This window comes from Actinomyces sp. ICM39 (assembly GCF_000282935.1).
Taxonomy (GTDB): Bacteria; Actinomycetota; Actinomycetes; order Actinomycetales; family Actinomycetaceae; genus Pauljensenia; species Pauljensenia odontolytica_B.
This window is the reverse complement of record NZ_ALCB01000065.1, coordinates 1-47630: the sequence shown is the minus strand read 5'-3', so window position 1 is coordinate 47630 and position 47630 is coordinate 1. Positions and strand designations below refer to the sequence as shown.

Below are 47630 nucleotides of genomic sequence, written 5' to 3'. Positions count from 1 at the left end.
TGGCGGTTATCAGCGTCGTGATGACCGACGCGGTGGGTTCCAGCAGCGTGATGATCGCCGAGGCAACTTCCGTGACGACCGCAGGAAGGACGCTTCTTACAAGTCCTACTCCTCGACGGACGAGTACGTCTCGCCTAACGGCAATGAGCCGACGATTCCCGCCGGCGTCAGCGCCGATGAACTGGATCGCGATGCACTGCGCGCGCTCACGACTCTGTCGGGCCCCAATCGCGACATTGTTGCTCGGCATCTCGTCATGGCGGGTCAGCTGATCGATCTTGATCCCGAAGCTGCGTACCAGCACGCACAGGCCGCAGTTTCCCGTGCCGGACGCGTCGACGTCGTGCGTGAGGCCGCTGCGCTGACTGCTTACGCATCCGGACGGTACGAGGAAGCGCTGCGCGAGGTGCGCGCTGTACGCCGTATGCGTGGCGATTCCTCCCTGCGTGCGGTTGAGGCCGATGCCGAACGAGGCCTCGGCCACCCCGAGAAGGCCGTTGAGATTATCGACGCTACCGATGCCTCGTCGCTCGATCTTGCCGAGCAGGTCGAGCTCGTTCTTGTCTCTTCGGGCGCTCGTGCGGACCTCGGACAGTCCGATGTGGGCCTCGTGATTGTTGATGATGCTCTTGCCGCACTCCCGTCGTCGGTGGACGACGAGCTGCGTCGTCGCCTCATGGAGGTTAAGGCCGAGCGTCTCACCGAGCTTGGGCGCGATGACGAGGCTGCTGATGTCATCGCCGCTATGCCCGTCATTGCCGAAGACGCTGAGATTATCGACGTGGCCCTGTACCAGGATGCGGATGTCGATGGCAAGCGTTCTCCGCTGCGCGGCACCGGCAACGCTCTGGCTGAGGACTACGACTGTGCGCTCCTTGACCTCGACGGCACCGCCTGGTCGGGGGACGAGCGCATCGAGCACGCGGCTGCCTCCGTCATTGAGGCGCGCGGACTTGGCATGGCCTCGGCGTTCGTCACCAACAATGCGATGCGTACGCCCGCACAGGTCACCGACAAGCTCAACAGCATGGACTTTGAGGCTACCGCTGACATGGTCATGACGTCCGCGATGGATATCGCCGCGATCATGGCCGAGGAGCTTGCGGAAGGTTCCAAGGTCCTCGTGATCGGTGGCGCTGGCCTGCGCCTGGCCCTGGAAGAGCGCGGATTCGTCCTCGTTGACAGCGCGGACGATGAGCCTGCAGCTGTCGTGCAGGGCCTCGACAAGCAGGTGAACTGGGCGCTTCTCTCCGAGGGCGCATTCGCTATCGAGCGTGGCGCGGCATTCTACGCGTCCAACCTCGACGCGACGCTCCCTGTCGAGCGCGGTCAGGCGCTGGGCAATGGCTCTCTCGTGCGCGCAATCCAGCATGCGACGCGCAAGCGTCCGACCGCTGGCGGCAAGCCTGAGCCCGGCATCTACCGTCGTGCGAGCGAACTTGTCGGCGCGCAGAACCCGCTCGCCGTGGGTGACCGCCTCGAGACCGACATCATGGGTGCGGTTGCCGCTGGTGTTCCCGCTATGCACGTTCTGACTGGTGTCCACATGGCTCGCGACGTCATTCGTGCGCCTCGCGGTCAGCGTCCGAGCTACCTCGCGATCGACATGCGCGGCCTCCTTGAGGCGCACCCGGCTCCGAAGCATCATCGTGACGGTACCTGGACGTGCGGTCTTTCGCAGGTGGCGAAGGTGGAGCGCTCCGGTGTCCTGACGCTCGACGACGTCGAGCTCACCGAGCCCGTGACCATCACGATCGACTCCTACCGCGCGCTCGCAGCGGCTGCATGGGAGTACGCAGATGCGGCTGGCTCCGCCCCGTCGTGCCCTGAGATCACCGTTGTGAGCAACGATGACCCGGCGGGCATCGTCACGGCGCCCGAGCCGTCCGTTGAGCCCGAGGACGACAACGATTTCTTCGATGTCGCCGCGGACGCGGACAATCTGCCGGAGCCGGGTGCGCAGACACCCGCGTTCCTGCCCGGTGAGGAGGAGCTCGAGCAGCTTCTTGAAGCGACGGCCGATATGGACGACGAGGCCTGATGGCCCTTCGCGAACAGACAGAAGCCCGGCTTGTCGGTTTCGATGAGCTCGCAGCGTCAGCGCAAGTTGAGACGTTGCGGGCCATCGAGTCCGATCTGCGCCGGGCCCTGTCTGCCGATGCCCCAGCCGGCGCGAACGTGCCCGGCGGGCATCTTCGCGTGTCTCATGAGGATCGGAGTGACGCGTGAAGCTTCGTCGCATTGATTCGGAACTCGTGCGCCGTGGTCTTGCGAAATCGCGGTCGGCAGCCGCTCAGATGATTGAAGATGGGCGCGTCAAGCTGGATGGGCAGGTCGTTGTGAAGCCTGCCCGGCAGATGGATCCCGCCCAGGCGATCGTCGTCGAAGAATCTGATGATCCCGAATACGTCTCGCGCGGTGCCCATAAGCTAGCGGGTGCCCTCGACGCGCTCGGTGATAAGGCGCCGCTGATCGAAGGCCGTCGAGCTCTCGACGCTGGCGCATCAACAGGTGGCTTCACAGACGTGCTTCTGCGACGCGGTGCGGCTTCCGTTGTTGCGGTTGATGTGGGATACGGCCAGCTTGCCTGGAAGCTGCAATCCGATCCCCGCGTCGAGGTTCATGATCGCACGAACGTGCGTACTCTCGATCCTGCTTCCGTCGCTCCGGCCCCCGACCTGGTCGTGGGTGATATGTCGTTCATTTCTCTGACGCTTGTTCTTCCGGCTCTCGTCGCCGCAGCAGCGCCCGATGCTGACTTCTTGCTGATGGTGAAGCCTCAGTTTGAGATCGGAAAGGAACGACTCGGTCACGGGGGAGTGGTACGCAATCCTGAGCACCACGTGGAAACGGTCGAAACGGTCGCCCGATGCGCCATTGACTTGGGGCTCGATATCGCTGCTATCGCGGCCTCGCCACTTCCCGGCCCGAGCGGCAACGTCGAGTATTTCGTGCACATGCGCCGCAACCATCCCGAACCGATCGACCCGTCTGCTTTGACCGACTACATTCGTCAGGCAGTTCAGGCTGGTCCCGCTGGAGGACACTCATGACCCGTGTCTTGATGGTGCGCCATCGTCATCGTCCCAATGCGATGACAAGCGCTGTGAGCCTCACCGAGGCTCTCAATGAGCGCGGTATCGAGGTCGTCGACGACGCGTCACTCGGAGGCATCGATATGGTGCTGTCGATTGGCGGCGACGGGACGTTCCTCGTTGCGGCGTCGAGTGCGCGTGCTCTGGATGTCCCCCTTCTTGGTATCAACGCTGGCCACATGGGATTCCTGACGGAACTCGGTGATAAGGGCACGGGCGATCTCGCACGCAAGATTGCCGATGGCGACTTTTCGGTCGAACGACGGATGACACTCGATGTCACGATGGAACGTCCCGACGGGTCGAAGGCTGACGACTGGGCACTCAACGAAGCGGTCGTCATGCACACCGACGTGGCGCACCCCGTCCATTTCGCCCTTGTCGTCGACGGCCAGGAAGTGTCGACGTACGGGGCGGACGGCATGATCCTGTCCACGCCGACCGGCTCCACCGCCTACTCGTTTTCTGCGGGTGGCCCGGTCGTGTGGCCTGATACTGAAGCGATTGTCGTCGCTCCTTTGGCCGCCCATGGGCTTTTCACGCGCCCCCTCGTCGTCGGTCCTTCGGCGTGCGTCGAGATCGTCGTTCTCGACGACATGTGGACGCCCCCCGAGATGTGGTGTGATGGCCTTCGGCGCATGACTGTTCCGGCTGGGGGAGTGGTTCGTGCGCGCGTCGGTTCCTCACCCGTTCAGCTCGTGCGCATTGACGATACGCCGTTTTCCGCGCGTCTTGTTCGCAAGTTCAATCTCCCCGTGCGCGGGTGGAGGGATGGTCCCCGGTGATCGAGTCGCTCGATATTTCTCATCTCGGCGTTATCGAGTCTGCTCACGTCGACTTTGGTGAGGGCCTTATCGTCGTCACGGGTGAAACCGGTGCGGGTAAGACGATGGTGTTGTCAAGCTTGCAGCTGCTGCTCGGCGCTCGCGCGGATGCTGCGCTCGTGCGCTCGGGTGCTGATCGCCTGTCCGTCGACGGCATTTTCTCGGTGAGCGAGGAGGTTGCAGCACGCGTTGAGGAGAGCGGCGGGCTCGTCGAGGGTGGTGAGCTGATTGTCGGCCGCTCGGTGCGTGCTGCAGGTCGCTCCCGCGCGCACCTCGGATCGCGTCCCGTGCCTGCATCGGTATTGACGGACATCGTTGGGTCGATGGTGACGATCCACGGGCAGGCCGACCAGATCCGCCTGACGGGGGAGGCCGCCAAGCGCCGTGCCCTCGATCAGTTTGGAGGCGAGTCCCACGCAGCGTTGCTCGAGGAGTACCGCAGCGCTTTCCGCTACGCCGTCGACGTCAAGCATCGCCTGGATTCGCTGCGTGGCGACGCGAGCGAACGAGCCGAGGAACTTGAGGATCTTCGAGCGGCAATTCAGCAGATCGAGGAACTGGACCCCGTGAGCGGTGAGGAAGAAACTCTCGTCCGCGAGGCAGCACGCCTCACGAACGTGGAGGATCTTCGAGCCCTCGTCGGTGTGGCACTTGGCTACCTGAAGGGCGATGATCGGGGCGATTATGCGGGGGCTGTTGAAGCAGCCCGTCACGCCTACGCGCAACTCGACGATGCAGCACGTTTCGACGAGGCCGTGGCTGAGTTCGTGGGGCGGGCACGCAACCAGGTACTCGAATTGGAAGCCCTCGCCGATGACGTTTCGTCGTACGTGTCGCGTCTTGACGCGGACCCGGAGAGGCTCGCCCAGATTCATGCGCGACGCGCAGCGATCAAGGACGCACTGCGCGGCCGGGCCGCGGATATCGACGGGCTCCTTGTGTGGCTTGACGAAGCGCGCGCCCGCGTGGACGAGCTGTCGTCGCCCGGCTCGGATCCAGCAACCGTCGAACGTGAACTTGCGGCTGCCCAGGAGCGCGTGCTTGAGTGTGGGCGCCGGGTGACGCAGTCGCGCGCTCGCCTCGCTCAAGAGTTGGCTGCGGGTGTGAACGAGGAGCTTCACGCACTGTCGATGCCTGACGCGACTCTGCAGATCGACTGTGAGCCCACGAAGCCAACGTCCAATGGGTGCGAGACCGTCGTCTTCCGGCTGCAGCCACATCCGCATGCTCCTGCCCGTCCTCTCGGTCAGGGGGCCTCGGGCGGCGAGCTCTCGCGCGTCATGCTCGCCCTTGAGCTGATGCTCGGGCGGACCGAGGCCTCGTCCACGTTTATTTTTGACGAGATCGACGCAGGCATCGGTGGCCAGACCGCGACGGAGGTCGGTGCGCGTCTCAAGCGCCTCGCCTCGTCGCGTCAAGTGATCGTCGTGACTCACCTGGCCCAGGTCGCCGCGTTTGGAGACCAGCACCTCGTCATCGAAAAGAACGACGGCACGACCAACGTGCGCGAGGTGCGTGGCGATGAGCGCGAAGCCGAACTGACTCGCATGATGGGTGGGGATCCGCACTCGGCTGCGGCGCGCCGCCACGCTTCGCAAGTCTTGGCTTCTGCCGTGTCACAATCGCAGGGATGAGTGAAACACTTTCAAAGGAATCAAAGGCCCGGTCGGGACGCGTACGCGTTGACGACCGTCCCAAGCACCTGGCGACACGTTTAGAACGTGGCGAGATCGCTGTCATCAACGTTGCCGATTTGGACCGCGACAGCGCAGCTGCGCTGGTTGAGGCCGCGCCCACTGCGGTCCTCAATGCGCAGCCATCGCTGACCGGCCGCGTCGCAGCTCTGGGCCCCCGCCTCATTCTGGACGCAGGCATCACCCTGGTTGACGACCTCGGCCAGGACATCATGTCACTGCGTGAAGGCCAGGATGTCACGGTGACGGGCGGCAAGGTGCTCGTCGACGGGGGAGTTATCGCTACGGGCAGGGCCGTATCCGCCGACGACCTGGATGTTGATGTTGCGGACTCGCGCGCGCTATTCGCAGGATTCGAAGGCTCCGTCGAGGACTACCTGGCGAAGGATGGGGCGACCGTCCTGCGCGGCGAGGGCGTTCCTTCGATTGATGGCTTGGGCAAGCGGCCGGTTCTTCTCGTGACTGGGTCGAGTGAGGCCGCCGCTGAACTCAAAGCGCTCGCCCGGTGGCGCTCCGAGGCTGATCCGTTCGTGATCGCCGTCGATGCCGGTGCTGACGTCGCGCTGAAAGCTCGTCTCAGCCTCGACCTTGTCGTGGGTGACGCGGAGCTGATGAGTGAGAAGGCTATTCGACGCGCGCGTGCATTCATCGTGCGGGTTGGCGGCGATGGCCTCGCGCCGGGCTCCCAGCGTCTGGATCGCATGGGTGTCGTTTACGAGCAGGTGGCGATGGCCGGTACATCCCTCGACGCGGCGCTCGTCGTCGCGGCGCATTCGGGCGCCCCAGCCGTCGTGACGGCGGGTGTTTCCTATGGGGAGGCCGAGCTCGTTGATGCGGGGCGTGCGCTTGTTGCCCCCGCTTTCTTCTCGCGTCTTGCGGTCGGCTCGCGCCTTATCGGTGCACATGCGGTTGCAGCCTCCTTCCGTCCGCGCCCGCGCGGCTGGAGCCTCGTGCTCCTCGCCCTGGTCGCGATCGCACTCATGGGTGTCGCGCTGTGGTCCACCCCGTGGGGTAACGACCTCCTGCACCCGGTCACTTCTTTCTTCGTCTCGCTGATGCACTCCGCTGGAGGAACCCAATGATTAACTTCCGTTACCACGTCGTCTCGATCATCGGGATCTTCATCGCGCTTGCGGTCGGCGTCGTTCTGGGCGCCGGTCCGCTCCAGAGCCGCATCCAGGCCGGAGTGAGTACGTCGTCGAGCACCGCTGCCACCGATCCTCAGCTCAGTGCCCAGGCCGATGCCGAGGCAGCCGGCCTCAAGGCTCTTGCTTCGTCGGCGCTGTCGGGCTCCCTGGCTGGGGCGAAGGTTGCTCTCGTTGTGCTGCCCGGTGCATCTGACGACGACGTGAGCGCGCTGCGCTCGACGCTCACTGACGCCGGCGCGAGTGTTGTCGGACGCGTGACTCTGAGCGACAACTGGCAGTCCACGTCGATGAGCCAGTACCGCACGACGCTGTCCACAACGCTTGCGTCTCACCTCGCGTCGCCCGCGGCCAAGACCGCTAGCGCTGACGGCGTCGTTGGATACTCGATCATCCAGGTGCTGACCTCGACCGGCTCGGAGACTGATCTCCTGCGTCAGATCCTCACGGACGATTCGACGCCGATCATGACCGTCGACGAGGACGCGAACGGAAGTGCCACGGCGATCGTCGCGGTTGGCCCGCGCGCACAGGCCGCGGCTGCTTCCAACGCGACGCCCGCAGCGGTGACATCGAACTCGGACGCGTGGGTCGGCCTGGCTCAGGCTGTCGGTTCGACCTCGGGCGTTCTCGTGGGCGACGCCTCGACGCGCGAGGCGATGGTGAGCCAGGTGCGCGCGAGCGGCACCGTTGTGACGACTGTTGACTCGGTCGGCACGACTCTTGCAACTGTCGATACTGCTCTCGCGTTGGCGAGTCCCGCGACGACCGCGCGCGCATTCGGCGTCGGAAACGGCGCACAGTCGGTGATTCCGCCGACGAAGTAGGCCACCATCAGCGTGAGAGCACGCGGCCCTGCCACCCAATGAATGGGTGAGCGGGGCCGTTTGCTGTCACAAGCGTGCGCCGTTGGGCAACGCCTTCGCGTACCTGGAGGCGAGGGCCTATACTCGATCCACACCGACGAGTTGAATGAGAGTGAGCCTCATGCATTTCCTGTCTAGCGCCCAGGCCGCAGCCATCGCGGATCAGCCGAGCCCCCACGAGGTTGCAGCGAGCGAAATCGTGTGGAGCGGTCGCATCGTCGACATGGTCGAGGACCACGTTGTCGTCGTTGAGGGGCAGGAGCCCGTCGTTCGCCAGTACACCCGTCATCCCGGAGCCGTGGCCGTTGTCGCAATGCGTGGGGAGGCCGGCGCTGAAGAGATCTTGATGGAGCGCCAGTACCGTCACCCGGTCCAGGCGACCCTGTGGGAGATTCCCGCGGGCCTGCTCGACATTCCGGGCGAAGATCCCCTTCTTGCTGCCGAGCGAGAGCTGGCTGAGGAAGCCGACATGAAGGCTGGCCGTTGGGAGGTGCTGGTCGACTTCCTGACCTCTCCAGGAGGCACGAACGAGCCTCTGCGTGTGTTCCTCGCCCGCGACCTCGAAGCCACGGGCTCGGTCTTCGATCGCGAAGACGAGGAAGCGACGATGGAGTACGCCTGGGTCTCTCTTTCTCAGGCCCTCGACATGGTGCTGGAGGGGCGCCTGCACAGCCCGTCTGCCGTGATCGGCATCCTTGCGGCGCATGCGGCTCGCGGTCGCAATTGGGAGGGCTTGCGCCCTGCCGACGCCCCGTGGATGCGGTAGACATCCGACCGTAGGCCCTAAGTCCCTCGACGTGTGGGCTGTCCGACACTCCGATACGCTTTTCGCAACGCCTATTTATCTAAATTGGCGTACACTCATTCCCAGAGAAAAGCACACAGAGGCGCAGCAATGGAGCGTCGGAGCGGAGGACACGTGGCAGAAGAATCAGACGCCACAACCCGACAGCAAGTGCTCGATCTCATCGTCGAAAAGGGGCCGGTCACGGCCTCGTCGATTGCGAAGGTCTTAGGGCTGACGACCGCTGCCGTTCGGCGCCACGTCACGTTGCTGCTCGAGTCCAAGGAGATCGCCGAGCACGAACCCGGTGCCCCCTCGAAGCGCGGGCGTGGGCGACCTGCCCGTCACTACGTGGCGACAGAGCGTGCGCACATTCACCTGGCCGACGGCTACTCCGATCTCGCTTCCAAGGCGCTGGGGTATCTTGGGCAGCTCGGGGGAGAAGAGGCAGTTGAATCTTTCGCGGCAGCACGTTCGCGCGAGATCGAGCGTCGATACGCCCCGATCGTCCGCGACGCAGGGACTGATCCGCGCGTTCGCGCGCAGGCCCTCGCCGACGCGCTCACGCAGGACGGCTACGCGGCCACCGTCCGCGACATCGGCGGGGGAACGCTCGCCGTCCAGCTATGCCAGGGCCATTGCCCGATTCAAAATGTCGCGGGAGATTTCCCGCAGCTGTGCGACGCCGAGACGCTTGCCTTTGGCAAGCTGCTCGATGTCCACGTCCAAAGACTCTCCACGCTCGCGGGCGGGGGACACGTGTGCACGACCCACATTCCCGTGGGTATGCCCGTGATCCGCCCCGGAGCGCGGAACGTGCGACGCAAGTAGCACACTGTTAAGAACGAGAGGTTGATACAACAATGACGCAGGCACCCGCCTCGGGCGCTGACGATCGTCGTATGACCGATGACGAGATCATCGAGTCGATCGGCGGTTACGAGTACGGTTGGCACGACTCCGACGATTACTCCAAGGACGTCCCCACCGGCATTAACGAAGAAATCGTCCGCTTCATCTCTGACGTGAAAGACGAACCGCAGTGGATGCGTGAGCGCCGCCTCAAGGCGCTCGAGCTGTTCGAGCGCAAGCCGATGCCCGCGTGGGGTCCGGACCTGTCTCACGTGGACTTCGATGCATTCAAGTACTACGTGCGCCCCACCGATCGTCAGGTCAACGACTGGGAAGATCTCCCCGCGGAAATCCGCGACACCTACGACCGCCTCGGCATCCCCGAGGCCGAGAAGTCGCGTCTGGTCTCTGGCGTCGCCGCCCAGTACGAGTCTGAGGTCGTCTACCAGCAGATCCAGGAAGACCTGGAGCGCCAGGGCGTCATCTTCACCGACACTGACACTGGCCTGCGCGAATACCCCGAGATCTTCGAGGAATACTTCGGCAAGTGTGTGCCCGCTGGCGACAACAAGTTCTCCGCGCTGAACACGGCCGCCTGGTCCGGTGGCTCCTTCGTGTACGTGCCCAAGGGCGTCCATGTGACGATCCCGCTGCAGGCGTACTTCCGCATTAACACCTCCGCCATGGGTCAGTTCGAGCGCACGCTCATCATCGCTGACGAGGGTTCCTACGTGCACTACGTCGAGGGCTGCACCGCCCCGATTTACGACGAGAACTCGCTGCACTCCGGTGTCATCGAGATCTTCGTGAAGAAGGATGCCCGCGTGCGCTACACGACCATCCAGAACTGGTCGACGAACGTTCTCAACCTCGTCACCCAGCGTGCGATCGTCGAAGAGGGCGGCACCATGGAATGGGTCGACGGCAACATGGGTGCCGCGATCACCATGAAGTACCCGGCCTGCTTCCTCATGGGTGAGCACGCCCGCGGTGAAACCCTGTCCATCGGCTTTGCAGGCCCCGGCCAGCAGCAGGACACCGGCGCGAAGATGGTGCATATGGCGCCTCACACGTCCTCGTCGATCGTGTCCAAGTCCGTTTCGCGCGGCGGCGGCCGCACGTCGTACCGTGGCCTCGTCCAGGTGAACGCTCGTGCCCGCCACTCCAAGTCGAACGTTCTGTGTGACGCCCTGCTCGTCGACAAGATCTCGCGTACCGATACCTACCCCTACGTCGATGTGCGCACTGACGACGTCGAGATGGGCCACGAGGCTACCGTCACCAAGGTGAGCGCCGACCAGCTCTTCTACCTGATGAGCCGAGGCCTCGATGAGAACGAGGCCATGGCGATGATCGTTCGAGGCTTCGTCGAGCCGATCGCCAAGGAGCTACCGATGGAGTACGCCCTCGAGCTTAACCGCCTCATTGAACTGCAGATGGAAGGATCCGTCGGCTGATGACGACCCCCAACACTATTGTCGACACCATGAACAAGGCCCACTCGCACGGGGCCGATGCCGAGAAGGCTCACCCGTCGCGCGCGGACCGTCCGACCTCGTTCGACCTGAACGATATTGCGGTGCCTCACGGCCGCGAAGAGGACTGGCGTTTTACCCCGATGCGTCGCATCGAGCGCCTGTTTGAGCCTGCCAATTACGACGCCGGCGACGCTCCCGTGACGGTTGATGCTCCGGCTCCCGTCGTCGTCGAAACCGTGTCGCGCGACGACAAGCGTCTTGGAACCGTGCTGGCCCCCGGCGACCGCACGGCGGTCGTTGCCTGGAACGGATTCGAGCAGGCGACCGTCGTCGAGATCCCGGCCGAGGCCGAGCTCGACGCGCCCGTGCGCATCAACGTCGCGGATGTCGAAGGCACGCGCGCGCAGCACCTCGTGATCCGCGCCGGCAAGTTCTCCAAGGCGACCGTCATCCTGTCGCACACCGGCTCCGCGCAGGCTGCGCTCAACCAGACCGTCGAGGTCGAGACCGGCGACAGTGCGAACCTGACGGTCGTGTCGCTCCAGGAATGGGACGACACCGTTCTGCACGCCTCGAACCAGCGTCTGGCGCTCGGCCGTGACTCCAAGCTCACGCACATCGTTGTTAGCTTCGGCGGCGACCTCGTGCGCGTGTGTGCCGACACCGACTTCCGCGGCCCCGGCGCCGAGCTCAACATGCTCGGCATCTACTTCGTGGACGGCGGCCAGCACCTCGAGCACCGCGTGTTCGTTGACCACTCCCACCCGAAGTGCTTCTCGCGCGTCACCTACAAGGGTGCCCTCCAGGGCAAGGACGCACACTCGGTGTGGATTGGCGACTGCCTCATTCGCGAGGCCGCTGACGGCACGGACACCTACGAACTCAACCGCAACCTGGTGCTCACCGAGGGCGCCAAGGCCGACTCCGTGCCCAACCTCGAGATCGAGAACGGCGAAATCGAAGGCGCCGGACACGCGTCCGCGACCGGCCGTTTCGACGACGAGCAGCTGTTCTACCTGATGAGCCGTGGTGTTCCTGAGCACGAGGCACGCCGCCTGGTCGTGCGCGGCTTCTTCGCCGAACTGATCAATCAGATCGGCGTCCCCGAGGTGGTTGACCACCTCATGGCAACCGTCGAGGCCGAGCTGGCCAAGTCCCGTAACAACTGAGCTGTAAGGAATACATATGTCGACTCTGCGTATTAAGGATCTGCACGTCTCCGTCGAGACCGCCGAGGGCCCTAAGGAAATCCTCAAGGGCGTTAACCTGACGATTAACTCCGGCGAAATCCACGCCATCATGGGCCCCAACGGTTCCGGTAAGTCCACCATGGCCTACGCTCTGGCCGGTCACCCCGACTACGAGATCACCTCGGGTGAGGCGTGGCTCGACGACCAGCTCATCACCGAGATGAGCGTCGATGAGCGCGCTAAGGCTGGCCTGTTCCTGGCCATGCAGTACCCCGTCGAGGTCGCTGGCGTGTCCGTCTCCAACTTCCTGCGCACCGCCAAGACCGCCATCGACGGTCAGGCTCCGGCTCTGCGCTCGTGGGTGAAGGACATGAAGAGCTCCATGGAGAACCTGCGCATGGACTCCGACTTCGCCGAGCGTGATGTCAACGTCGGCTTCTCCGGTGGCGAGAAGAAGCGCCTCGAGATCCTTCAGATGGAGCTCCTCAAGCCCTCCTTCGCCGTCCTCGACGAGACCGATTCCGGCCTCGACGTTGACGCTCTGCGTATCGTGTCCGAGGGCGTCAACCGCGTCCACGGTGAGACCGGCTGCGGCGTCATGCTGATCACGCACTACACCCGCATCCTGCGCTACATCAAGCCCAGCCACGTTCACGTGTTCGTTGACGGCCGCGTTGCCGCTCAGGGCGGCCCCGAGCTGGCCGACGAGCTCGAAGAGAACGGCTACGACAAGTACCTGGGTCTCTGATCACCGTGTCTACGGACTTCACCGCCGCCGAGCTCGACGCGATTCGATCGGACTTTCCGATTCTGAGTCGCGTCGGGCGCGGCGGCGCGCCCATTGCGTACCTCGACGCATCTGCGACCTCGCAGAAGCCTGCGTGCGTCATCGACGCCGAGGCCGACTTCTACCGCCGTAGCAACGGCGCGGTCCACCGAGGTACGCACCTTCTCGGCGACGAGGCGACCGACGCTTTTGAGAGCGCTCGGGGCACCCTGGCCTCGTTCGTGGGCGTCGCCCCCGACGAGGTCGTGTGGACGAAGAACGCGACCGAGGCGATCAACCTGGTGGCTCTCTCCATGGGACACGCATCGCAGGGGATGGGAGGCTCGGAGTCGGCCGCTCTGCGCGTGGGGCCTGGCGATCGCATCGTGTGCACCCGCGCCGAGCATCACGCGAACATCGTTCCGTGGCAGCAGCTGTGTGAGCGCACGGGTGCCGAGCTCGCGTGGCTGGATCTGACGCCCGACGGCCGAATCGACCTGGAGACTCTCTCCGTCATCACACCGAACACTCGACTGGTTGCGTTTACCCACGTATCCAACGTGACCGGCGCCGTCTCGCCCGTCGCTGCCGTGACGGCGGCCGCTCGCTCCGTCGGCGCTCTGATTCTCCTCGACACCTGTCAGTCCAGTGCCCACATGCCTCTGGATCTGTCGACGCTCGACGTTGACTTCGCCGTGTTTTCATCCCACAAGATGCTGGGCCCCACGGGTGCCGGTGCACTGTGGGGACGCCGTTCGCTGCTCGCTGCTATGCCGCCAGTGCTTACCGGCGGTTCCATGATCGAGTGGGTCACCATGGAGGAATCGACCTTCATGGCGCCGCCCGAGCGCTTCGAAGCAGGGTCGCAGCCCGTCGCACAGATTGCTGCTTGGTCTGAGGCCCTGCGCTACCTGTCGACACTCGGTATGGACCGAGTGGAGGCCCACGAGCATGCCCTCACTTCCATGATGCTCGACGGTATCTCGTCGATTGACGGGATCAAGGTGCTGGGACCCGACTCAGATGTTGACCGAATCGGCGTCGTTGCTTTCGCGGTGGAAGGGGTTCACCCGCACGACGTCGGCCAGTTCATGGACTCCGTGGACGTGGCCGTTCGCGTCGGACACCACTGTGCGATTCCACTCCATACCTTCTTCCAGGTGCGCTCCTCCGCTCGCGCGTCGGTCGCTCCGACCACCACCGGTGAGGAAATCGAACGCCTCGTCGATGGCCTGTCGAAGGTGCGCGGCTTCTTCGGTCAGTAGAATTGCTAGCAATCGGTGGGTACGAAAGGAAACCATGGGCAGTCTTGAACAGTTGTATCAGCAGGTGATCCTGGATCACGCTCGTGAGAAGCACGGCGCGGGCGATCCGTCGGGCATGGACGCGTCCTCGCACCAGGTCAACCCCACGTGCGGTGACGAGGTCACCCTCGGAGTCACGCTCGACGGCGACCACCTCGCTGCCCTCCAATGGGACGGCGACGGCTGCTCGATCTCGCGCGCTTCGCTGTCCATGATGACCGACCTGACCGAAGGCAAGTCTGCCGAGGAAATCGGTCGTCTCTACCGAGACATGGAAGTCATGATGCACTCGCGCAACCTCGGCGTCGACGACGAAATTCTCGACGACCTGGGGGACGCGGCCGCTCTGGAATCCACCTCCCAATTCGCGAATCGCGTCAAGTGCGCCCTCCTGGGGTGGTACGCGCTGCGCGACGCGATGGCAAAGTCTGGTATCGATATCTCCACTGCGGGCGAGCCCGCCGATCAGTAAAGGAACAGGAATGAGTAACCCGATGGCTCAGTCTGAGCCGGTTGAGCAACGCTTCGGCGCGCCCGCCCAGCCGGAAACTCCGAGCGCCGAGGTGCCCACTCGCCAGATCGACGGCACCGACGTCATCGAGCAGGGAACGCTTGCCGCAGAAAACGTGCTGGAAGCCCTCAAGGACGTCATCGACCCCGAGCTCGGCATCAACATTGTCGATCTCGGCCTCGTCTACGGCGTCGTTATTGGCTCAGAGAACCAGGTGCGTCTCGACATGACGCTGACATCCGCGGCATGCCCGCTCACCGATGTGATCGAGCGTCAGGCACAGACGATCCTGTCTGGGGTCACCGACGAGGTGCAGATCAACTGGGTCTGGATGCCGCCGTGGGGTCCGGATCGCATCACGCCGGACGGCCGTGAGCAGCTGCGCGCGATTGGCTTCAACGTCTGACAAGTGACAAGATGTGTGTCCCCGGTGCCCCTCGGCGCCGAGGACACGCATCTATGCAGGGACTGCCCTATCCGAACGCCTATCGTCTGCGCCCTCCACATATTCGCGGTAACGTGACCGTGGCGACATTGGAGCAAGAGAAGGTGAGGTGTAGCCATGAGCGTGTGGATGGTCCGGGCTGGCCACGGCGGAATATACGCACAGCTGTGGAGAGACACGGGTATCGTCGCGATCCGCTGGACTTTTGGCGGCCGGGATGTTCGCGGTATGAGCTACGAACAGCTCCGCGACGCACACGCGCTCGCTCATCCCACAGAGTCGGCCGCATCGGTGATTTCTGCGGCCTCCCAGGTGCACCATTTCCTGGCGGACATGACGGAGGGCACCCGCGTCGTGACCTATGATCCCGGCACTCGCGAGTACCTGATTGGCCGCGTGACCGGGGACTGGTACGAGTCCACCGATGACGAAGTATCTTACGTGCGTCCCGTCCAGTGGTACGGGGCAGCGAGCCGTGATGCGCTGCCCACGGATGCCCGCGCACGCCTCGGCGCCGGCACCACAATCTTCCGAATCTCCGAGGAAGTGGCGGCCGAGCTCGCCCGTGCGGCAGGCGTTCAGGGATGGGGAGGAGCGCCACAGGTCCAGCGCACTAGCGGTGACGTCCAGGTGGTCGAAAACTCACGTGTGGACGAGACGCAGCCTGTTGGCCTCGATGATGATGCTCGGGCTGCATCGGCGGAAGACGGCATCGAACGCATCAAGGACCGCGTTCTTGACCTCGAGTGGGATCAGATGGAAGCGCTCACCGCTGGCCTGCTGCGCGCGATGGGATACTACTCGCGCATCACGGCACGAGGACCGGACGGTGGTCGCGACGTCATCGCAACGCCGGACGCACTCGGCCTCGAGTCGCCGCACATCGTCGCTGAGGTCAAACACCGCAAGAGTGCGATGGGAACGCCAGAAATTCGTTCGTTCATCGGCGGGCTGCGCCCCGGAGACCGAGGCCTCTACGTCTCGACGGGAGGCTTCACCCGCGATGCACGCCTGGAGGCTGATCGCTCGAATATTCCGGTGCGCCTGATCGACCTGGACGACTTCGTGCGGCTGTACACCGACGTGTACGACCGGGTGGATGAAGAAACACGGGCGCTCCTGCCCCTGGTGCGTATCTGGTGGCCCGCCTAGACCCGAAGCGTTCGGCGGCAGTCCACCCAGACGAAGTCAGCGTCCGAGCCTGTCGCGCACGAGCTGAGCAACCTTGCGGCGCAGGATCTTACCCATCTGGTTACGGGGAAGCTCGGCGATGACGACCAGCTGACGGGGGAGTGCGTAGTGGGCTATCGTCTTCTCAGCCCAGGCACGCACCTCCTCGAGCGTGAGTGGCGCGCTGCCGTCTTCCATGATGACCGCTGCGGCAACCTCTTCTGTCGCGTCGGACACAGGTATACCGACAACAGCGACGTCGGCGACGGCCGGATGGGAACGAATTGCCGCCTCCACCTGTGACGGGTACACGTTGAAACCGCCGGAAAGAATCAGCTCCTTCTTGCGGTCCGCCATTGTGATGAACCCATCGTTGTTCACTCCGATGTCACCGGTTTTGAACCAGCCCTCGGAGGTGAAGACGCGCGCACTCTCGTCCGGAGCGTCGAGGTATCCATCGAAGACCTGGGGACCCCGCACAATGATCTCGCCGGGCTGGCCGTCCTCGACGTCAACGGTGTCATCCTCGAGGGAGACGAGGCGCAGCTGCGTTGACGGGAACGGCACTCCGAGCACTCCATGGCGGCGCTTGTCGGACAGGGGGGCACCCGTGAGCACCGGAGCGGTTTCGGACAGGCCATAGCCTTCGACAATCATGCCGCCGGTGGCTTCTTCCCACTGCTGAGCAAGCGCGGTCGACAGAGGCATCGCGCCCGCCACCGAGTAACGGATGGAGGAGATGTCCGTGTGCGTCTTGCGCGCCTGGCGCAGGATGCGCTCGAACATCGGAGGGACGCCGACGAAGAAAGACACCGGACGACGTTTGTGGGCGTCGAGGGCCATCTGTGCGTCAAACTTAGGCAGAAGGACCTGCGTCGCCGCCTTGCGGACCGCAGCGCACAGGAAAAAGGTCAGCCCAAACGCATGGAAGTAGGGGAGCAGAGAGAAGAACGTCTCCGCGCCCTCGTGGAGCTTCCACACCCAGAACATGCACTGATTGACGTTGACGCCGATGTTGCGGTGCGTGAGGGGAGCGGACTTGGGAACGCCGTTGGTGCCAGACGTGTGCAGGATGACGGCGCGGTCGCTCCCAGACGGCAGCGGATGGGATGACGCAATCGGAGTCGACGAGGCAACAGCACGGTCCCACGATCGTGTCCCCGACGGAACGGGCCCGCGCAGCTGGTCGCGCGTCTCACGTGCCCGAGCGACGGGGAGCGTGAGCAGGAAGCGCTGCGAGGCGGGCATTCCATACGAAATGTCCACCGTGAACACGGTGTTCAGGACATCGAGAGGATAGGTGTCGACACACTTTTCCCAGACGATTGCGACCGTACCGCGATGGCGAGCCAACTGCCCCGCACCCTCCGCAGTGGGCGCTAGCGGGTTGTGCTGCGCAGCAACAGCTCCGATACGCATGCAGGCATAGAAAGCGACAAAAGCCTGCGGGCAGTTGGGAAGCGCGATAGCGACCGTATCCCCGGCGCGCACCCCGGCCTCGTGCAGAACCCGCGCGGCCTTCAGCACCTGATTACGAACCTGTGAGTAAGTGGTCGTCGCGCCAAAGTAATCAATGGCGACCCGATCCGGGTACAGGCGCGCAGCATCATCTAACAGGCTGTAGAGGGACTTCTCTGGAACAGGCACCTCGTAGGGGACCGCATCGTACATGTCGTGAGCTTGCTCAACGATGCTGCGTGTCATGTCTTCCTCCTGCGGATCGGCGCACTCAATTGTACCGAGCCACAGAATTCCTCACACCCGAGACGCACTCCAGGTGTCACAGGTCGAGATATCGCCCGTGTCGAGGCCACGCTGCAGCCACGTCGCACGCTGCTCGGCGCTACCGTGCGTCCAGCTCTCCGGATTGGAGGTGCCCTGGTACTTGGTCTGCAAACGATCGTCACCGATGGCTTCGGCGGTTTGGAGCGCGCCCAGCACCTGATCGGCGGTGGGCGTCTTCAGATAGGGCGTCCCCGTCGCGGGATCGGGAGTATTCGAAGCCCAATGCATCCACACCCCCGCGTAGCAGTCCGCCTGCAGCTCGCTGCGGACGCCGACGCCCTGTGCGCCCGTCTCACGCGTGTCGTGGACACGGAAAACTCCCTGAAGATTCTGGATGTGATGCCCCCACTCGTGGGCCACAACGTACTCCTGTGCGAGCACCGAATCGGAGGCACCGTACTGGGAGACCATGTCGTTGAAGAAACCGAGATCCAGGTAGACGGTGGAGTCCCCGGGGCAGTAGAACGGACCAACTGCGCTCGTAGCGCTACCGCACGCGGTCGACACCGAATCCGAGAAGATCTGGAAGTCGGGAAGCTCGTAGGTCACGCCGGTGTTTTGAGCGGAGAGCTGTGTCTTCCATACCGCGTCGAGGGATTGTGCGGTCGCCACCATACGGCACTCGACGCGCTGGTTCGCATCCGCGCCCGTCTGACATGAGGAGACGTCCACCGACGATCCAGAGGAGGGAGAAGTCTGGGGTGACGACGACAGGAGGCTCGTCAGATCGATGCCCGTGAAGTAGGAAAAACCGATAATCAGAAGAACCCCGAGGAGGGAGCCTCCGCCGGCCCCAGCGACCTTTCGTCCGGTACCGGAAGTGCCGACACGGGATGGATCCAAGCGAATATTGTCGTTAAAGCTCATGGCTGCTCCCAACTGTCAGCGGCGTCGACCGGCTTCGTAGCGGCCGAGCATATCGGAACGGAATTCATCAAAACAGCCCTCCTCAATCGAGGCGCGGATGCCGTCGACAAGACGCAGGGTAAACCACTCGTTGTGAATCGTGGCCAGCGTCGCCGACAGAATCTCTTTGGCCTTGAAGAGATGATGGAGGTAAGCGCGCGTGTAGTGCGTGCAGGTGTAGCATCCGCAGCCCTCGACAAGCGGGGTGAAATCACGCTTGAAGCGGGCGTTGGTGATGTTGAAACGCCCATCGGGGGTGTAGATAGCTGCATTACGCGCCACGCGTGACGGGTTGACGCAGTCGAAGGTGTCCGCCCCTGCGGCCACACCCGCAAAGAGATCCTCCGGCTCGGAGATACCGAGCAGGTGACGTGGACGATCCTCGCCCAGCTCCTCGCACACCCACGACACGATGGTGCCGAGATTTTCCTTTTCGAGAGCACCGCCGACGCCAAATCCGTCGAAGCGCTGGCCGTCTACTTCCATGTCGGCCATCGTGCGTGCGGCCGATCGGCGAAGGTCCTCCCACTGTGCACCCTGAATGACGCCCCATAGCTGCTGATACGGCTTGTGGGAGCGTTCGTCGGTGAGGCGCTTGTGCTCGGCGAGGCAGCGCGCCGCCCAGGCGTGCGTGCGCTCAAGCGACTCTTCCTGGTAGGAGCGCGGGTGCAGGAGGCTCGTGAGCTCGTCGAAGGCAAACATGATGTCGCTGCCAAGCTGGTGCTGGATCCCCATCGACACCTCGGGATTGAAGCGATGCTTCGTGCCGTCGATATGGCTGGAGAAGATCACGCCGTCGTCGTCGACGACCGCATTGGAGGCTTTGATGGCCTGCATCTGGACCTTTGGGTCGGTTGGGTCGGCTTTTCCGGAGAACTCCTGGGAGAGAACCTTCTTGAAGCCGGCGCCCAGCGACAACACCTGGAAGCCGCCGGAATCTGTGTAGGTGGGACCCGACCAGTTCATGAACTGTCCGAAGCCGCCTGCCTCGTCAACGATGTCAGAACCGGGCTGCAAATACAGGTGGTAGGCGTTGGCGAGCACAGCTTGCGCACCCAGTCCTCTCACCATCTCGGGAGTGAGTGCCTTGACGTTCGCTTTCGTGCCAACGGGAATGAAGGCCGGGGTGCGGATGTCTCCGTGTGCTGTATGCACAACGCCGGTGCGCCCGAGACCGCCGTGTGCGTCGAGGCGGCGTCCGATCGTGAAACCACGGTCGGGGGAGTGGCCTCCCGACGAGGCCGGGGCCTCGAAAGGAGTGAGTTGCTCGGGAGCGGGAGAGGACAGCCAGTTCTCATTCATCAGTCGAAGACCTCATCTTTCTTGAGGCCCTCGGTGCGGCGGATGGCGGCAATGACCGGGTAGGTGAGGGGCAGCAGGACGACCTCAAGGAGAACCTTGTAGAAGTAACCGGTGACCGTGTAGTTGATGAAGTTCCCCAGCGTCATTTCGCCGTAGAACAGAATCGTGCAGAACAGGATCGTGTCTGCAGCTTCGCCGACGATTGTCGAGCCGATGAGTCGAGCCCACAGGTGCTTCGCGCCCCAGCGGCGGCGAATCCACACAAGTACGTAGGAGTTGAGGAGCTGACCCGCCAGGTAGCCAACGAGTGATGCCAGAACCGCGCGCCACACGACGCCGAGAACAGCCGCGAAGGCATCCTGATTCTCGTAATCGGGGGCGGGAGGCAGGTACTGAACGATAAAGAACGTCAGGGACGCCAGAAGCGAAGCAACAAAACCCATGATGATGACGCGCCGCGCGCGTGCGAATCCGTACACTTCTGAGAGCACATCGCCGATGATGTACGTCAGCGGGAAGAGGATCGCGCCTCCGTCGAAGATGAGATAGTGCGTGGACGTGCCGAGCATGAACGCCTTGGTCGCGGCGATATTCGAGATGAGCAGCAGCGCCACGAAGGCAACGGAGACGATGTCGAGGGCGCGCGTGGGGCGCGCCGATCCAGACGGAATGGGGCTGTCAGACATGGTGTGAAACCTCGCTGGGTGAATCAAAAAACGGTAATACTCAGCATCCATTGTGCCTGTTCGTCGTGCGGTAGCGCGCATCGGGGGGCCTACCGGCGTGGGTTGATTCGCCCACAGGCACCCCTCCCTCTACTCTTGGAGGGTGATTAACGTCCAGGATTTTTCATTGCGTATTGGCGCCCGTGAGCTCGTCAACCATGCGAGCTTCCGCATCGATAAAGGCATGTGCATCGGTCTCGTCGGCCGTAATGGTGCCGGTAAGACGACGACGATGCGTCTTCTCGCTGGCGAAGCTGATCGCGGTGGGGCAGCCGAATATACGGGGACAATCACCTCCAACGGTACTGTTGGCTACCTCGCGCAGGATACGCACGTTGGTGACCCACAGATGAAGGCACGTGATCGCATCATTTCGGTACGTGGGATCGACTCCATCATCGCGCGGATCCGCAAGGCTGAACACGAGATGTCCACGACCGAGGGCGCTCGTCAGCAGCGCGCGATGGAACGCTACGTCAAGCTCGACCAGCAGTTCACCAACTCCGGTGGATGGGCGGCCAACGCCGAGGCCGCCCAGATTGCCCACTCTCTCGGCCTCGAAGACCGTGTCCTGGACCAGACTCTCGACACGCTGTCGGGCGGCCAGCGTCGCCGTGTCGAGCTCGCGCGCGTGCTGTTTTCGAACGCCGACGTGCTGCTCCTCGACGAACCCACGAACCACCTTGATCACGACTCGATCGTCTGGCTGCGTGACTGGATCAAGACATTCCCTGGCGGCGTCATGATCATCTCCCACGACGTCAAGCTGCTCGGCGACACCGTCAACCAGGTGTTCTACCTGGACGCCAACCGAGCCCAGATGGACATCTACCACCTGGGGTGGTCTGCCTATCTCAAGCAGCGCGAAGAAGACGAACGCCGTCGCCGCAAGGAGCGCGCGAACGCCCTGAAGAAGGCCGAGCACCTCAAGGCGCAGGGCGAGAAAATGCGGGCGAAGGCCACGAAGGCTGTCGCAGCTCAACAGATGCTGCGCCGCGCTGAGGAGCTTTTTGCCCAGGCCGGTGCCGAGGTTGCTCAGGAGAAGGTCGCACGCCTGCGCTTTCCGGATCCCCTTCCTTCGGGGCGTGTGCCTCTTACCGCCGAGGGACTCTCCAAGTCGTACGGTTCGCTTGAAGTGTTCACCGGCGTCGATCTCGCGATCGACCGCGGCTCCAAAGTGGTCGTCCTCGGTCTGAACGGCGCCGGTAAGACGACGCTGCTGCGTCTGCTCTCCGGCATCGAAGAACCCGACTCAGGACGCGTCGTGCCCGGTCACGGGCTCAAGCTCGGCTACTACGCACAGGAACACGAGACCCTCGACGACAGCCGTACCATCCGTGAGAACATGGCCGAGGCAGCGCCAACCCTCGATGACACGCACGTGCGCAACATCCTCGGTCAATTCCTGTTCCAGGGCGACGACGTCGAGAAGCCAGTGTCCGTTCTGTCCGGCGGTGAAAAGACACGACTTGCTCTCGCGACCCTCGTCGTTTCGGGTGCCAATGTCCTTCTCCTCGACGAGCCGACCAACAACCTCGACCCCGCCTCGCGTGAGGAGATCCTTGCGGCCCTGCGCGACTACGAGGGCGCCGTCATCCTCGTCACGCACGACCCTGGCGCTGTCACGGCCCTTAACCCCGAGCGCGTCCTGCTGTTGCCCGACGCGGATGAGGACCTGTGGGACGACAGCTACCTGGATCTCGTTACCCTCACCTGACAGCAACATCGCCACGACGACGCCCACTGTGGCGCGGCGACGACAAAGGCCGGGACTGGGAACACCCAGCCCCGGCCTCGTCGTAAGCCTTAGAGCACCTTGGAGAAGAACTCCTTCGTGCGCTCCGACTGTGGATTGTCAATGACTTCGGAGGGGGCTCCGGCCTCGACGATGACGCCGCCATCCATGAAGACAACCTGGTCGGCGACCTCGCGGGCGAAGCCGATCTCGTGCGTCACCACCGCCATTGTCATGCCGGATGCGGCCAGGTCCTGCATGACCTGGAGAACCTCACCGACCAGTTCGGGGTCGAGCGCGGAGGTCGGCTCGTCGAAGAGCATGATCTCCGGATCCATGGCGAGCGCACGGGCAATCGCGACACGCTGCTGCTGACCTCCGGACAGCTCGGCAGGGTAGTGGTCCGCGCGATCAGCAAGCCCCACTCGATCGAGAAGCTCAAGAGCCTGAGCGCGTGCCTCGCTCTTTGAACGCTTCAGGACCTGAATGGGCGCCTCCATGACGTTTTCGAGTGCGGTCTTGTGCGGGAAGAGGTTGAAGCGCTGGAACACCATGCCGATTCGAGAACGCTGAGCAGCGATCTCCTTATCGTGACGCTCGTGCAGGACGCCATTCTCGTCCTCGCGGTAGCCGAGCAGCTCGCCGTCCACGAACACGCGTCCGGCGCTGATGTCCTCGAGCATGTTCAGGCAGCGCAGGAGCGTCGACTTGCCCGAGCCCGACGGGCCCAGGATGACGCAGACCTCGCCGGAAGCAATATCCAGGTCGATGCCCCGCAGGACGTGTAGGTCGCCGAAGAACTTGTGGACTCCGCGAACGGAGACCATGGGCGTCGTGGTCGTCATGGTGTCACATCCAAAAACTTGAGCTTGGTGGCTGTGGCTTCGTCATCCTCATCGGTGGAGGAGGATGCGGCGGGGGAGTCCGTCCCGGCGTTGTCGCGACGCTCGAAGCCCTTACCGTAGTACTTCTCAATAAAGGACTGAATCCACATGAGGAGACTCGTAATAACGAGGTACCAGATCGCTGCGGCGATCAGGAGCGGTACCGGTGCAAACGTCGCCTGTCCGCGCTGACGCGCGATGAATGTTAGTTCGAGGGTGAAAGGGATCGCCGAGACCAACGAGGTCGTCTTGAGCATCGAAATGGTTTCGTTGCCGATCGGCGGCACAATCACACGCATCGCCTGCGGCAAGATGATGCGACGGAAGATCGTCGCGCGCGGCATGCCCAGCGCTGTGGCGGCCTCCCACTGGCCCTTGGAGACGCTCAGCAGACCCGCACGCATGATCTCCGCGAGGTATGCGCCTTCGTTCAGGCCGAGGCCGATGAATGCCATCCAAAACGGCGTGAAGTACGTTGCCGTATCAAACGTGAGTTCCCATCCCCACAGTGAGCCGAGGAAGGGTACGCCGAAAGACAGCGTCGGATACAGGGTGGGAAGCAACGACCAGAAAATCAGCTGCGTGTAGATAGGCGTCCCACGGAAGAACCAGATGTAGGCCATCGCGACCCAGCGCAAAACCGGGTTCACGGACTGACGCATGATGGCCATCGTGATGGCCAGGGCGGTGCCAACAACCATCGCGAGGACCGTCAGAATGATCGTGAAAAGCACGCCCTGCATGATCGAACGCGAGAACAGCCACTGGAAGACGACCTGCCACTGAAAGTTCGTGTTCGTCACCAGCGCGTGGACCGCCATCGCCGCAAGGATTGCCGCGACGATTGCGCTCGCCCACCTGCCCGGCCGGGGAACCGGCTTCGCGTCGATCAGCTCAACGCCGTTTTTGATGGTTGCCATGAGATCCTCAGTCGTTCGTCGCCGGGTTCAGCTCGGCGGTGGTCAGCGCAGCGTTCTCGGCGCCGTACGTTGCCAGAATGTCCTTCAGGTAGCCGTTGTCCATCAGGTACTGCATCGCCTTCTGGACGGCCTGCGTCAGCTGCTCGTCGTTTTTGTTGACGGCCACGCCCTGAGGGGCTGACTCGACGACGCCGCCGACCTGCTCGATCTTGCCGCTCGAGAGATTTGCGGTGTAACCGATGACCGTCGAGTCGGCGAAGGTGGCGTCGTACTGGCCGCCAATGACCTTCGTTGTAATGTCGGTCTGCAGGTCGTGCGGCATGATGGTGATCTTGTCCTTGCCGTTGGCAACGCACTGCTCGGAGAGTTCGGTTGCGTAATCTTCTTGCGCTGTGCCGGTCTGGACGCCGATCGTCTTGCCGCAGGGGTTGGTCGGATCGAAGTTCTTCGGGTTGCCGGCGGCCACTCCGTAGGCGGAGCCCACCTCAACGTAGGAGATGAGGTTTGCCTGCTCCTCGCGTTCGGAGGTGATCGTGAAGGAGGAAATGCCCACGTCAAACTTGGTGCCCAGAGCCGGAATGATGGTCGGGAACTCGGCGTGGTTGGTCGTTCCCTCGTTCAGGCCCATGACCTTGGCGAGCGCCTTGTTGATGTCGACATCGTAGCCCTGCGCGGTCTGCGAATCGTCACCGAGGAACTCCGCGGGCGCGTAGTCGGCGGAGGCGCCGTTACGCAGCGTGCCTCGCTCCTTGACCTCGTCGGGAACGAGCGCGGCGATTTCGTCGACGGTCGGGATCTTCGACACGTCGTACGAGGCCGTGGTTGCCGCGGCCGAGGAGCTGTCCGATCCGCTGGTCGACGAGTTGGTCGACGTCGGATCCGCGCAGGCGGCGAGGGGGAGAGCAGCTGCGGCTGCGAGGACGATGAGGGCGTGTGCCTTCGAGATAGTCATGATCTGCCTTCCGATGGGAGCGGGCCGTAGCCCGTGATTGCTACCATTATGCACCCATATGCATTTAAATGCATATTATGCGTAGTGTGCCACGAGTCAGTCGATGCTCGGGTTGAGTGCAGCTGTCGTCAGTGCTGCATTCTCGGCGCCGTAGGACGCCAGAATGTCATTGAGGTAGCCGTTGTCCATGAGGTACTGCATGGCCTTCTGGACCGCTTCGGCAAGCTGCGCATCATCCTTCGCGACCGCCACACCCTGCGGCGCCGACTCGAAGGTGTCGCCAAGCTGCTCAATCTTGCCGGCAGACTGTGAGCTCGTGTAGCCAATGACCGTTGAGTCGGCGAGGGTCGCGTCGTATTGACCGCCGATCAGCTTGGTGGCGATATCCGTCTGAAGCTCGTGAGGCATGACGGTGATCTTTTCCTTGCCAGCCGCAACGCACTCGTCGGAGAGGGTGGCCGCGTACTCCTCCTGAGCAGTGCCAGTCTGAACTGCGATGGTCGAGCCGCACGGATCGGACGGGTCAAAGTTCTTCGGATTGCCAGCGGCGACGCCCCATGCGGATCCGACATTCAGGTAGGAGACCATGTTGACTTGCTGCTCGCGCTCGGAGGTAATGGTGAACGATGAGATGCCCACGTCGAACTTCGTGCCGAGAGCGGGAATGATCGTCGGGAATTCCGAGTGCTTCGTTTCTCCGGCATTCAAACCCATGACCTTGGCGAGCGCCTTGTTGATGTCGACGTCGTATCCGATGGGGGTCTGTCCGTCGGTGTCCATATATTCGGCGGGTGCGTATCCGGTTGACGCTCCGTTGCGCAGGGTGCCCCGTTTCTTGATGTCGTCAGGAATGAGTGCTGCAATCTCGTCGACGGTCGGAATCGTGGACACGTCGTAGGATGCCGTGCGTGACGCGGTTGCCGACGGGGCGTTCTCGGAATTGCTGCTTGTCGTCGGATCTGCGCAAGCCGCCATTGCGGTAACTGTGCCGGCCAGGGTGAGCGTGGCGAGAATCTTCTTCGTGTGCATGATTATGTTCCTCAGTATCCGTGTTTCAGCGGTGATCCTGTACTGAATATGCAATCATGCGCATACTATGCATGTCGAACGAGTCTCGTATTGTGGATGCATAAGTGGGCAAGCACTCGGTGCTTGCCCACTTATGACAGTTGCTCAGTTGCCGCGAAGCGCTCGGCGTGACGGCTTGGCGCGGAGAGGATCGATGCCCTTCGGAATGGGAGGCTCGCCCGATCGGAGCGCATTGATGCGTGCGGACACCTGAGGAACTTCCTCGGGAGTCAGGACGTTCTTGAGCTTACGCAACTCGCGCTGAAGATCCTTCAGTGCGACCTGCCCCTCGTCGCGACCGACCTGAATCTGGTGAATGGGCACGTTACGCATGACCTTCGCAACTCGCTTCGACTCGGCCTGCAGAAGCGGGCGCACGCGCGATGAGGGGCCCTCGGAAATGAGGACAACACCGGCGCGGCCCACGATGCGCCAGACGAGGTCCTGCTCGCGGGTGTAGGCGATGGGCTGCTCGGGGATGACCCAGCCGCGCTGAATCTGTGACAGCGCAACCTTGACGGCTCCAGCGGTCTCCTCGACCTGGGAATAGAGTGCCCGGCGCGCCAGAAGGCTCAAAAGAGCAAGGGCTGCGGTGAACGCTCCCATGATGCCGACGAGGAGCCAGCCGATCCATGACATGTTGGTCAGCCAAGCCACCAGCATGAAGATGGCAATGACCGCTGCGGCCGTTCCGAGAAGCATCCACGGAAGTGCCGGGTAGGAGCGTTTGGTCAGTCGGTATGCGTCGAGAACGTTCTGATAGAAGCGCCTCTTGCCGGGGGGATTTGATTCACTCATAGCCTCATTATTGTACGTGCAATTGATGATCGAAAGTCCACCCGCCCGACCAGGCACTTTGTGACATGAGTTGCATCACATTATCTGACTTTGGACAATAAGGGCATGAACATTGGCGGTTACGAGATCGGACAAGTGTTTCACATTGGCAGCACCGGCCCGATGTGGAGAACGCGCACCGACGCGGGTGAGGCTTTGGTTGCGATCCGGTCGCCGAATGAAGGAGACCGGTGCCTCGCACGCTGGAAGGCGTGGGCCTCGATCACGTCTCGGCATGTGGTGGCTCTGCGCGACGTCGTGCGCTCGGAGGACGGCAGATGGGCGATTGTTCAAGACTACGTGCCCGGACGGACACTCGATGCGGAGCTTGGATCACCCGACCTGCGGCCAATAGCTACACGGCGCCAGATCCTGCATGGGATTGCGGCCGGGGTCAGCGCCCTCCACGGTGCGGGAATCGCACACGGAGATCTCACCCCAGCAAACATCATCATCACGCCCGAAGGTCGCGCTGTCATCATCGATCTCATCGACGACATTGGTGAAGGCGAGGGGACGCCGGGGTGGAGCCTCGAAGCCGCGGGTAGGGAGGCAGACCGTCGGTGCCTCCGACAGATTGCCTCGCTGTTAAACATGAACGAGGAGCTCACGACGCTCGGATGTGATGAATCGTCCACGAGTGGCTCAGCTGTCACGCTCACGGTGAGTGACCCAGAGGAGCACGTCATCTCGCGCGAACCTGTTGATCCTGGGCGCGTCATTGCTGAGTTACGGGCCGCTGCATTGCGTGAAGACACACTCACTGATGATGCGGTGCGAGTGCATGGCGCAGAATTCGCGTCCGATGAACGCCGCCGCTCCGCGCTGCGCTTCAGACCATCATGGGGAGTGGGTGTTCTTGCCGGTGGCGTCGTTGCGATTGTGCTCGGCCTGTCGATCATGGCGTATGGAGTGTGGGGCAGGGGCACTCAGGACGGACCCGAGGCATCGCCACGATCATCTGAAACTGCATCCAGCGCAGGGGCGCCGACATCCTCGAACATGTGTGAGCCCGCCGCACTGGCTGACACGATTAGCCGTGCCATTGCCACGCGTGACCGCGCCGTGATGGATGGCGATGTCTCAGTGCTCGGGTCCGTCCTCGGCGGCGAGCTCCTCGCACAGGACACACAGCGGATCGAAACGATGCTCTCCGAAGGCGTGCGGGTGCGCGCGCTCTCGTCAACGATTGACAACGTCGCTGTGATCTCCTGTGAGCAAGGGGCTATCGACGTGGGCGCAACACTCATCGTTGAGTCGTCGCAGACGTGTCGCGCCGATGCATGCGAAACGCATGACACTCCCACAGCGACAGAACTTCTTATCCGTGTCGATCCGGTATCGGGCAAGGTGGTGAAAGCCGAACCTGCGCAGCCCAGCGGTCAACAGAGTGGCTCGTGATCAGGTAGCTCAGGGTAGCTGGAAGATAGTGATGGGGTGGGTCTGCCAAGCAGACCCACCCCATCACGGATGATAAGCGGTGATCAGAGACCCAGGTCGGCCTCGAACGCACCCTCCTCCAGGCGCTTCTTCACATCCATGAGGAATCGAGACGCATCGGCGCCGTCCACCAGACGGTGGTCGTAGGACAGCGACAGGTACACCATCGAGCGGATCGCGATGACGTCAGCGCCGTCGGCGCCCTTCATGACGACGGGACGCTTGACGATGGTGCCGACGCCCATGATCGCGGTCTCCGGCATATTGAGGACCGGAGTATCGAAGAGTGCACCGCCCGAACCGGTGTTGGTCACCGTGAACGTCGAGCCAGACAGCTCGTCGGGGCCGATCTTCGAATCGCGGGTGCGGGCTGCCAGATCGTTGATCGACGCGGCGATACCAGCGATGTCCTTCTCCCCGGCATTCTTCATGACGGGCACCAGCAGGCCACGCGGCGTGTCAACAGCGATGCCCACGTGCTCGTAGTCGAAGTACGTGACCTCCTTGTCGTTGATGGTCGCGTTGATCTTCGGATGGTAGGCGAGTGCCTCGGTCGCGGCCTTCACGAAGAAGGGCAGGAAAGTCAGCTTCGTGCCGTGCTTAGCCAGGAAGGCGTCCTTCGAGCGTGCGCGAAGCGCAGCAACCTTGGTGACGTCAACCTCGATGACCGTGGTGAGCTGAGCTGCGGTCTGCAGGGACTCGACCATGCGGCGCGCGATCGTCTGGCGCAGGCGCGACATCTTCTCCGTCGTGCCACGCAGCGGCGAAGGCTCACGAACAGTGGCAGCCGGGGTGGCCGGAGCCGCGGGGGCAGCAGGAGCAGCAGGAGCTGCAACGGCAGCGCGTGCGGCAGCGGCGGCAGCCTCGATGTCCTCGCGGCGAACGCGGCCGCCAACACCGGTGCCCGACACGGTCGCCAGATCGACACCGAGCTCACGGGCAAGCTTGCGCACGATCGGAGTGACGTAGGCGGAGCCGGTCACGACGGCAGGTGCCTCAACAACCGGAGCAGCAGCAGCCGTCTGAGCCAGCGTCGATGCGTTCGGGAACGGGTCAACCGGAGCGGAGGGAGCCGCCGGAGCGACCGGTGCTGCAGGAGCGGCAGGCGCTGCGGGAGCAACCGGGGCAGCGGGGGCTGCCGGTGCTGCAGCCTGCGTGACGGGAGCAGCAGAGGGAGCCGACGAAGAAATGATCGCGACGACGGTGCCGACCTCGACGGTCTCGTCCTCGGGAACGCGGATCTCTGCGAGGAAACCGGCGACGGGGGAGGGGACCTCGGAGTCGACCTTGTCCGTGGAGACCTCGAGCAGCGGCTCGTCGGCGTCAACGGCGTCGCCCACGGACTTCAGCCACGTGGTGACGGTGCCCTCGGTGACGGATTCGCCCAGAGCGGGCATGCGCACCTCGGTACCCTGCGCGGGAGCAGAGGCAGGGGCAGCCGCAGTCTCGACAGGAGCTGCAACGGGGGCCGCAGGAGCCTCGACGGGAGCGTCCGCGGGTGCAGCTGCGGGGGCTGCCGATGCCTCGGACGCGTCGCCAATACGAGCGATTTCGGTGCCGACCTCGACGGTCTCGTCCTCGGGGACCAGGATCTCCAGCAGGACGCCGGCCACGGGGGAAGGGACCTCGGAGTCGACCTTGTCCGTGGACACCTCAACGATGGGCTCGTCGAGCTCGACGGTGTCGCCGACCTGCTTGAGCCACGTGGTGACGGTGCCCTCGGTGACGGACTCGCCCAGAGCGGGCATGGTCACTGAAGTTGCCATGTGTGTTCTCCTATTAAAAAATTTCGGTCAGTTGTGGACGTGGAGCGGCTTGCCTGCCAGCGCCATAGCCGCTTCACCAAGCGACTCGTTCTGGCTGGGGTGTGCGTGGATCAGGGAAGCGACATCCGAGGGGTATGCCTCCCAGTTCACCATGAGCTCGCCCTCACCAATCTGTTCGCCGATGCGCGCGCCGATGCCGTGGAAGCCCACGATCGGACCGCCCTCAACCGAGACCAGCTTGATGATGCCCGATGTGGCCAGGATAGACGACTTTCCGTTGCCGGCGAGGTTGTACTCGACGGTGCGCACCTGGTCTCCAAACTTTTCGCGTGCCTGCTTCTCGGTCATACCGACGGAGGCAATCTCCGGCTCGCAGAACGTCACGCGCGGAATATTGATGTCAGCCTGCATGGTCGGGTTCAGGCCAGCGATCTCTTCGGCGACGAAGATGCCCTGCATGAAGCCGCGGTGTGCCAGCTGAAGGCCGGGAACGATGTCGCCGACCGCGTAGATGTTTCCGACGCCGGTGTGCAGGCGGTCGTTGGTGATGACGAAGCCGCGATCCAGCGTGATGCCGGCCTGCTCGTAGCCCAGGCCCTCGGTCACGGGGCCGCGGCCAACTGCGACTAGAAGGACGTCGGCGTCGAAAGCCTTGCCGTCTTCGGTCGTGACGTGCACGCCCTGCTCGTTCTGCGTGGCCGAGGCGAAGCGAGTGTTCGTGTGGAACTTGATGCCGCGCTTGCGGTAGGCGCGCTCGAGCTGCTTGGAAATGGCCTCGTCCTCGTTGTTGGCGAGGTGGGGGAGGGCCTCGATAATCGTGACCTCGGCGCCAAAGCTGCGCCACACGGAGGCAAACTCCAGGCCGATGACGCCGCCGCCAAGAATCACGGCGGAGGAGGGAACCCAATCCATCTGAAGGGCCTGGTCGGAGGAGATTACGCGGCCGCCGATCTCGAGGCCGGGGATCGAACGCGAGTAGGATCCGGTCGCCAGAACGATGTTGCGGCCGGTAATGCGCTGGCCGTTCACCTCGATGGTGTTCGCGTCGGCGAGGCGGCCCCAGCCGGAGATGACCTCGACGTTGCGAGACTTGAGCAGGCCCTGCAGGCCCTTGTACAGACCGGAAATAACGGAGTCGCGGTACTTACCCACCTGAGCCATGTCAATGCCGTTGAAGGTGGAGGAGACGCCGAACTTGGAGGACTCGCGCACGGCCTCGGCCGTTTCTGCAGCGTGCAGGTACGCCTTGGTGGGGATGCAGCCGCGGTGCAGACAGGTGCCGCCCACCTTGTCGCCGTCGATGAGGGCGACCTTCATGCCCAGCTGCGCAGCGCGCAGGGCGGTCGCATAGCCGCCGGAACCCGCACCCAGAATGACGATGTCGTAGGTCGATTCGCTCAAGGTTTAAAACTCCTCGCTGATGAGCCGAAGCTCAGATGGTTGTTTTCATGGCGGGCCTCACGGTCCTTATAGGCCCATTGTCCCACGTTTGTGCAACGCTGTCTTGAAGCTCGGTGTTCCATCGTGGTGCTTCAGGCCACATGGCGCGATAGCCTGCGGCGTAGATGTCCGATGCAATGCGCAGCGTTCGTTGCCTCGGTAGGATCGGTGTTGTGCACGGACAAGACACGACGAACGAGGCCGTCGGTGCGCGCGATCAGCGCCCGCCGTCCCTGGGCCTCGGCCGCATTATTATCGCCATGTTTTGGCTCCTCGGAGCCTGGATTCTCGTGATGGCGATCATCGACCTTTTTCATGCGCAGGGACAGCCCTGGGGTCCGCGTATCGTTGCGCTCCTCGCGGGTATTGACTATCTCATCGCGGCGACGGCGCTCACCCATAACGGGCGACGGATGCGTGTGGTTGGTTGGGTGACGATTGCCCTGTCGATCGCCATTCCGGTCATTTTGTGGGTTGCTTCGCTCGGTCTCGATGAGCTGAATTCCGCCCGCTCCGCCTGGACCGGCTTTGGTATGGACTTCTACTATCTGCCCCTCGTCGTGTCGATGATCGGCTTGATCTGGATGTGGCGCTCGAACCCGCGCAGGATCGTTTCTCTCGCTGAGCAGGTTGAGCGCCCGTCCTCGCCATGGAAAGCAGGTTGAGGCGCGGCCTGACTGAGTGATGATGCGCAATAAACGAGGCCTGGAGCAGTGAATCGCTCCGGGCCTCGTTTCTGTTGCCTATCCGGCTTAGACGCCACCCGGGAACCCGAGTTGGCGCCATGCTTCGTACAGGACGATCGATGCAGAGTTTGCCAAGTTCAGCGAACGCACCCCGCCAACCATCTGAATGCGCACGCGATCCTCCACGCGCGGATGATGCATCGCATTCTCGGAGAGGCCGACCGACTCACGCCCAAAAAGGAGACCGTCTCCATCGGCATAGGAGACGTCGGAGTACATGGTGGTTGCGTGGCCCGTGAGTGCCCAGACGCGCCCTGGAACCTCGGCGAGTGCCTCGTCCAGGGAGTCGTGAACCTTCACGTGTGCAAGGTCGTGGTAGTCCAGGCCCGCACGGCGGAGCTTCGCGTCGTCCATGTCGAAGCCCAGTGGCTTGACCAAGTGCAGCATTGATCCGGTGCATGCGGACAAGCGAATAGCGGCTCCCGTATTGCCGGGGATTTCCGGCTCCCAAAAAATAATGTGCAGCATCGTCCTCAGGCCTGGTGGGTAACGGTCAGGGATGCGCGTGCGATCGTATGCTCGAGCGCCGCGAACGAGGCCATGGCTGGGGTCGCGTCGTCGTCGAGCCCCAGCGAATCCGTATCGAGGGCGTGCACCGTGAACACGTAGCGGTGGGGGCGGTCGCCGGCGGGGGGAGCGGCTCCGAAGTAGGACGCTTCTCCCGCATCGCCGCGCAGGTGGAAAGCCGGACCGTCCAGCATGAGGTCGGATGCTCCGGCGCCCGCCTCCAGGTGGGTCATGGACGACGGGATGTCAAGAATTGCCCAGTGCCACCAGCCCGAGGGGATCGGGGCATCCGGGTCAAAACAGGTCAGCATGAAGCTCGCCGTGTCCTCGGGGAAACCGTGCCACGTGAGATCCGGGGAAAGGGATCCGGCCTCGGCGGTCGCCGACTCGGGCATGGGTGCACCGTCGGTGAGAACGCTCGATGACAGCGTAAACGTGGGGACTTCCAGGCCCTCGTAGGGGCTGGGGGCAAGGGGGCGCTGGTCGATGTTCATGCATGCTCCTTTTCTCGGTGTTTTCCATTGTGACCTATTCGCGCGCGATCGGCGTTCGGGACGCAGATGTATGAGCGGGGTTCTACACTTCCAGTATCGAACACATGTTCTATTGCTGGGAGGGGGAGTTATGGCCGATGCGCACGCGCGACTACTGGCGGCGCGCGACGTGTTGAACCGTGCCGAACAGGCTGTTGGCCTGCGAGCGCGTGACGATATCGAGCACGTGCAGGCGGGGATTTCTCCCGTCCTTCTGGGGCCGACTGGCAGAGCTGAACTTATCCGATTGCTGATCGACGCATGTCCCTCCGAGGGGTGGATCGGCGTATGCGGAGTGAGGAATATCGGCTGGGAATGGGCCTCACAGCAGGGGATGGACCTCGACCGTGTACTGGTATTAAATGCGGGGAAAGATCACCAAGTGGGGGACCTGTGTTCCCTTCTGATAGAGGCCTGCGATGTTGTCTGCCTTGATATTCCTGAACTGTCCGGCGCACAGCAGCGGGCCCTGGCGGCTCGGGCCCGATCGATGGGACGCACCATCGTGACACTGCGCCCCTGGCCGGGGCTATCTCGTGAAGCGCTGCGCCGACGAATGCGGCTGGTGGTCTAGGTGCGTGACATGGTGGTGTGGGTGCCCGATTGGCCCGTCCACTGCCTTGTGGTCGATCTGCCGCCGGGTGGCACCGGGGCTGTTGCGCACAGCGAACGCATCGAGGTCGCCAGTGCTGCTGCTCGGAGCGCCGGAGTCAGGAGCGGCATGAGCGTACGAGAGGCGACGTATGTGTGCCCCGATCTCGTCTGCTTGCCTCGCGACCCTGATCGCGAGGCGCGAGCGTTTAGCGCCGTTGTCGATGCTTTCGATTCGGTGGCGGCCGGGGTGGAGTGCGTGCGCCCCGGGGTGGCCAGGTGTCGGGCGCGCGGTCCCGCCCGTTGGCATGGGAGTGAGGAGGCCGCGGCCTCGGCTCTGGTGTCGGCGATCGAAGAGGCCGTCGGGGTTGAATGTTTTGTTGGCATCGCCGATGGTCCGGTCGCATCCCTGGAGGCGGCTCGCGAGGGGCGCATTGTTCCTGTCGGAGAAAACCAATTATTCCTGGGGCGCATCCCGTTACATCGTGCCCTGTGGGCCGTTCCTGCCGCGATGACAGACAGGGCAGCTGACACTCTTGATCTGTTGCAGGGCCTGGGCATCAACACCTGTGCGGATTTTCTGGCACTGGGGCGAGGCCGTGTGTGCGAGCGCTTCGGCGACGTCGGTGAACAACTCTGGAATCTCGCCTCCGGAGGCGACAGCGCCATCACGCTGGCCGGTCGCATTCAGCCAGACATCACGATGGAGTGCGTCATTGATGTGGGCGGAGAATCCATCGATACGATGATGGCGCCCATTCACCGCATCGCACGAGATCTGTCTCAGAGGCTGGGGCGGGGCGGGCTCGTCTCGCAGACCCTGCGCATCGATGTGGAGGATGCCGGGGGCGGTCAGCGCACTCGCACCTGGAGCGGATGCGACGTGTGCGTATCCGACGACGTTGCGCTGCGTGTCCGGTGGACGCTCGCGGGGTGGACTTCGGGTATTGAAGGGCCCAGTGGCGCGGTGACCTGCATACGCGTCACCGCGTGCGATCCGCGGGTGGGGCGCAGTGCATCAGCACTGTGGGGGCGGTCAGACCGCGAGCGCGATGTCTCGCGCAGCGTCGTGCGTATCCAGGGGATGGCGGGGCCGGATTCTCTCCTGATTCCGCGGGTGCAGGGCGGATACGATCCGCGCAGCCGTGTTGTGATGACCAGATGGGGGAGCAAGCCTCTCCTTCGCCCGCATGAGGGGGCGTGGGAGGGACACATCGCTCATCCTCCGGCGACGCTTTTTGACGAGCCCGTGCGTGTGAGGATTGTTGGCGAATCTGGGGCCTTCGACGACGTGCGTGTGGACCACCGAGGCGCCTTGAGTGCTGCACCCGCCTACATCGTTAGCGAGCGTGATGTCTCGCAATCAGTGCCGGGGAGGGGACGCCGTGCGGCTATCGCGCGAGTGGAAGGGCCTTGGCCAGTGGGAGGTCGGTGGTGGGCGCAGGAGAGACCGCGCGCCTACATGAGGGCTCTGCTTGAGGATGGACGGGACATTCTCCTCGTCTGGAAGGAAGGGGAGTGGGCGATCGAGGGGCTGACCCAGTGAGACGGTGCCGTGGGTGGACGGGTGTCGTAGACTGAAAGGATGGTATCTCTGTCGCACACGCTGGCCTCGCTGTCGGATGATGACATGATGGCCCTCGTTGGCCCGGCGGCGTGGGCGAACGGCCTGCGTTTAGCGCGCAGTGGCGCGGTGCGTGAATTCTCCTGGAGCGGGGATGGGGAACAGGCTGAAGCGCGCGTGAAGGAAGCCGGGCTGACCTACCGCGTGCGCGTCGCACAGGGCGCTGTGCGTCCATCCCTCGCGTGTGCATGCCCGCTGCGCAGCGACTGTCCTCATACGGTCGCGACGCTCATCGTCGGACGCGAAGATGCCCGCGACAAGCAGCGCTCGGTGCCTGAGTGGAGTCGCGTCCTCGAGCAGATGCTGGGCTCCGACCGGGACCGCCTGGGCGAGCCGTTGGCCCTCGTCGTCGATGCGCATGATCCCGGGGTCGAGCCGTCTCTCATCCCGCTGCGCCGAAGCTCCTCATCCGGGTGGACGACGAAGAGGGCTTCGTGGCTCGATCTGACGGCCACGCAGTGGGCGTCGGTAACAGATGGGCTAGATCCCACGCACGTCTCTCTCATGCGTGAGGGCTACCGCCTGTCGCGTGAATCGCGTTCGTGGCACTCGCGCACGGAGGTGACGCTCAGTTCGCTGGGTGAGCATGCCTACGCGTGGCTGGCACGCCTGGTGCGCGCCGGAGTTGAGCTCTACGCCTCACCCGAGGCCGATGAGAAGGTGGTGCTCTCGCACGCAACGTGGGACGCGGACATTGATGTGCGCTCCGGTGACGACGGCCTCGACGTCAGAGTCGTCGCGCGTAACGGAGACGAGGTGATCACGAGGCCGCGCATCGACCGCGATGCGAGTGTGCTGTTGCTGGATGGAGGGCGCGCAATCGCGCGCATTGAGGGGGTGGGAACGCTCGACGGCTTTCCTCTCGATCGAGGCCTGCATATTCCTGCCGCTGATGTCGCGCAGTTTCGTGGCACGTGGCTGCCCGCCCTCCTCAGGCGTTTTTCGATGGCGTCCTCCGATGGCAGTTTTGACGCTCAGGCTCGCCCGGACGTGTCCCTCGTGGGCACAGTGCGACGCGACGGTGAATCTGTCGTTGTGCGCTGGTGGGCCGAGTATCGTCAGGGTGAGTCGCGCTCGCGTACTCCTGTGGCCCACTGCGCGGACGACGAGGCCGTGGCAGAGATCGTGGGGCGCGTCGAGTTGTGGGGACGCGGGTTGGACTCCGCCCTGTGGACCGCGCCTCCGACGACCGGGAGGCTGTCTCCGTGGCACGTTCCCGCGTTCTTAGAGGCGGTTGTCGATTCTGAGGGCATTGATGGCCTCGTGTGGGACGTTGCGGAGGATGTGCGTGCCATCGACGTGCGAGAAGACGGATTCGATGTCGATGTGAGCGTTGATCCGGCCGAACGCGACTGGTTTGACCTCAACGTGCGCCTGCGCCTCGGTGCCGTCACGATCAGCGTGCGCGATGCGCTCGAAGCGATCGCAGGCGGGCAGGAGTATGTCGAGGTCGAGGGAACGTGGGTACGCCTTGACGGCGAACGTATTCGATCCTTGGCGACGTTGCTGGAAGAGGCGCGCACTCTGGCGGGGTGGGACGGCGAGGGGTTCAGGCTCACGCCGATGCAGGTCGGCATCGTCGATCTATTCGCGAGCGCATCCGACCACGTGAGTATCAGCGACGCGTGGAGGAGGCGGATTGCCCCGCTGCGCGACGGCTCCGCGGATAAAGGTGTGCCGCCGGTGCCGTCGCTGAGTTCGATCCTGCGCCCGTATCAGCGCCGTGGGCACGCGTGGTTGACGGCTCGCCTGTCCGGTGGCATCGGTGGAATTTTGGCTGATGACATGGGCCTGGGTAAAACCGTTCAGATCCTGTCGGCTGTGGCAGCGCTGCGAGCGCATGCACCCGCCGGTGATCCCTCGCCGGTTCTCGTCGTGGCGCCGACCTCCGTCGTCGGCGTGTGGATAGACCAGGCGCGTACCTTCACACCGCACCTACGCGTACGCGCGGTGACGGAAACGGCCGCGCGCCGGGGGACGACGATCGGTGAGGAGGTTGCCGATGCGGATATTGTCGTCACCTCCTACACGCTCGCCCGCCTGGAGGCGGAGCAGTGGAACCAAGTGCGCCTCGGCGGAGTTGTCATCGATGAAGCGCAAGCGGTAAAAAACCCTCGCACTGCGACCTACCGTGCGCTTCGCGATCTTGAGTCACCCTGGAAGTTGGCGGTGTCCGGCACCCCCATCGAAAACTCGCTGGGAGACCTGTGGTCGTTGCTTTCCTTAACGTGCCCAGGCCTCCTGCCCCCGTGGGAAACGTTCCAGCAGCAGGTGCGCAGGCCTATCGAAAACGGCGCGGACCCGGCGATGCTCGGGCGTCTGACGGCGTACGTCGCGCCCTTCGTCCTGCGACGCACGAAGGAGGAGGTCGCTCCGGATCTGCCCGACAAGATCGTCGACATTGTGCGCGTCGATTTGGGCAAGGAACACCGCCATATCTACGACCAGTACCTGGCACGCGAGCGCGCCCGGATTCTCGATCTGCTACGCGACGTGGATGCGAACCGAATGAGTGTGCTCGCCTCGATTACGAGGCTGCGTCAGCTTGCGCTCGATCCGGCTCTCGTCGAGGAGTCGTACGCGCACGTGGGGTCGGCAAAAATCGAGTACCTGGCGGATCGGCTGGACGAGATCGTGCCACTCGGACACCAGGCGCTGGTGTTCAGCCAGTTCACCTCGTTCCTGGAACGCATCCGACACATGCTTACGCGCCGCGGAATATCCGTCGTGCAGCTGGATGGGTCGACGCGTGGTCGCGCAGAGGTCATCGAGAAGTTCCGCTCGGGCGATGCCCAAGTATTCCTCATCTCACTGAAGGCTGGCGGCTCCGGATTGACCCTCACCGAGGCGGACTACGTCTACGTCATGGATCCTTGGTGGAATCCTGCCGCCGAGGAGCAGGCGATTGATCGCGCGCACCGCATCGGTCAGACCAAGAAGGTCAATGTCTATCGAATGGTTGCGACTGACACGATCGAGGCGAAGGTCGTGGAACTTCAGGATCGCAAGCGCCAGCTCATTTCTTCGGTGATGAACGGGACCGGAACGGGCGCTCGCCTGAGCGAGGCGGACCTGCGCGGGCTCCTCGGCTAAATGGCGGCGAAGCCTTTCGGGCGCACGGCGACCTTCAGGCCGGCGCGTGTGCGCACGGCCTCGAGGGCGTCGCTGACGTCGGACAGCTCATACTCGTGTGTGATGAGTGGCGACAGGTCAATGCGTCCGCTCGAGAGCGCCTCGACGGCCGCCGCGTAGTCGTCAAGGGTCGCATTCGCGCTGCCGCTGATGGTCAGCTCCCGGTAGTGCACGAGGTTTGGGTCGATCTGAGTCATCGCTCCCGCGGGGAAGCCGGCGAAGAAAGAAATGTGGCCGCCGATGCGCGCGCACTGAGCGGCAATGGGGACGAGGTCTGGGGCTCCGACTGCGATGATGACGACGTCTGCTCCAACACCGTCAGTCCACGTCAGGACCTCACGCACAAGATCCTCGCCTTGGGCGCTGGTCGTCAACTCGGCTCCCATCGCTCGCGCGGGTTCGAGGCGTGCCTGCCGTCCGCACGCCATGACGCGTGCGCCGACAGAAACCGCGAGTGCGCAGTGGATGAGTCCGATCGGTCCCGTTCCCAGAACAAGTACGCGGGAGTCGGATTCGATGGGCAGTCTTCTTGTTGCGCGTAGACAGCAGGAGAGTGGCTCGGCGAGCGCAAGGTGAGGTGGGGTGATCTCACCAGCGACGGGGGTAATGCACGCGAGCGCTTCTTCGGGGACGAGGACGAGGTCGGCGAGGCCTCCATCCACCCCAGTTCCGAACAGGCGCATGTTTGCGCACACGTTGGAGCGCCCACTCGTGCACGGTTCGCAGCGCCCGCAGGCAATCTCCGGAGCGAGTCCGACCTGCGTGCCCGGAGCGGGAACGTCAACGCCTGCAGTGAGTTCGTCTCCGATGCGCCAGACGCGAGCAGCAATTTCGTGGCCGAGAACGACTCCGGGGGTGACGCCGTTGGTCTTCTGTCCCGTCGCGATGCGCAGGTCCGTGCCGCATAGGGTCGTCGCTTCCACCGCGAGAAGAACATCGCGGGGGCCAAGTGTCGGGACGGGGCGTGTGTCGACGACCAGATCGCCAGGGGAACGGAGCGACGCTGCGAGCATGGAGTCCATGCCTCCAGCATACGGCTTGTGCGTCTGCGACAGGAGCCCGCTCGATGCACCTGGCTCTGTCAGCCTGAATCGTCACCGACAAATCAATCGAACACATGTTCGATATAATGTATGGGTGACCACGGAACGACGCTACGCAGAACTGCACGCGCACAGCGCTTTCACTTTCCTGGACGGGACCGACGAGCCCGCGCGCATGGTGGAGGAAGCTGCACGCCTGGGGCTCGATGCCCTCGCGATTCTCGACGTCGACGGCATGTACTCAACGGTTCAGACGACCATGGCCGCCCGCGAAGCTGGCCTGCCCATCGTCTACGGGGCCGAGCTGACGCTCGCATCGAATGCTTGTGGAACATTTGTTCCCGGCTCATCTGCTCCGGGCTGGGGACTCGCTTCCGGAGCAGACGAACCGGGGATACGCCTGCCGATCTTGGCCGCCAGTCCCAGCGGCTACGCGAATCTCGTGGGAGCCATGAGTAAGCGAGCGCTCTCCGCGCCAGGCGAGCGCAACCCCCGCTACAGCCTCGTTGATCTCAGTGAAGCTGGAGGAGACCTCATCGTCCTCACCGGCGGCAGGCGGGGCCCACTCATGCGGGCTCTACGAGCAGGTGGTATGCCGTCCGCGCGCCGAGTCCTCGACGGCCTCGTGGATGCGTTTGGGCGCGACCATGTCCTCGTCGAATGGCAGGCGTCGCGCGGGGACGAGGACGAAGTCGGAGACGTGCTCGCGGAACTTGCGCGCGCGAGCGGAACTCGCCTGGTGGCAACGAGTGGAGCGCGCATGTCCTCACCCTCGAAGCAGGCACTCGGCGACATTTTGACCGCAACCCGCTTGGGATCGTCCTTGAATGAAGCGGAGGCTCACCTGGGCGCGCACCGCGCCTTTTTGCGTTCGCCCACGGAGATGGCACGACTGCACAGGGCGCACCCGCAGGCACTCGACAACACGTGTGAGGTCGCAGCCGCGTGCGCTTTCGACCTGCGCCTCGTCGCCCCGCGCCTACCCCGGCCCCGTGTCCCCGACGGGCACACCCCGGACAGCTGGCTCGCGCACTGCACCTACGAGGGTGCGAGCGTGCGCTACGGATCACGCGCGCAGCATCCCCGGGCGTGGGAGACGATCGATCACGAGCTGGGGATTATCGAGCGCCTCGGCTTTGCGGGCTACTTTCTCATCGTCAAAGACATCGTTGACTTTTGCGCCCGCAACGGCATCCTGTGCCAGGGGCGGGGTAGTGCCGCCAACTCCGCGGTGTGCTACTGCCTGGGAATCACGGCGGTGGACGCGGTGCGCCACAACCTTTTGTTTGAGCGCTTCCTGTCGGATGCGCGCTCGGGCCCACCCGACATCGACGTCGACATCGAAGCCTGCCGACGAGAAGAGGTCATCCAGTACGTGTACGACACGTTTGGGAGGGATCGCGCGGCTCAAGTCGCGAACGTCATCACGTATCGCCCGCGCTCGGCAATCCGCGACGCTGCACGGGCTCTGGGCTACCCCGCAGGTACGTCCACGGCCTGGTCCCAGGGCAGGGGAGAGGCCCCCGAACTTGTGAGAGAAGCGGCCCGCGCGCTATCACGACTGCCTCGACACATGGGAATCCACTCGGGAGGCATGGTGCTCACCGATCAGCCGGTGTCACGAATTTGCCCGGTTGGCTGGGCAGCCATGCCCGGGCGCACAGTCCTTCAGTGGGATAAGGAGGACTGCGCGGATGCGGGACTCGTGAAGTTCGACCTGCTGTCGCTCGGCATGCTCACCGCGCTGCGCGTCGCCTTCGACGAGCTGCGAGCATCTGACGCGCAGGAGGACGGATACGTTCGTCCACAGCTGCGTGGCTGGGCGCCTCGAGTCGTGCGAGGACGCGAGGGCCAGCCCCTGGGCCTGCACACCCTGCCGGAGGAGGATCCGAGGGTCTATGACTTGCTGTGTGCGGCTGACACGGTGGGCGTCTTCCAGGTGGAGTCGCGCGCGCAAATGAACACGCTTCCTAGGCTCAAACCGCGCTGCTTCTACGACATTGTCGTGGAGGTCGCTCTCATCCGCCCGGGCCCGATCCAGGGGCGCTCAGTCAACCCCTATTTGCGGCGCCGATCAGGTCGCGAGGAAGTTACCTATCTGCACCCGCTCCTCGAGCCAGCGCTGCGGCAGACGCTCGGCGTGCCACTCTTTCAGGAACAGCTCATGCGCATCGCGACAGATGCCGCAGGCCTGTCCGGCGCGCGTGCCGATCAGCTGCGCCGTGCAATGGGGGCCAAGCGCAGCCCCGAGCGCATGGAAGCCCTCAAGGGGGACCTCATGGCTGGCATGGAGGAACGGGGGATCGATGCGCCCACGCGCGAGCGCATTTTTGAGCAGCTCAAGGGCTTTGCAGACTTCGGATTCCCGGAGTCTCATTCTTTTTCGTTCGCGCACATCGTGTACGCGTCCTCCTGGCTGAAAGTGCATGCCCCCGAGCACTTTTATGCCGCGATTTTGGCTTCGCAGCCAATGGGCTTCTACTCTCCTGCAACCCTCGTGCAGGACGCCCGCAGGCACGGGGTGCGCGTCGTGGGACCGTCGGTGAACGATTCGCTCGTCGACGCGAGCGTGCAACGCGTGGAGGATACAGATGCGGGGGAGACCTACCTCGAGGGGCGCGCGGAGTCGCTTCCAACGCGCGGTGTCGTTCCCCTCGATGTCGATAGCGACCTCGCGGTGCGCATCGGTCTCTCGCAGGTACGAGGCCTCGGGGCCGCCGCCGAGCGCATTGTCGCAGCCCGGCGCGAGGGAGCGTTCATGAGCCAGGCGGACCTGGCTCGCCGCGCACACGTGAGCTCCTCCGACATGGAAAAGCTTGCGATGGCCGGAGCTCTCGGATGCCTGGGAGTGGGGCGGCGCGAGGGAGCATGGGCAGCCGGGGCGCTCGCGCAGCCACGCGCTCATACCGGTCAGTGGCAGCCGTTTCTTCCCGGCACGGAGGTGGGGTCCCGCGTACCCGAGCTGCCTCCGTTATCGGAGGTGGAACGCATGCGCTCAGATGTCGCTTCGACGGGGGTAACCCCGGGGACACACCCTTTCACCTACGTGCGCGGCTCGTTGCCTGAGTATGTCCTGCGCGCCGGTGAACTGGGGCAGCACCTCGCCGGGCGCATCGTCGACGTCGCCGGAGCGGTGACCCACCGCCAGCGCCCCCACACGGGCGGGGGGATCACGTTCCTCTCCCTTGAAGACGAGACGGGTTTCGTCAACGTCTCGGTGTCGGTAGGTGCGTGGACAAAATTCCGGCGCGTGTGCCTGGAGTCGAACGCACTGCTTGTCCGCGGAACGCTCGAGTGGGGAGACGGCGCGATCAATATTCAGGCCTTCAAGATCACGCCCATTGCGCTCCCCATCGAGGTGAAATCACGAGATTTTCGTTAGCGTGTGCGCCTTGCCACCCCATCGAGTATGAAGGAACGCAGCTCCTCGACCGTCTCGCACACGGCATCCGCCTCGTCGAGGCCATCCTCGGTTGCGTAGCCCCAGCCAACGCCGATCACCGGGATTCCGGCTTCTTGTGCACCGCGCACATCCCAGATCGAATCGCCGATGATCACGGGGTGAGAGGTGTCGACGCCGCGGGCCTCCAAGAGCGTCAAGGCCTCGCGAATGACGGTTGCTTTACTCGATGCGGGATCGGGGGTGGCACCTGCTATCACGTCAAAAACTTCGGATAATCCGAGGTGCTCCATCTGCGCAAGCGCCATCGGGGCCTGCTTCGACGTTGCGGTCGCAAGCGGAATACCCGCGCGATGAAGGTCGTGTAGCAATTCAATGACGCCGGGGAAGGGCTCGGGATCGAGATAGTGAGCGTGGTATCGGGCGCGATAGCCGCTCACCAGGTTAGCCAGAAGCTCACCCTCGTAGCCCAGGTCGCTGAAGGAATACCACAGCGGAGGGCCAACATACGTGCGAAGGCGCTGATCGTCGGGGATCGGTAAATCGTAGTCTGACAGTGCGCCACGGAAAGCGTTCATCACAGCTGGAGCGGAATCAACAATTGTTCCGTCTACGTCAAAAAGGACAACAGAAATGGATAAAGACACGTGGCTCCCCCGTGTTGTTGGTGCTTTCTTAGTCACTATGCCCTATTATCCCGAGAGAAGCATCCGACACGACCACGAGGAGGGAGACATGGAATCACGAGTACGATTGACACCAATCGTCGAAGCCAATAGCGCGCGCGCTGCCGCATGGCGAGTCTTCTTCGAGGCGTCCGGGCGCCTACAGGGCATTCTCGAGACGCGCCTCAAGCGCACCTACGGCGTCTCTATGCCTGACTACAACATTCTCTTGGCGCTCTGGGAGGCCCCCGGCCACCGCCTGCGCATGGGGGAGTTGGCTGATCGCGTCGTCTATTCGCCGTCGCGTGTCACCTACCTCGTATCGAACCTGTCACGTGACGGCTGGGTGGAGCGCATTCCCTCCGAGACTGATCGCCGCGGATATGACGCGTGCCTGACCACTCAGGGCATCGAAACTGTGCTTGCTGCCACAGAACTGCATCAGCAGACCGTCAGTGAGTACCTTCTGGACGGCATGACGGACGCCGATATCGACGCAATTGCAAAGGTTTTTGCGACTCTCGATGCGCGTCTGCGCGGCGGCGGAAAAGACTCCTAGTTTCGATTGGCGTATGTCGCCCACATCGTGTTAAGCTTCTACTCGCTTGCGGATCGCAACGGTTCGCATCGCTCACCTGCGCGGGTGGCGGAATAGGCAGACGCGCTAGCTTGAGGTGCTAGTCCTCATTTTACGAGGGTGGGGGTTCAAGTCCCCCTCCGCGCACGAGATACCCCGGGGCCGAAAGGCTCCGGGGTTTTCCATACCACCGACGAGGAGGCGCCGTGCGTATTGATATGTGGCTCGACACCTGTGATCCCTGGAGTTACCTGGGGCTGCGGCATTTGCGTGCTGCTCTCGAACAATTCGACCATCGCGACAACGTTGAGATCTTCCTACACGCATTCCTCCTCGACCCCGACCTGGACGTGGCCGTCGACAAGCCGCGCATTGTCGCCCTCGTCGAGGCCGGTGCCGCAACGCTCGAAGAAGTACGCGAGGCTGACGAACGCATGCAGGCCCTGGGTGCGCGCGAGGGAATCCGCTTCGATTTCGATAACCTCGTTATCGCTCCGACCTCGCGCGCGCACCGCGTGATCGCTGCCGCTCATGACGCGGACATTGACGCAGATACGGTCGCTGGCCCGTCGTCTCTGCACGTGAAGGTGGCCGAGGCGATCATGCGAGCTCACTTCGAAATGGGGCTCGACGTGTCACACCCCGAGGTTCTCATCGGGTGTGCACAGGACGTTGGTATGCCACCGGAACTCGCCGCACTGGCCGTCGGCGAGGAAGAATGGGCTTCCCGCGTTTATTCTGACTTCCAGATGGCGATGCATATGGGGGTCACCTCCGTTCCAACCTACGTGTTTGATGCCCAATTCCTCGTCGACGGACATCAGACGACAACCGCATTTACCAACATCCTGGCCACCGCCTGGGAGCAGTCTCGAAAGGATCTTGCATGACCGAGAAGGACACCATTGCCTCGAACATCGCCGGGGGAGCGCCCAGCCCCATGGAGCTCGTCCAGGAGTTCCACCGCACCTACTCGATGCCGATTCGATCATTCGACGATCCGACGCTGTCCTACGATCGTCTCGGCATGCGCATGAGCCTCATCGCCGAGGAATTCGCGGAGCTGATAGGTGCCGTCTACGGCAAGCGCGCCCGCGCCATCATCGAGGCGGCGACCGCCGAGGCTGTCGCGGCGGACGACAGCGAACGCGACGTCATCGAAGCGGCCGATGCGCTCGCAGACCTCATCTACGTTATCTACGGCATGGCGATCGAGTCGGGAATGGACCTCGACTCCGTGCTCGCTGAGGTGCAGGCATCGAACCTGTCCAAGCTCATGCCGGATGGCTCCGTCAAGCTGCGTGAGGACGGAAAGGTGCTCAAGGGGCCCAATTTCTTCCCGCCGAATGTTGCGCGAGGCCTGGGCCTCGAGCGCGACTGACGACGATACGGCTCGGACTTAAGTCCCTACCACGCGCATTCGTGCCCGCCAGGTGACACAATAGACGCGGTCCACTCATAAGGAGGAAAGACATGGCACGCGTCGCAGTCATTGGCGGAGGATACGGAGGCGTCACGGTCGCCAAGGGGCTTGATCCCCTCGCGGACGTCGTTCTCATCGAACAGAAGGATCAGTTCGTCCACCACGCAGCGGCTCTGCGCGCCGCTGTCGATACGGTGTGGGAGCACGCAATCTTCATGCCCTACACGAATCTCCTGAACCGCGGCGAGATCGTGCGCGGCACCGTCTCGCGCGTCGACGGCACGACCGTTCATGTGTTCGGCCACGATCCTATTGAGGCTGACTACGTCGTCTTCGCCACCGGCTCCACCTACCCCTTCCCGGCCAAGTACTCGTCGTACCGTTCGTCCGTGGCCAAGGCCCGCCTCGAGCAGCTGCACGAGAACCTGGGCCGTGCGCGCTCGGTGATGATCGTCGGCGGCGGTACGGTCGGTATCGAGCTCACCGGTGAGCTGGCAAACGCCTTCCCGGGGCTCGACATCACTATTGTCGAGGCCTCCGACCAGATCTTGGGCACGCCCGGCTACACGGACGCCCTCCGTGCGGAGATCAGCGAGCAGCTGAGCACCCTCGGCGTGCGCGTCGTGACCGGCTCCGAGCTTGCCTACCTGCCTCCGCAGAACGTCGGCGACCTCGGTCACTTCATGGTCGAAACCAAGAACGGCGAGGTCATCGAGGCCGATCTGTGGTTCCAGTGCTACGGTGCGCGGGCCAACACCGGCTTCCTGATCGGCAGCGACTACGAGTCCGTCATGAACCCGAACGGCACCATTCGTGTGGACGGCACCATGCAGGTCGTCGACCACCCGCACGTCTACGCCGTGGGTGATCTGACGGACGTGCGCGAATCCAAGCGCGCCGACGCAGCTCGCCAGCAGGCGCGCGTCGTCATCGCAAACATCACTGCGCAGATTGAGGGAGAGACGCCCGACGCCATCTACCAGCCGACGAAGGAATGGGTCATCTTGCCCCTCGGTCCGAACATGGGCGCGTCGCAGCTGCTTGACGCGGACGGCCAGACCCGCATTCTCGGTGCCGATCAGACCGCCGAAATCAAGGGAACTGACCTCATGGTGTCCGTCATTCGTTCGCAGCTCAACCTCCCCTGATAAAGTGCGCCGTCTCACGGTAGAATGAGTGCCATGACTGGAGATCCTCGCCGCGCGCTGACGCGCCTGCTGAACGCCTTCGAGAACCACTTCGACATCGCCCGCGATGGAGACGAGGCCGACGACGCCGCGCTCGAAGCAGCCGAGCTGGCGCTGCGCGACGCCTTCTTCACCTACGACGACATTCTCTTTACCCAGCTCGGGGTCGAATTGCCCTTCGACATCCTCGATGATTCTGACGAGGACGACTACGAGGATGAGGAGGAGACCGAGGAAGAGGACGACGACGATTTCATCGAAGTCGACGACTGATTGATCTTTTCGGTTTTTAGACGCAGGGGTGGGCCCGAACCAGTT

At 63.5% G+C, this 47630-nt stretch carries 42 protein-coding genes and 1 tRNA gene; 28 read left to right on the top strand and 15 right to left on the bottom strand.

Annotated elements, in window-relative coordinates:
• The 15 genes from HMPREF1137_RS09760 to HMPREF1137_RS03720 all read left to right on the top strand — a co-directional run.
• Positions 1 to 2041, top strand: a 2041-nt coding sequence (locus tag HMPREF1137_RS09760) for an HAD-IIA family hydrolase (protein WP_007589060.1), incomplete at its 5' end; no start/stop codon positions are given.
• 184 nt (positions 2042 to 2225) lie between these two features.
• Complete coding sequence (locus HMPREF1137_RS03785; protein WP_007589073.1) at positions 2226 to 3053, top strand: TlyA family RNA methyltransferase; 828 nt, start codon at positions 2226 to 2228, stop codon at positions 3051 to 3053.
• The gene (locus HMPREF1137_RS03780; RefSeq protein ID WP_007589077.1) at positions 3050 to 3880 is read left to right on the top strand and encodes an NAD(+)/NADH kinase; all 831 of its coding nucleotides are present in this window, start codon (positions 3050 to 3052) and stop codon (positions 3878 to 3880) included. Before HMPREF1137_RS03785 ends, HMPREF1137_RS03780 begins: the two co-directional genes overlap by 4 nt.
• Positions 3877 to 5553 (top strand): DNA repair protein RecN, encoded by a 1677-nt coding sequence (gene recN / locus HMPREF1137_RS03775; protein WP_007589079.1) that lies wholly within the window; start codon positions 3877 to 3879, stop codon positions 5551 to 5553. The genes HMPREF1137_RS03780 and recN overlap by 4 nt, the downstream gene beginning before the upstream one ends.
• Positions 5550 to 6695, top strand: coding sequence for a putative cytokinetic ring protein SteA (gene steA, locus HMPREF1137_RS03770; protein WP_007589080.1), 1146 nt, complete (start codon positions 5550 to 5552; stop codon positions 6693 to 6695). Before recN ends, steA begins: the two co-directional genes overlap by 4 nt.
• Positions 6692 to 7585 (top strand): copper transporter, encoded by an 894-nt coding sequence (locus HMPREF1137_RS03765; RefSeq protein WP_007589070.1) that lies wholly within the window; start codon positions 6692 to 6694, stop codon positions 7583 to 7585. The genes steA and HMPREF1137_RS03765 overlap by 4 nt, the downstream gene beginning before the upstream one ends.
• A 160-nt stretch (positions 7586 to 7745) precedes the next feature.
• Positions 7746 to 8390 carry an NUDIX domain-containing protein gene (locus HMPREF1137_RS03760; RefSeq protein ID WP_007589042.1) on the top strand — a complete coding sequence of 215 codons (645 nt, stop codon included), beginning with the start codon at positions 7746 to 7748 and terminating at the stop codon, positions 8388 to 8390.
• A gap of 129 nt (positions 8391 to 8519) precedes the next feature.
• Positions 8520 to 9239: a helix-turn-helix transcriptional regulator gene (locus tag HMPREF1137_RS03755; protein ID WP_007589062.1), complete on the top strand. Its 720-nt coding sequence runs from the start codon at positions 8520 to 8522 to the stop codon at positions 9237 to 9239.
• Between the two features lie 32 nt (positions 9240 to 9271).
• Positions 9272 to 10717: a Fe-S cluster assembly protein SufB gene (gene sufB, locus HMPREF1137_RS03750; RefSeq protein ID WP_007589038.1), complete on the top strand. Its 1446-nt coding sequence runs from the start codon at positions 9272 to 9274 to the stop codon at positions 10715 to 10717.
• Entirely contained in the window at positions 10717 to 11907 is a 1191-nt protein-coding gene (sufD, locus tag HMPREF1137_RS03745) for a Fe-S cluster assembly protein SufD (RefSeq protein ID WP_007589052.1), read from the top strand. Before sufB ends, sufD begins: the two co-directional genes overlap by 1 nt.
• Positions 11908 to 11923: 16 nt before the next feature.
• Positions 11924 to 12676: a Fe-S cluster assembly ATPase SufC gene (sufC, locus tag HMPREF1137_RS03740; protein ID WP_003792331.1), complete on the top strand. Its 753-nt coding sequence runs from the start codon at positions 11924 to 11926 to the stop codon at positions 12674 to 12676.
• Positions 12677 to 12681: 5 nt separating this feature from the next.
• Positions 12682 to 13959, top strand: a complete 1278-nt coding sequence (locus HMPREF1137_RS03735; protein WP_007589074.1) for an aminotransferase class V-fold PLP-dependent enzyme — start codon at positions 12682 to 12684, stop codon at positions 13957 to 13959.
• A 34-nt stretch (positions 13960 to 13993) separates the two neighbouring features.
• Entirely contained in the window at positions 13994 to 14470 is a 477-nt protein-coding gene (sufU, locus tag HMPREF1137_RS03730) for a Fe-S cluster assembly sulfur transfer protein SufU (RefSeq protein WP_007589048.1), read from the top strand.
• Positions 14471 to 14480: 10 nt separating this feature from the next.
• On the top strand, positions 14481 to 14915 hold the full coding sequence (locus HMPREF1137_RS03725) for a metal-sulfur cluster assembly factor (protein ID WP_007589100.1): 435 nt from the start codon (positions 14481 to 14483) through the stop codon (positions 14913 to 14915).
• Positions 14916 to 15071: 156 nt separating this feature from the next.
• Complete coding sequence (locus HMPREF1137_RS03720; protein ID WP_007589118.1) at positions 15072 to 16106, top strand: restriction endonuclease; 1035 nt, start codon at positions 15072 to 15074, stop codon at positions 16104 to 16106.
• Between the two features lie 36 nt (positions 16107 to 16142).
• Here the strand turns inward: HMPREF1137_RS03720 and HMPREF1137_RS03715 are convergent, their stop codons facing one another.
• From HMPREF1137_RS03715 to HMPREF1137_RS03700, 4 genes are read right to left on the bottom strand one after another with little or no spacing between them, the layout of a single operon-like run.
• Positions 16143 to 17828 carry an AMP-binding protein gene (locus HMPREF1137_RS03715; protein ID WP_007589084.1) on the bottom strand — a complete coding sequence of 562 codons (1686 nt, stop codon included), beginning with the start codon at positions 17826 to 17828 and terminating at the stop codon, positions 16143 to 16145.
• A 51-nt stretch (positions 17829 to 17879) separates the two neighbouring features.
• The gene (ypfJ, locus tag HMPREF1137_RS03710; RefSeq protein WP_007589107.1) at positions 17880 to 18776 is read right to left on the bottom strand and encodes a KPN_02809 family neutral zinc metallopeptidase; all 897 of its coding nucleotides are present in this window, start codon (positions 18774 to 18776) and stop codon (positions 17880 to 17882) included.
• A gap of 15 nt (positions 18777 to 18791) precedes the next feature.
• The gene (gene tgt, locus HMPREF1137_RS03705; RefSeq protein WP_007589039.1) at positions 18792 to 20117 is read right to left on the bottom strand and encodes a tRNA guanosine(34) transglycosylase Tgt; all 1326 of its coding nucleotides are present in this window, start codon (positions 20115 to 20117) and stop codon (positions 18792 to 18794) included.
• On the bottom strand, positions 20117 to 20803 hold the full coding sequence (locus HMPREF1137_RS03700; RefSeq protein ID WP_007589116.1) for a queuosine precursor transporter: 687 nt from the start codon (positions 20801 to 20803) through the stop codon (positions 20117 to 20119). Before HMPREF1137_RS03700 ends, tgt begins: the two co-directional genes overlap by 1 nt.
• A 142-nt stretch (positions 20804 to 20945) precedes the next feature.
• Here HMPREF1137_RS03700 and HMPREF1137_RS03695 point away from each other — a divergent pair, with 142 nt between their 5' ends.
• Positions 20946 to 22559: an ABC-F family ATP-binding cassette domain-containing protein gene (locus HMPREF1137_RS03695; RefSeq protein WP_007589083.1), complete on the top strand. Its 1614-nt coding sequence runs from the start codon at positions 20946 to 20948 to the stop codon at positions 22557 to 22559.
• Between the two features lie 89 nt (positions 22560 to 22648).
• On the opposite strand, the gene HMPREF1137_RS03690 is transcribed toward HMPREF1137_RS03695, so the two are convergent.
• The 5 genes from HMPREF1137_RS03690 to HMPREF1137_RS03670 all read right to left on the bottom strand — a co-directional run bounded on the left by HMPREF1137_RS03690 (position 22649) and on the right by HMPREF1137_RS03670 (position 27199).
• Positions 22649 to 23422, bottom strand: a complete 774-nt coding sequence (locus HMPREF1137_RS03690; protein ID WP_007589050.1) for an amino acid ABC transporter ATP-binding protein — start codon at positions 23420 to 23422, stop codon at positions 22649 to 22651.
• On the bottom strand, positions 23419 to 24381 hold the full coding sequence (locus HMPREF1137_RS03685; RefSeq protein ID WP_007589088.1) for an amino acid ABC transporter permease: 963 nt from the start codon (positions 24379 to 24381) through the stop codon (positions 23419 to 23421). Before HMPREF1137_RS03685 ends, HMPREF1137_RS03690 begins: the two co-directional genes overlap by 4 nt.
• A gap of 7 nt (positions 24382 to 24388) precedes the next feature.
• The gene (locus HMPREF1137_RS03680) at positions 24389 to 25333 is read right to left on the bottom strand and encodes an ABC transporter substrate-binding protein (protein WP_007589081.1); all 945 of its coding nucleotides are present in this window, start codon (positions 25331 to 25333) and stop codon (positions 24389 to 24391) included.
• 96 nt (positions 25334 to 25429) lie between these two features.
• Complete coding sequence (locus tag HMPREF1137_RS03675; protein WP_007589082.1) at positions 25430 to 26362, bottom strand: ABC transporter substrate-binding protein; 933 nt, start codon at positions 26360 to 26362, stop codon at positions 25430 to 25432.
• Between the two features lie 144 nt (positions 26363 to 26506).
• Positions 26507 to 27199, bottom strand: a complete 693-nt coding sequence (locus HMPREF1137_RS03670) for a DUF4191 domain-containing protein (protein ID WP_007589093.1) — start codon at positions 27197 to 27199, stop codon at positions 26507 to 26509.
• A gap of 162 nt (positions 27200 to 27361) precedes the next feature.
• On the opposite strand from HMPREF1137_RS03670, the gene HMPREF1137_RS03665 reads away from it, so the two are divergent.
• Positions 27362 to 28639 carry a protein kinase domain-containing protein gene (locus HMPREF1137_RS03665; RefSeq protein WP_231284017.1) on the top strand — a complete coding sequence of 426 codons (1278 nt, stop codon included), beginning with the start codon at positions 27362 to 27364 and terminating at the stop codon, positions 28637 to 28639.
• An 83-nt stretch (positions 28640 to 28722) separates the two neighbouring features.
• Here HMPREF1137_RS03665 and sucB read toward each other — a convergent pair whose 3' ends face one another.
• Both sucB and lpdA read right to left on the bottom strand, forming a co-directional pair.
• Entirely contained in the window at positions 28723 to 30444 is a 1722-nt protein-coding gene (gene sucB / locus HMPREF1137_RS03660; RefSeq protein WP_007589036.1) for a 2-oxoglutarate dehydrogenase, E2 component, dihydrolipoamide succinyltransferase, read from the bottom strand.
• 27 nt (positions 30445 to 30471) lie between these two features.
• Positions 30472 to 31845 carry a dihydrolipoyl dehydrogenase gene (gene lpdA, locus HMPREF1137_RS03655; RefSeq protein WP_007589040.1) on the bottom strand — a complete coding sequence of 458 codons (1374 nt, stop codon included), beginning with the start codon at positions 31843 to 31845 and terminating at the stop codon, positions 30472 to 30474.
• Between the two features lie 212 nt (positions 31846 to 32057).
• On the opposite strand from lpdA, the gene HMPREF1137_RS03650 reads away from it, so the two are divergent.
• Entirely contained in the window at positions 32058 to 32549 is a 492-nt protein-coding gene (locus HMPREF1137_RS03650; protein ID WP_007589065.1) for a hypothetical protein, read from the top strand.
• Between the two features lie 87 nt (positions 32550 to 32636).
• On the opposite strand, the gene HMPREF1137_RS03645 is transcribed toward HMPREF1137_RS03650, so the two are convergent.
• Complete coding sequence (locus HMPREF1137_RS03645; RefSeq protein WP_034496702.1) at positions 32637 to 33098, bottom strand: tRNA (cytidine(34)-2'-O)-methyltransferase; 462 nt, start codon at positions 33096 to 33098, stop codon at positions 32637 to 32639.
• A 5-nt stretch (positions 33099 to 33103) separates the two neighbouring features.
• Positions 33104 to 33631 carry a YbhB/YbcL family Raf kinase inhibitor-like protein gene (locus HMPREF1137_RS03640; RefSeq protein ID WP_007589109.1) on the bottom strand — a complete coding sequence of 176 codons (528 nt, stop codon included), beginning with the start codon at positions 33629 to 33631 and terminating at the stop codon, positions 33104 to 33106.
• A gap of 130 nt (positions 33632 to 33761) precedes the next feature.
• On the opposite strand from HMPREF1137_RS03640, the gene HMPREF1137_RS03635 reads away from it, so the two are divergent.
• Genes HMPREF1137_RS03635 through HMPREF1137_RS03625 form a run of 3 tightly spaced genes read left to right on the top strand, consistent with a single transcriptional unit; the run spans position 33762 to position 38978 of the window.
• The gene (locus tag HMPREF1137_RS03635; protein WP_034496701.1) at positions 33762 to 34244 is read left to right on the top strand and encodes an ImuA'/RecA-like NTPase; all 483 of its coding nucleotides are present in this window, start codon (positions 33762 to 33764) and stop codon (positions 34242 to 34244) included.
• 9 nt (positions 34245 to 34253) lie between these two features.
• Positions 34254 to 35807 (top strand): DNA polymerase Y family protein, encoded by a 1554-nt coding sequence (locus HMPREF1137_RS03630; protein WP_007589105.1) that lies wholly within the window; start codon positions 34254 to 34256, stop codon positions 35805 to 35807.
• Positions 35808 to 35846: 39 nt separating this feature from the next.
• Positions 35847 to 38978, top strand: a complete 3132-nt coding sequence (locus tag HMPREF1137_RS03625; protein WP_007589046.1) for a DEAD/DEAH box helicase — start codon at positions 35847 to 35849, stop codon at positions 38976 to 38978.
• Here HMPREF1137_RS03625 and HMPREF1137_RS03620 read toward each other — a convergent pair.
• Positions 38975 to 40039 carry an alcohol dehydrogenase catalytic domain-containing protein gene (locus HMPREF1137_RS03620; RefSeq protein ID WP_007589078.1) on the bottom strand — a complete coding sequence of 355 codons (1065 nt, stop codon included), beginning with the start codon at positions 40037 to 40039 and terminating at the stop codon, positions 38975 to 38977. The genes HMPREF1137_RS03625 and HMPREF1137_RS03620 overlap by 4 nt on opposite strands.
• A 115-nt stretch (positions 40040 to 40154) precedes the next feature.
• Between HMPREF1137_RS03620 and HMPREF1137_RS03615 the strand changes: the two genes are divergently transcribed.
• On the top strand, positions 40155 to 43442 hold the full coding sequence (locus tag HMPREF1137_RS03615; protein WP_007589087.1) for an error-prone DNA polymerase: 3288 nt from the start codon (positions 40155 to 40157) through the stop codon (positions 43440 to 43442).
• Here the strand turns inward: HMPREF1137_RS03615 and HMPREF1137_RS03610 are convergent.
• Complete coding sequence (locus HMPREF1137_RS03610; RefSeq protein WP_007589114.1) at positions 43439 to 44107, bottom strand: HAD hydrolase-like protein; 669 nt, start codon at positions 44105 to 44107, stop codon at positions 43439 to 43441. The two genes, HMPREF1137_RS03615 and HMPREF1137_RS03610, sit on opposite strands and share 4 nt — an antisense overlap.
• Positions 44108 to 44195: 88 nt before the next feature.
• On the opposite strand from HMPREF1137_RS03610, the gene HMPREF1137_RS03605 reads away from it, so the two are divergent.
• The 6 genes from HMPREF1137_RS03605 to HMPREF1137_RS03580 all read left to right on the top strand — a co-directional run bounded on the left by HMPREF1137_RS03605 (position 44196) and on the right by HMPREF1137_RS03580 (position 47585).
• A complete protein-coding gene (locus HMPREF1137_RS03605) occupies positions 44196 to 44684 on the top strand; it encodes a MarR family winged helix-turn-helix transcriptional regulator (protein WP_007589085.1) in 489 nt (162 codons plus the stop codon).
• Positions 44685 to 44762: 78 nt separating this feature from the next.
• Positions 44763 to 44849: transfer RNA gene (locus tag HMPREF1137_RS03600), tRNA-Leu, on the top strand.
• Between the two features lie 71 nt (positions 44850 to 44920).
• Positions 44921 to 45592 carry a DsbA family oxidoreductase gene (locus tag HMPREF1137_RS03595; RefSeq protein ID WP_034496711.1) on the top strand — a complete coding sequence of 224 codons (672 nt, stop codon included), beginning with the start codon at positions 44921 to 44923 and terminating at the stop codon, positions 45590 to 45592.
• The gene (locus HMPREF1137_RS03590; RefSeq protein ID WP_007589086.1) at positions 45589 to 46083 is read left to right on the top strand and encodes a pyrophosphohydrolase domain-containing protein; all 495 of its coding nucleotides are present in this window, start codon (positions 45589 to 45591) and stop codon (positions 46081 to 46083) included. The genes HMPREF1137_RS03595 and HMPREF1137_RS03590 overlap by 4 nt, the downstream gene beginning before the upstream one ends.
• Positions 46084 to 46175: 92 nt before the next feature.
• Complete coding sequence (locus HMPREF1137_RS03585; protein ID WP_007589111.1) at positions 46176 to 47273, top strand: NAD(P)/FAD-dependent oxidoreductase; 1098 nt, start codon at positions 46176 to 46178, stop codon at positions 47271 to 47273.
• A gap of 33 nt (positions 47274 to 47306) precedes the next feature.
• Positions 47307 to 47585 carry a hypothetical protein gene (locus HMPREF1137_RS03580; RefSeq protein ID WP_007589090.1) on the top strand — a complete coding sequence of 93 codons (279 nt, stop codon included), beginning with the start codon at positions 47307 to 47309 and terminating at the stop codon, positions 47583 to 47585.
• Positions 47586 to 47630 lie beyond the last annotated feature (45 nt).

Excerpts from the sequence above, each read along its gene's own strand:
- HMPREF1137_RS03780 (WP_007589077.1), top strand. The coding sequence starts at position 3,050 with ATGACCCGTGTCTTGATGGTGCGCCATCGTCATCGTCCCAATGCGATG.
- steA (WP_007589080.1), top strand. The coding sequence starts at position 5,550 with ATGAGTGAAACACTTTCAAAGGAATCAAAGGCCCGGTCGGGACGCGTA.
- HMPREF1137_RS03765 (WP_007589070.1), top strand. The coding sequence starts at position 6,692 with ATGATTAACTTCCGTTACCACGTCGTCTCGATCATCGGGATCTTCATC.
- HMPREF1137_RS03760 (WP_007589042.1), top strand. The coding sequence starts at position 7,746 with ATGCATTTCCTGTCTAGCGCCCAGGCCGCAGCCATCGCGGATCAGCCG.
- HMPREF1137_RS03755 (WP_007589062.1), top strand. The coding sequence starts at position 8,520 with ATGGAGCGTCGGAGCGGAGGACACGTGGCAGAAGAATCAGACGCCACA.
- sufB (WP_007589038.1), top strand. The coding sequence starts at position 9,272 with ATGACGCAGGCACCCGCCTCGGGCGCTGACGATCGTCGTATGACCGAT.
- sufD (WP_007589052.1), top strand. The coding sequence starts at position 10,717 with ATGACGACCCCCAACACTATTGTCGACACCATGAACAAGGCCCACTCG.
- sufC (WP_003792331.1), top strand. The coding sequence starts at position 11,924 with ATGTCGACTCTGCGTATTAAGGATCTGCACGTCTCCGTCGAGACCGCC.
- sufU (WP_007589048.1), top strand. The coding sequence starts at position 13,994 with ATGGGCAGTCTTGAACAGTTGTATCAGCAGGTGATCCTGGATCACGCT.
- HMPREF1137_RS03725 (WP_007589100.1), top strand. The coding sequence starts at position 14,481 with ATGAGTAACCCGATGGCTCAGTCTGAGCCGGTTGAGCAACGCTTCGGC.
- HMPREF1137_RS03720 (WP_007589118.1), top strand. The coding sequence starts at position 15,072 with ATGAGCGTGTGGATGGTCCGGGCTGGCCACGGCGGAATATACGCACAG.
- HMPREF1137_RS03715 (WP_007589084.1), bottom strand. The coding sequence starts at position 17,828 with ATGACACGCAGCATCGTTGAGCAAGCTCACGACATGTACGATGCGGTC.
- ypfJ (WP_007589107.1), bottom strand. The coding sequence starts at position 18,776 with ATGAGCTTTAACGACAATATTCGCTTGGATCCATCCCGTGTCGGCACT.
- tgt (WP_007589039.1), bottom strand. The coding sequence starts at position 20,117 with ATGAATGAGAACTGGCTGTCCTCTCCCGCTCCCGAGCAACTCACTCCT.
- HMPREF1137_RS03700 (WP_007589116.1), bottom strand. The coding sequence starts at position 20,803 with ATGTCTGACAGCCCCATTCCGTCTGGATCGGCGCGCCCCACGCGCGCC.
- HMPREF1137_RS03690 (WP_007589050.1), bottom strand. The coding sequence starts at position 23,422 with ATGACGACCACGACGCCCATGGTCTCCGTTCGCGGAGTCCACAAGTTC.
- HMPREF1137_RS03685 (WP_007589088.1), bottom strand. The coding sequence starts at position 24,381 with ATGGCAACCATCAAAAACGGCGTTGAGCTGATCGACGCGAAGCCGGTT.
- HMPREF1137_RS03680 (WP_007589081.1), bottom strand. The coding sequence starts at position 25,333 with ATGACTATCTCGAAGGCACACGCCCTCATCGTCCTCGCAGCCGCAGCT.
- HMPREF1137_RS03675 (WP_007589082.1), bottom strand. The coding sequence starts at position 26,362 with ATGCACACGAAGAAGATTCTCGCCACGCTCACCCTGGCCGGCACAGTT.
- HMPREF1137_RS03670 (WP_007589093.1), bottom strand. The coding sequence starts at position 27,199 with ATGAGTGAATCAAATCCCCCCGGCAAGAGGCGCTTCTATCAGAACGTT.
- HMPREF1137_RS03665 (WP_231284017.1), top strand. The coding sequence starts at position 27,362 with ATGTGGAGAACGCGCACCGACGCGGGTGAGGCTTTGGTTGCGATCCGG.
- sucB (WP_007589036.1), bottom strand. The coding sequence starts at position 30,444 with ATGGCAACTTCAGTGACCATGCCCGCTCTGGGCGAGTCCGTCACCGAG.
- HMPREF1137_RS03645 (WP_034496702.1), bottom strand. The coding sequence starts at position 33,098 with ATGCTGCACATTATTTTTTGGGAGCCGGAAATCCCCGGCAATACGGGA.
- HMPREF1137_RS03640 (WP_007589109.1), bottom strand. The coding sequence starts at position 33,631 with ATGAACATCGACCAGCGCCCCCTTGCCCCCAGCCCCTACGAGGGCCTG.
- HMPREF1137_RS03635 (WP_034496701.1), top strand. The coding sequence starts at position 33,762 with ATGGCCGATGCGCACGCGCGACTACTGGCGGCGCGCGACGTGTTGAAC.
- HMPREF1137_RS03630 (WP_007589105.1), top strand. The coding sequence starts at position 34,254 with ATGGTGGTGTGGGTGCCCGATTGGCCCGTCCACTGCCTTGTGGTCGAT.
- HMPREF1137_RS03625 (WP_007589046.1), top strand. The coding sequence starts at position 35,847 with ATGGTATCTCTGTCGCACACGCTGGCCTCGCTGTCGGATGATGACATG.
- HMPREF1137_RS03620 (WP_007589078.1), bottom strand. The coding sequence starts at position 40,039 with ATGGACTCCATGCTCGCAGCGTCGCTCCGTTCCCCTGGCGATCTGGTC.
- HMPREF1137_RS03605 (WP_007589085.1), top strand. The coding sequence starts at position 44,196 with ATGGAATCACGAGTACGATTGACACCAATCGTCGAAGCCAATAGCGCG.
- HMPREF1137_RS03595 (WP_034496711.1), top strand. The coding sequence starts at position 44,921 with ATGTGGCTCGACACCTGTGATCCCTGGAGTTACCTGGGGCTGCGGCAT.
- HMPREF1137_RS03590 (WP_007589086.1), top strand. The coding sequence starts at position 45,589 with ATGACCGAGAAGGACACCATTGCCTCGAACATCGCCGGGGGAGCGCCC.
- HMPREF1137_RS03585 (WP_007589111.1), top strand. The coding sequence starts at position 46,176 with ATGGCACGCGTCGCAGTCATTGGCGGAGGATACGGAGGCGTCACGGTC.
- HMPREF1137_RS03580 (WP_007589090.1), top strand. The coding sequence starts at position 47,307 with ATGACTGGAGATCCTCGCCGCGCGCTGACGCGCCTGCTGAACGCCTTC.